This is a genomic window from Polaromonas sp. P4_F6 (assembly GCF_056401275.1).
The window spans coordinates 559,493-615,925 of sequence record NZ_JBFUJQ010000002.1; the positions used below are offsets into that span (position 1 = coordinate 559,493).

53 protein-coding genes and 1 pseudogene (2 of these 54 only partly in view) are annotated in these 56,433 nt (G+C 67.2%); 38 read left to right on the forward strand and 16 right to left on the reverse strand.

Translation table 11 applies throughout. The annotated features are described in order from the left end of the window. Together AC1DUN_RS08505 and AC1DUN_RS08510 are read right to left on the reverse strand one after the other, a co-directional pair. Positions 1-982 carry the 5' portion of a bifunctional protein-serine/threonine kinase/phosphatase gene (locus AC1DUN_RS08505; RefSeq protein WP_477713577.1) on the reverse strand. 767 nt of this gene lie to the left of the window's left edge, so the window shows 982 of its 1,749 coding nt (coding positions 1-982); it begins with the start codon at positions 980-982; its stop codon lies off the left edge, out of view. Between the two features lie 77 nt (positions 983-1,059). Next, the gene (locus AC1DUN_RS08510; protein WP_477713578.1) at positions 1,060-2,343 is read right to left on the reverse strand and encodes a type IV pili methyl-accepting chemotaxis transducer N-terminal domain-containing protein; all 1,284 of its coding nucleotides are present in this window, start codon (positions 2,341-2,343) and stop codon (positions 1,060-1,062) included. A gap of 382 nt (positions 2,344-2,725) precedes the next feature. Here AC1DUN_RS08510 and nirB point away from each other — a divergent pair, with 382 nt between their 5' ends. The 8 genes from nirB (at position 2,726) to AC1DUN_RS08550 (ending at position 13,795) form a co-directional block, all read left to right on the forward strand. Then, positions 2,726-5,161, forward strand: coding sequence for a nitrite reductase large subunit NirB (gene nirB, locus AC1DUN_RS08515; RefSeq protein ID WP_477713579.1), 2,436 nt, complete (start codon positions 2,726-2,728; stop codon positions 5,159-5,161). Positions 5,162-5,175: 14 nt separating this feature from the next. Beyond that, positions 5,176-5,562, forward strand: a complete 387-nt coding sequence (gene nirD / locus AC1DUN_RS08520; protein ID WP_477713580.1) for a nitrite reductase small subunit NirD — start codon at positions 5,176-5,178, stop codon at positions 5,560-5,562. A 29-nt stretch (positions 5,563-5,591) separates the two neighbouring features. Beyond that, the gene (locus AC1DUN_RS08525; protein ID WP_477713725.1) at positions 5,592-8,531 is read left to right on the forward strand and encodes a nitrate reductase; all 2,940 of its coding nucleotides are present in this window, start codon (positions 5,592-5,594) and stop codon (positions 8,529-8,531) included. Between the two features lie 43 nt (positions 8,532-8,574). Beyond that, positions 8,575-9,483, forward strand: coding sequence for a DNA-binding protein YbiB (ybiB, locus tag AC1DUN_RS08530; protein WP_477713581.1), 909 nt, complete (start codon positions 8,575-8,577; stop codon positions 9,481-9,483). Positions 9,484-9,488: 5 nt separating this feature from the next. Then, the gene (cobA, locus tag AC1DUN_RS08535) at positions 9,489-10,256 is read left to right on the forward strand and encodes a uroporphyrinogen-III C-methyltransferase (protein WP_477713582.1); all 768 of its coding nucleotides are present in this window, start codon (positions 9,489-9,491) and stop codon (positions 10,254-10,256) included. 68 nt (positions 10,257-10,324) lie between these two features. After that, positions 10,325-11,317, forward strand: coding sequence for a hypothetical protein (locus AC1DUN_RS08540; RefSeq protein ID WP_477713583.1), 993 nt, complete (start codon positions 10,325-10,327; stop codon positions 11,315-11,317). 94 nt (positions 11,318-11,411) lie between these two features. Then, on the forward strand, positions 11,412-12,536 hold the full coding sequence (locus AC1DUN_RS08545) for a sterol desaturase family protein (protein WP_477713584.1): 1,125 nt from the start codon (positions 11,412-11,414) through the stop codon (positions 12,534-12,536). A 26-nt stretch (positions 12,537-12,562) separates the two neighbouring features. Then, entirely contained in the window at positions 12,563-13,795 is a 1,233-nt protein-coding gene (locus AC1DUN_RS08550; RefSeq protein WP_477713585.1) for a BaiN/RdsA family NAD(P)/FAD-dependent oxidoreductase, read from the forward strand. Here the strand turns inward: AC1DUN_RS08550 and AC1DUN_RS08555 are convergent. Continuing rightward, positions 13,792-14,649 (reverse strand): cupin domain-containing protein, encoded by an 858-nt coding sequence (locus AC1DUN_RS08555; protein ID WP_477713586.1) that lies wholly within the window; start codon positions 14,647-14,649, stop codon positions 13,792-13,794. The genes AC1DUN_RS08550 and AC1DUN_RS08555 overlap by 4 nt on opposite strands. A 94-nt stretch (positions 14,650-14,743) precedes the next feature. Here AC1DUN_RS08555 and AC1DUN_RS08560 point away from each other — a divergent pair, with 94 nt between their 5' ends. The 3 genes from AC1DUN_RS08560 (at position 14,744) to AC1DUN_RS08570 (ending at position 16,944) form a co-directional block, all read left to right on the forward strand. Further along, a complete protein-coding gene (locus AC1DUN_RS08560) occupies positions 14,744-15,688 on the forward strand; it encodes an alpha/beta fold hydrolase (protein WP_477713587.1) in 945 nt (314 codons plus the stop codon). Positions 15,689-16,161: 473 nt separating this feature from the next. Beyond that, positions 16,162-16,374 (forward strand): 30S ribosomal protein S21, encoded by a 213-nt coding sequence (rpsU, locus tag AC1DUN_RS08565; RefSeq protein ID WP_007872347.1) that lies wholly within the window; start codon positions 16,162-16,164, stop codon positions 16,372-16,374. A 120-nt stretch (positions 16,375-16,494) separates the two neighbouring features. Then, positions 16,495-16,944, forward strand: coding sequence for a GatB/YqeY domain-containing protein (locus AC1DUN_RS08570; protein ID WP_477663828.1), 450 nt, complete (start codon positions 16,495-16,497; stop codon positions 16,942-16,944). 15 nt (positions 16,945-16,959) lie between these two features. Here the strand turns inward: AC1DUN_RS08570 and AC1DUN_RS08575 are convergent, their stop codons facing one another. Further along, a complete protein-coding gene (locus AC1DUN_RS08575) occupies positions 16,960-17,859 on the reverse strand; it encodes a DMT family transporter (protein ID WP_477713588.1) in 900 nt (299 codons plus the stop codon). Between the two features lie 8 nt (positions 17,860-17,867). Next, on the reverse strand, positions 17,868-19,283 hold the full coding sequence (pmbA, locus tag AC1DUN_RS08580; protein ID WP_477713589.1) for a metalloprotease PmbA: 1,416 nt from the start codon (positions 19,281-19,283) through the stop codon (positions 17,868-17,870). Positions 19,284-19,308: 25 nt separating this feature from the next. Between pmbA and yjgA the strand changes: the two genes are divergently transcribed. The 3 genes from yjgA (at position 19,309) to AC1DUN_RS08595 (ending at position 20,921) form a co-directional block, all read left to right on the forward strand. After that, complete coding sequence (yjgA, locus tag AC1DUN_RS08585; protein ID WP_477713590.1) at positions 19,309-19,917, forward strand: ribosome biogenesis factor YjgA; 609 nt, start codon at positions 19,309-19,311, stop codon at positions 19,915-19,917. Continuing rightward, complete coding sequence (gene mog, locus AC1DUN_RS08590; RefSeq protein ID WP_477713591.1) at positions 19,914-20,507, forward strand: molybdopterin adenylyltransferase; 594 nt, start codon at positions 19,914-19,916, stop codon at positions 20,505-20,507. Before yjgA ends, mog begins: the two co-directional genes overlap by 4 nt. 75 nt (positions 20,508-20,582) lie before the next feature. Next, entirely contained in the window at positions 20,583-20,921 is a 339-nt protein-coding gene (locus tag AC1DUN_RS08595) for a DUF4870 domain-containing protein (RefSeq protein WP_477663833.1), read from the forward strand. An 84-nt stretch (positions 20,922-21,005) separates the two neighbouring features. On the opposite strand, the gene cysE is transcribed toward AC1DUN_RS08595, so the two are convergent. The 3 genes from cysE to AC1DUN_RS08610 are packed head-to-tail and all read right to left on the reverse strand — an operon-like array spanning position 21,006 to position 23,464. Further along, positions 21,006-21,779, reverse strand: coding sequence for a serine O-acetyltransferase (gene cysE, locus AC1DUN_RS08600; protein WP_477713592.1), 774 nt, complete (start codon positions 21,777-21,779; stop codon positions 21,006-21,008). Between the two features lie 9 nt (positions 21,780-21,788). Then, positions 21,789-22,589 (reverse strand): RNA methyltransferase, encoded by an 801-nt coding sequence (locus AC1DUN_RS08605; protein ID WP_477713593.1) that lies wholly within the window; start codon positions 22,587-22,589, stop codon positions 21,789-21,791. A gap of 14 nt (positions 22,590-22,603) precedes the next feature. Further along, entirely contained in the window at positions 22,604-23,464 is an 861-nt protein-coding gene (locus AC1DUN_RS08610; RefSeq protein ID WP_477713594.1) for a LysR substrate-binding domain-containing protein, read from the reverse strand. Between the two features lie 105 nt (positions 23,465-23,569). Here AC1DUN_RS08610 and AC1DUN_RS08615 point away from each other — a divergent pair, with 105 nt between their 5' ends. From AC1DUN_RS08615 to fabG, 15 genes and pseudogenes are all read left to right on the forward strand, one after another. Then, entirely contained in the window at positions 23,570-23,857 is a 288-nt protein-coding gene (locus AC1DUN_RS08615) for a DUF1330 domain-containing protein (protein WP_413329420.1), read from the forward strand. A 129-nt stretch (positions 23,858-23,986) separates the two neighbouring features. Then, the gene (locus AC1DUN_RS08620) at positions 23,987-24,973 is read left to right on the forward strand and encodes an inositol monophosphatase family protein (RefSeq protein WP_477713595.1); all 987 of its coding nucleotides are present in this window, start codon (positions 23,987-23,989) and stop codon (positions 24,971-24,973) included. Positions 24,974-25,046: 73 nt separating this feature from the next. Further along, a complete protein-coding gene (locus AC1DUN_RS08625) occupies positions 25,047-27,332 on the forward strand; it encodes an FUSC family protein (protein WP_477713596.1) in 2,286 nt (761 codons plus the stop codon). A gap of 129 nt (positions 27,333-27,461) precedes the next feature. After that, positions 27,462-27,758: a phosphopantetheine-binding protein gene (locus AC1DUN_RS08630; RefSeq protein WP_074577154.1), complete on the forward strand. Its 297-nt coding sequence runs from the start codon at positions 27,462-27,464 to the stop codon at positions 27,756-27,758. Next, positions 27,755-28,423 carry a COG4648 family protein gene (locus tag AC1DUN_RS08635; RefSeq protein ID WP_477713597.1) on the forward strand — a complete coding sequence of 223 codons (669 nt, stop codon included), beginning with the start codon at positions 27,755-27,757 and terminating at the stop codon, positions 28,421-28,423. The genes AC1DUN_RS08630 and AC1DUN_RS08635 overlap by 4 nt, the downstream gene beginning before the upstream one ends. After that, positions 28,420-30,082 (forward strand): annotated as a pseudogene (locus AC1DUN_RS08640) (AMP-binding protein). Before AC1DUN_RS08635 ends, AC1DUN_RS08640 begins: the two are co-directional and overlap by 4 nt. Continuing rightward, positions 30,079-31,050, forward strand: a complete 972-nt coding sequence (locus AC1DUN_RS08645; protein WP_477713598.1) for an LpxL/LpxP family acyltransferase — start codon at positions 30,079-30,081, stop codon at positions 31,048-31,050. Before AC1DUN_RS08640 ends, AC1DUN_RS08645 begins: the two are co-directional and overlap by 4 nt. 7 nt (positions 31,051-31,057) lie before the next feature. Further along, complete coding sequence (locus AC1DUN_RS08650) at positions 31,058-31,678, forward strand: LolA-related protein (RefSeq protein ID WP_477713599.1); 621 nt, start codon at positions 31,058-31,060, stop codon at positions 31,676-31,678. 23 nt (positions 31,679-31,701) lie between these two features. Continuing rightward, positions 31,702-34,020 carry an MMPL family transporter gene (locus AC1DUN_RS08655; protein ID WP_477713726.1) on the forward strand — a complete coding sequence of 773 codons (2,319 nt, stop codon included), beginning with the start codon at positions 31,702-31,704 and terminating at the stop codon, positions 34,018-34,020. Then, entirely contained in the window at positions 34,013-34,822 is an 810-nt protein-coding gene (locus AC1DUN_RS08660) for a polysaccharide deacetylase family protein (protein ID WP_477713600.1), read from the forward strand. Before AC1DUN_RS08655 ends, AC1DUN_RS08660 begins: the two co-directional genes overlap by 8 nt. After that, positions 34,819-35,490: a phosphatase PAP2 family protein gene (locus tag AC1DUN_RS08665; protein WP_477713601.1), complete on the forward strand. Its 672-nt coding sequence runs from the start codon at positions 34,819-34,821 to the stop codon at positions 35,488-35,490. The genes AC1DUN_RS08660 and AC1DUN_RS08665 overlap by 4 nt, the downstream gene beginning before the upstream one ends. A gap of 78 nt (positions 35,491-35,568) precedes the next feature. Further along, positions 35,569-36,762, forward strand: a complete 1,194-nt coding sequence (locus tag AC1DUN_RS08670) for a beta-ketoacyl-[acyl-carrier-protein] synthase family protein (RefSeq protein WP_477713727.1) — start codon at positions 35,569-35,571, stop codon at positions 36,760-36,762. Between the two features lie 7 nt (positions 36,763-36,769). Continuing rightward, a complete protein-coding gene (locus AC1DUN_RS08675) occupies positions 36,770-37,600 on the forward strand; it encodes a beta-ketoacyl synthase chain length factor (RefSeq protein ID WP_477713602.1) in 831 nt (276 codons plus the stop codon). Between the two features lie 18 nt (positions 37,601-37,618). Next, the gene (locus AC1DUN_RS08680) at positions 37,619-38,116 is read left to right on the forward strand and encodes a hotdog family protein (RefSeq protein ID WP_477713603.1); all 498 of its coding nucleotides are present in this window, start codon (positions 37,619-37,621) and stop codon (positions 38,114-38,116) included. Further along, complete coding sequence (gene fabG, locus AC1DUN_RS08685) at positions 38,113-38,847, forward strand: 3-oxoacyl-ACP reductase FabG (protein ID WP_477713604.1); 735 nt, start codon at positions 38,113-38,115, stop codon at positions 38,845-38,847. The genes AC1DUN_RS08680 and fabG overlap by 4 nt, the downstream gene beginning before the upstream one ends. Here fabG and AC1DUN_RS08690 read toward each other — a convergent pair. Both AC1DUN_RS08690 and AC1DUN_RS08695 read right to left on the reverse strand, forming a co-directional pair. After that, a complete protein-coding gene (locus AC1DUN_RS08690; RefSeq protein WP_477713605.1) occupies positions 38,844-39,617 on the reverse strand; it encodes a glycosyltransferase family 2 protein in 774 nt (257 codons plus the stop codon). The two genes, fabG and AC1DUN_RS08690, sit on opposite strands and share 4 nt — an antisense overlap. Positions 39,618-39,676: 59 nt before the next feature. Next, a complete protein-coding gene (locus AC1DUN_RS08695) occupies positions 39,677-40,492 on the reverse strand; it encodes a lysophospholipid acyltransferase family protein (RefSeq protein ID WP_477713606.1) in 816 nt (271 codons plus the stop codon). Between the two features lie 404 nt (positions 40,493-40,896). On the opposite strand from AC1DUN_RS08695, the gene mutS reads away from it, so the two are divergent. From mutS to AC1DUN_RS08710, 3 genes are read left to right on the forward strand one after another with little or no spacing between them, the layout of a single operon-like run. Further along, positions 40,897-43,506 carry a DNA mismatch repair protein MutS gene (gene mutS / locus AC1DUN_RS08700; RefSeq protein WP_477713607.1) on the forward strand — a complete coding sequence of 870 codons (2,610 nt, stop codon included), beginning with the start codon at positions 40,897-40,899 and terminating at the stop codon, positions 43,504-43,506. 41 nt (positions 43,507-43,547) lie between these two features. Continuing rightward, on the forward strand, positions 43,548-44,375 hold the full coding sequence (locus tag AC1DUN_RS08705; RefSeq protein WP_007872287.1) for a proteasome-type protease: 828 nt from the start codon (positions 43,548-43,550) through the stop codon (positions 44,373-44,375). A 3-nt stretch (positions 44,376-44,378) separates the two neighbouring features. Continuing rightward, complete coding sequence (locus AC1DUN_RS08710) at positions 44,379-45,221, forward strand: alpha/beta fold hydrolase (RefSeq protein WP_477713608.1); 843 nt, start codon at positions 44,379-44,381, stop codon at positions 45,219-45,221. Positions 45,222-45,230: 9 nt separating this feature from the next. Here the strand turns inward: AC1DUN_RS08710 and AC1DUN_RS08715 are convergent, their stop codons facing one another. The 3 genes from AC1DUN_RS08715 to AC1DUN_RS08725 are packed head-to-tail and all read right to left on the reverse strand — an operon-like array spanning position 45,231 to position 47,314. After that, on the reverse strand, positions 45,231-46,040 hold the full coding sequence (locus AC1DUN_RS08715) for an IclR family transcriptional regulator (protein WP_477713609.1): 810 nt from the start codon (positions 46,038-46,040) through the stop codon (positions 45,231-45,233). Then, on the reverse strand, positions 46,040-46,759 hold the full coding sequence (locus tag AC1DUN_RS08720; RefSeq protein WP_477713610.1) for an SDR family NAD(P)-dependent oxidoreductase: 720 nt from the start codon (positions 46,757-46,759) through the stop codon (positions 46,040-46,042). Before AC1DUN_RS08720 ends, AC1DUN_RS08715 begins: the two co-directional genes overlap by 1 nt. Before the next feature lie 27 nt (positions 46,760-46,786). Next, the gene (locus AC1DUN_RS08725) at positions 46,787-47,314 is read right to left on the reverse strand and encodes a 2,4'-dihydroxyacetophenone dioxygenase family protein (RefSeq protein WP_007874999.1); all 528 of its coding nucleotides are present in this window, start codon (positions 47,312-47,314) and stop codon (positions 46,787-46,789) included. Between the two features lie 174 nt (positions 47,315-47,488). Between AC1DUN_RS08725 and AC1DUN_RS08730 the strand changes: the two genes are divergently transcribed. After that, positions 47,489-48,769 (forward strand): MASE1 domain-containing protein, encoded by a 1,281-nt coding sequence (locus tag AC1DUN_RS08730; RefSeq protein ID WP_477713611.1) that lies wholly within the window; start codon positions 47,489-47,491, stop codon positions 48,767-48,769. Between the two features lies 1 nt (position 48,770). Continuing rightward, positions 48,771-50,267 (forward strand): acyl-CoA-binding protein, encoded by a 1,497-nt coding sequence (locus tag AC1DUN_RS08735; protein WP_477713612.1) that lies wholly within the window; start codon positions 48,771-48,773, stop codon positions 50,265-50,267. Positions 50,268-50,284: 17 nt separating this feature from the next. On the opposite strand, the gene AC1DUN_RS08740 is transcribed toward AC1DUN_RS08735, so the two are convergent. The 3 genes from AC1DUN_RS08740 to AC1DUN_RS08750 form a co-directional block, all read right to left on the reverse strand. Continuing rightward, positions 50,285-50,680 carry a DUF3597 domain-containing protein gene (locus tag AC1DUN_RS08740; RefSeq protein WP_477713613.1) on the reverse strand — a complete coding sequence of 132 codons (396 nt, stop codon included), beginning with the start codon at positions 50,678-50,680 and terminating at the stop codon, positions 50,285-50,287. Between the two features lie 99 nt (positions 50,681-50,779). Next, a complete protein-coding gene (locus tag AC1DUN_RS08745) occupies positions 50,780-51,988 on the reverse strand; it encodes a dienelactone hydrolase family protein (protein WP_477713614.1) in 1,209 nt (402 codons plus the stop codon). A gap of 14 nt (positions 51,989-52,002) precedes the next feature. Next, positions 52,003-52,836 carry an undecaprenyl-diphosphate phosphatase gene (locus AC1DUN_RS08750; protein ID WP_413329445.1) on the reverse strand — a complete coding sequence of 278 codons (834 nt, stop codon included), beginning with the start codon at positions 52,834-52,836 and terminating at the stop codon, positions 52,003-52,005. Positions 52,837-52,980: 144 nt separating this feature from the next. Here AC1DUN_RS08750 and AC1DUN_RS08755 point away from each other — a divergent pair, with 144 nt between their 5' ends. The 4 genes from AC1DUN_RS08755 to AC1DUN_RS08770 all read left to right on the forward strand — a co-directional run. Then, on the forward strand, positions 52,981-54,009 hold the full coding sequence (locus tag AC1DUN_RS08755; protein WP_477713615.1) for an alpha/beta hydrolase family protein: 1,029 nt from the start codon (positions 52,981-52,983) through the stop codon (positions 54,007-54,009). 228 nt (positions 54,010-54,237) lie between these two features. Next, positions 54,238-55,401, forward strand: a complete 1,164-nt coding sequence (locus AC1DUN_RS08760; RefSeq protein WP_477713616.1) for a branched-chain amino acid ABC transporter substrate-binding protein — start codon at positions 54,238-54,240, stop codon at positions 55,399-55,401. Between the two features lie 18 nt (positions 55,402-55,419). After that, positions 55,420-56,064, forward strand: coding sequence for a DUF924 family protein (locus tag AC1DUN_RS08765; protein WP_477713617.1), 645 nt, complete (start codon positions 55,420-55,422; stop codon positions 56,062-56,064). A 258-nt stretch (positions 56,065-56,322) separates the two neighbouring features. Beyond that, positions 56,323-56,433: the 5' end (the start) of a DUF3455 domain-containing protein gene (locus tag AC1DUN_RS08770; protein ID WP_477713618.1), read on the forward strand. It continues 453 nt past the right edge of the window; 111 of the gene's 564 nt are visible here — the first part of the coding sequence; its start codon is at positions 56,323-56,325; its stop codon lies beyond the right edge, outside the window.

Here is a 56,433-nt window from a genome sequence, read left to right on the forward strand (position 1 = left end):
GCCCCGCCGCCGGGCCCGACTGCATGCGCAGGGCCAGCCAGGCCTCGTGCGCCAGCATGGCGCGCTCCTCGCCATCGTGGGACCTCGCGGGGTTCAAGGCCTTGAGGGCGTAAAGCACACGCGTGGCCGGGTCGCGCACCTGGTACAGCACATGGATCTCGTTGTCGGCCACTTTCGCGGTCACCACAAGGCCGTCGATCACGTCGCCGACCTTCAGCTTGGGTGGCACCGGCAAAGTCTGGGCAATACGGCTCACGTCCTGCAGGGTGGCGTCGAGCAGGCCGCGCACGCGCACCACGACGGCCGTCAGGTTGTCGTTGCTGCCGGCGGCCAGGGCGGCGTCGACCAGTCCCTGGCTGGCCAGCTGGGAGCCGCCCGCTTCCTGCAGGCCGGCAAAATCCCGCAGCCGCGCATCGCGCAGCACGCCGTGCACGCCGTCGGTGACGAGCACAAACACATCGCCCACCTGCAGGTCACCCTGCATGTAGTCGACCACCACATGGTCTTCGGCGCCCACCGAGCGCAGCAGCTGGTGCCTGAAGTCGGGATGGTTGACCGCATGGTCGTGCGTAAGCTGCTGCAGCGCACCGCCGCGCAGCAGATAAGCCCGTGAATCGCCCACATGCGCCAGGGTGTAGGACTGCCCGCGCAGCACCAGCGCCGTGAGGGTGGTCAGGCCCACGGCCGGCCGGCGCCGGCGGTTGATGCCGGCCAGCCAGGCGTTCTGCGCGCCGATGATGCGGTCCAGCGCCACCGTGGTGTCCCAGGTCTCGGGCGTGCCGTAGTAGTCGCGGACCAGGCTGGTGACCGTGGTTTGCGCGGCTTCCCGGCCCATGCCGCCGGTGCTCACGCCGTCGGCCACCGCCACGATGGAGCCCATGCCTTCCTGCCCCGGTTCGGGCAGCATGGCCGCGCAGAAGTCCTCGTTGCTGTTTTTACGGCCCGCCAGCGTGGCGAAGCCAATGTCCAGATCAAATGCCATGCACCAATGTAAGCAAGTTCAATGCCCAATATTGGTGCAATGCAGCAATGCACCGGGCTGGCGCCCGTTGGCGGGCCCTAGCCCACCAGCATTTGCATGCTGCGCTCGTACTGCACCGAGAGTTGCTCGAACACGTCCAGCAGGTCTTCGCTGGCGGTGGCCAGGCCCTCCAGCCGTTTCACATCCTTGCCCTTGGCGATGCCCGCGGCACCGGCGCGCATCTGCGCCCAGCCCGCGGCGGCCTTGTCCAGGGACTCGCGGATCTCCCTGCTGGTCAGCGGGATGTCGTTGAGGTACTGCAGCGCCTTCTCAAAAGCCGCCTGCGACTCGGCCATGCCCACCTCGCTGCGCTGTGAGGCCGTGCCGCCCAGGACCTGCAGCAAGGCGTATTTCGCGAAACGCTGGCTCAGCATGCGCTGGCGGCCGGCCAGGTTGAGCATCTGCAGCGGCGGCATGGCGCCGGCGCTTTCAAGGATGGCGGTCATGCGCTCGGCTTCCTGCAGCAGCAGCTCGGCGAGCTCGTCCAGGTGCGCCATCTCGCCGGCCGCGCGGCTTTCCTCCAGGGCGGGCTTCAGGCGCGCCCAGGTCAGGCTCACCTGCCCCAGCAGGTCGCCAAACGTGGGCTTGGACAGGCTTTTACTGAGAGAGGCGATATTGGCATCTATGCGCTGCACCGACTCCGCGAGCAGCTGCGCCACGCGCTCGGGCTGCACGCCCGCCAGCCGCAGCAGCACCAGCTTGACCAGGCGCTGCGACAGCATGCGCAACTGGCCCGAGCGGTTGACGTCTTCGGCGAAACGGGCTGAATGGATGATGTGCTGCGACACCTGGCCCAGACGCTGGTTGGTGTGCATGGAAGCGGTGCGCAGAATCTGGAAGGCGTCGTCGTCGGACATCTGGCGGGCGCGCATCAAAATGCCCTTGGCGCGGTCCACCACCTTGCGCTCCTCGAGGCGGCCGGCGATGTCCCGCATCTCGTCCTGCAGGGCCTGCTCGCGCCTGAAGCGAGCCTGGGCCAGGTGGATCAGCGGCCGCAGGCGCTGCGGGCTGTAGCCGTTGACCACGTAGGCATGGACCCCGACTTCCGTGGCACGCGTGATTTTTTCCGCATCGCTGTCGCTGGTGAACACCAGGACGGGGCAAGGCGCGGTCTCGCCGACCACCTGCAAGAGCTTGAACAAGGCCTCATCGGGCAGCGCATCGTGGCAAACCAGCACGTCGGGCGCCTGCCGCAGTGCCTCCTGCACCAGTTTGCTGCGCTCGTGGAGCACCCCCAGGACCTGGATGCCGGCCGCCTCAAGGTCGGAGACCAGCGGGTTGGCGCCGGCGGGGCCGTTCAGGTTTACCAATGCGGAAGTCATACAAATCAATAGCTTGGGAGGGAAATAAGGCTGGTCAGGATGCAAGTCGCGCGCCACGCGCCGGCTGCGGATTCCGGGCGCGGCTTGCAGGCCAATGATATGGCACAAGTTTTGCATTAGCTATCGCGGGCGTAACGACGCGCCCGACCTTAGCGAATGCACTGCGGGTCCTGCGCACAACGACGTGCGTAATGGTGTGCCTCATACCGGGTCAACGGCCCGGATCCCTGTTGACCGGGAGAGAGCATCATGAATTTCATCCTGTTTCAGGCAAGCCGGACCGGCTTGCACCCCCTGACAAGCTGCGTGGACGCGCGCCTGCGCGGCACGGCCGTGGCATGACGTTTGCACCTGGACACACTGAATCCCCTGGAGTAGCCCCATGAAAAAATCAAAACTGGTAATGGTCGGAAACGGCATGGCCGGCGTGCGCACCCTGGAAGAGCTGATCAAGGTCGCGCCCGACCTGTACGACATCACGGTCTTCGGCGCCGAGCCCCATCCCAACTACAACCGCATCCTGCTGTCGCCCGTGCTGGCCGGGGAGCAGACGCTGGATGAGATCGTGCTGAACTCCTGGGACTGGTACAAGGACAACCACATCACGCTGCATGCCGGCAAAAAAGTGGTGGAAGTCGACCGCGTCAAGCGCATCGTGCGCGCCGAGGACGGCACCGAAGAGGAATACGACCGCCTGCTGATGTGCACCGGCTCCAACCCCTTCATCCTGCCGGTGCCGGGCAAGGACCTGCAAGGCGTGATCGCCTACCGCGACATCGCCGATACCAACGCGATGATCGAGGCCTCCGAGAAATACAAGAAGGCGGTCGTCATCGGCGGCGGCCTGCTGGGCCTGGAAGCGGCCAACGGCCTGATGCTGCGCGGCATGGAAGTCACCGTGGTGCACGTCATGCCCTGGCTGATGGAGCGCCAGCTCGACGACGTGGCGGGCAAGCTGCTGCAGAAATCGCTGGAAGACCGCGGCCTGAAGTTCCTGATAGGCGCGCAGACCCAGGAGCTCACCGGCAACGAAGAAGGCCGCGTGAAGTCCATCAAGTTCAAGGACGGCAGCGAAGTGGCCACCGACCTCGTGGTCATGGCGGTGGGCATACGCCCCAACACCCAGCTGGCCGAATCCATGCGCCTGCACTGCAACAAGGGCATCGTCGTCAACGACACCATGCAGACCGTCACCGACGCGCGCATCTACTCGGTGGGCGAATGCGCGGCGCACCGCGGCATCGCTTACGGGCTGGTGGCGCCGCTGTTTGAGCAGGCCAAGGTCGCGGCCAACCACCTGGCGCAGTTCGGCATAGGCCGTTATTCGGGTTCGCTGACCTCCACCAAGCTCAAGGTCACGGGCATAGACCTGTTCAGCGCCGGCGAGTTCATGGGCAGCGACGGCGCCGAGGAAATCGTGATGAGCGACCCCTTCGGCGGYGTCTACAAGAAGCTGGTGATCAAGGACGACAAGCTGGTCGGCGCCTGCCTCTACGGCGACACGGTGGACGGCAGCTACTACTTCAAGCTGCTGCGCGACGGCCGCAGCGTCAGCGACATCCGCGACAAGCTGATCTTCGGCGAGTCCAATCTCGGCGACACAGGCCATGAAGGCCACAACAAGGCCGCCACCATGCCCGACGACGCCGAGGTCTGCGGCTGCAACGGCGTCAACAAGGGCACCATCTGCAAGGCCATCAAGGAAAAAGGCCTGTTCACGCTCGACGAGGTGAAGAAGCACACCAAGGCCAGCGCCTCCTGCGGCTCCTGCACCGGCCTGGTCGAGCAGATCCTCATGTTCACGGCCGGCGGCGACTACTCGGCCACGCCCAAGCTCAAGGCCATGTGCGGCTGCACCGACCATGGCCACCAGGCGGTGCGCGATGCGATACGCGCCAACAAGCTGCTGACGATCTCCGAGGTCTACAAGTTCATGGAATGGAAGACGCCCAACGGCTGCGCCAGCTGCCGCCCGGCCGTCAACTACTACGTGACCAGCACCTGGCCCAAGGAGGCCAAGGACGACCCGCAAAGCCGCTTCATCAACGAACGCAGCCACGCCAACATCCAGAAGGACGGCACCTACAGCGTCATCCCGCGCATGTGGGGCGGCGAAACCACGGCCAGCGAACTGCGCCGCATCGCCGACGCGGTGGACAAATACAAGATACCGACCGTCAAGGTCACCGGCGGCCAGCGCATCGATTTGCTGGGCGTGAAAAAAGAGGACCTGCAAAACGTCTGGAAGGACATCGGCATGCCCTCTGGCCACGCCTACGCCAAGGCCCTGCGCACGGTGAAGACCTGCGTAGGCAGCGAATGGTGCCGCATGGGCACCCAGGACAGCACGCAGATGGGCAAGGACCTGGAGCGCGCGATGTGGCGCATGTACGCGCCGCACAAGGTGAAATTCGCCGTCAGCGGCTGCCCGCGCAACTGCGCCGAGGCCGGCATCAAGGACGTCGGCATCATAGGCGTCGATTCGGGCTGGGAGATGTACATCGCCGGCAACGGCGGCATCAAGACGGAAGTGGCCCACTTCTTCACCAAGCTCAAGACCGCCGAGGAAGTGCTCGAATACACCGGCGCCTTCTGCGAGCTCTACCGCCAGGAAGGCTGGTACCTGGAGCGCACGGTGCACTACGTGAACCGTGTGGGCCTGGATTACGTCAAAAAGCGCATCCTGGAAGACCACGAAGGCCGCAAGGCGCTGTGGGAACGCCTGCAGTTCGCGCTCGACGGCGAGCCCGATCCCTGGTTCGACTTCAAGGAAGCCGCGGTCGACACCCGGCAGTTTGAAAAACTCACGCCCGCCTGAATTGAGAGATCACTATGTCTGAATGGAAAAAAATCTGCCTGGTCACCGACATCCCGGTGCTGGGTTCGCGCCGCGTGGCGCGTGAGCGCGGCATCGACGTCGCGGTGTTCCGCAACGATGAAGACGGCGTGTTCGCGCTGCTGGACCGCTGCCCGCACAAGGGCGGCCCGCTGAGCCAGGGCATTGTGTTCGGCACCAGCGTGGCCTGCCCGCTGCACAACTGGACCATAGACCTGGAAGGCGGCTGCGCCAAGGCGCCCGACGAAGGCTGCGCGCAGAAATTCAGCGTGCGCGTCGAGGACGGCGCCGTGCACCTCGATGCCACGGAGCTGGCGACGCTGGCACTGGACTTGCAACCCGTGGTAGCCGGCCCCGCGGCCAAAGAACTGACCAACGCCTGAACGCCCCAATGACCCTTGTTGATGCAGGATTGAAGGAAACCCGCTCGACCTGCCCTTACTGCGGCGTGGGATGCGGGGTGGTGATCGAATCGCAAGGCAACCAGATCACGGGAGTCAGGGGCGACCCCGACCACCCGGCCAATTTCGGCCGGCTCTGCACCAAGGGCTCGACGCTGGCGCTGACGGCTTCGGCCGCCGTCACGCGGCAAACGCGGCTGCTGCAGCCCATGCGGCGCGAGCACCGCCATGAAGCGGCCAAGCCGGTGTCCTGGGACAGCGCGCTGGGTTTTGCCAGCGAAAGTTTTGCGCAGATCATCCGCGACCACGGCCCCGACGCGGTGGGTTTTTATATTTCAGGCCAGCTGCTGACCGAGGACTATTACGTCTTCAACAAGCTGGCCAAGGGCCTGATAGGCACCAACAACGTAGACACCAATTCGCGCCTGTGCATGAGCAGCGCGGTGGCCGGCTACAAGCAGACGCTGGGCGCCGACGCGCCGCCGGCCTGCTACGACGACGTGAACCATGCGCAGTGCATCTTCATCGTCGGGAGCAACACGGCCTATGCGCATCCCATCCTGTTCCGGCGCATCGAGGACGCCAAGGCCGCCAACCCGGCGCTCAAGATCATTTTTTGCGACCCGCGCCGCACCGACACGGCCGAGATCGCCGACCTCTACCTGCCGATACAGCCGGGCACCGACGTGTCGCTCTTCAACGGCATGCTGCACATCATGCTGTGGGAGGGCTGGACCGACGCGGCCTACATCGCCGCGCACACCACGGGCTTTGACGCGCTCAAGGCCACGGTGCGCGACTACACGCCCGACCTGGTGGCCGAGACCTGCGGCATCAAAAAGGAAGACCTGCTCGCCGCAGCGAAACTCTTCGCCACCTCGGCCGCCACGCTGAGCCTGTATTGCCAGGGCCTGAACCAGTCCAGCAGCGGCACAGCCAAGAACGCCGCCCTGATCAACCTGCACCTGGCCACCGGCCAGATCGGCAAGCCCGGCGCCGGGCCGTTTTCGCTGACCGGCCAGCCCAATGCCATGGGCGGGCGCGAGGTGGGCGGCCTGGCCAATTTGCTGAGCGCGCACCGCGACCTGGCCAACCCCGCACACCGCGCGGAAATCGCGGCCCTGTGGGGCGTGCCCTCGGTGCCGGAAAAACCCGGCAAGACCGCCGTCGAGATGTTCCAGGCCGCCGCCGACGGCGAAATCAAGGCCTTGTGGATAGCCTGCACCAACCCGGCCCAGTCCATGCCCGACCAGGCCACGGTGCGCCGCGCGCTGGAGCGCGCCGAACTGGTCATCGTGCAGGAAGCCTTTGCCACCACCTCGAGCTGCGACTATGCCGACCTGCTGCTGCCCGCCACCACCTGGGGCGAAAAAACCGGCACGGTGACCAACAGCGAGCGCCGCATCAGCCGCGTGCGCCCGGCCGTGGCCGCGCCCGGGGAAACGCGCCATGACTGGGCCATCGTGGTGGACTTCGCGCAGCGGCTGGAAAAGCTGCTGAAGGCGGACAAGCCTGAGCCTCTCTCCGAGCAAGAGGCAGCCGTCGCCGAGGCCCCGCCCCCTCTTCCCCGTACCACCCTCTTCCCCTACCCGCTGCAAGACGCCGCCCTCGGCGTGGAAGTCATCTGGAACGAGCACCGCGAATCCACGCGCGGCCGCGACCTGGACATCACCGGCCTGAGCTATGAATTGCTCGAGGAAGCGCCGCGGCAGTGGCCCTTCAAGCCCGGCGACAGCGCGGGCAAGGCCCGGCTCTATGAAGACGGCGTGTTCCCCACTGCCGACGGCAAAGCGCGTTTTGCCAACACCGTCTACAAGCCGGTGGCCGAGCCGCGCGAGTCGCGCTTCCCGTTTTCGCTGACCACCGGCCGGCTGCGCGACCAGTGGCACGGCATGAGCCGCACCGGCACCCTGGGCCGGCTGTTCGGCCATGTGGCCGAGCCGTCTGTGCAGATGAATGCCCAGGACATGGCGCGCCGCCTGCTGAAAGACGGCGACCTGGTCTACGTGACCTCCAAGCGCGGCTCCATCGTCGTGCCGCTGCAGGCCTCGCCCGAGGTGGCAGTGAGCCAGGCCTTTATCGCCATGCACTGGGGCGAGGAGTACCTGAGCGGGCAGTCCACCAGCGGCGTCACGCTGGCCGGCGTCAATGCGATCACCACCTCGGCCTACTGCCCGAGCTCCAAGCAGCCCGAACTCAAACATGCCGCGGTCAAGATCCTCAAGGCCGACATGCCCTGGACGCTGCTGGCCATGGCCTGGCTGCCGGGCGGCGAGGTGCTGGCCGCGCGCGAGCAGCTCAAGCCGCTGATGGCGGCCTTTCCCTTCACCAGCTGCGTGCCTTTTTCCAACAACACCGCGCTGGCCGACCACGGCCGCGAGCGCTCCGGCCTGCTGTTCCGCGCGGCCGGCCACGAAGCCCCGCCCGATGAATTGCTGGCCAGGCTGGAGTCCATCCTCGGCCTGGACGGCGCCGACGTGCTGCGCTACGCCGACCGCAAAAAAGGCCAGCGGCGCACCGTGCGGCTGCTGCGCAAGGGAGAGGCGGCCGAGCTTGCCGGTTTTGTGCTGGCCGGCGACACCAGCGCCCAGGCCTGGATCAAAACCCTGCTGCAGGACGAGCTGCCGGCCCAGGCCTACGGCCGGCTGCTGCTGCTGCCCGGCGCCAAGCCGCCGGTGGCGGTGCAGTCGCGCGGCAAGCTGGTCTGCACCTGCCTCAATGTCAGCGACACGGCCATCGACGAACACCTGGCGCTGGTAGCCGGCGGCGGGGGCGGCGGCGGCCACCTGCACACCGACGAAGAGCGGCTGGCCTCGCTGCAGGCGGCACTCAAATGCGGCACCAATTGCGGCTCCTGCGTGCCCGAACTCAAGCGCCGCGTGCGCTCGGCGCGCAGCGAGGAACAAGCCGCCGCACCACGTACCGTGATCCCGATCCGGCAGCTCGCTTAAGCTCATAACAAGAAGTTATCTGCATTCGCAGACAATCACGCTTATGGGCATTAGCCAATACATCAAGGAAATCGGCCGCGGCAAGGACGGCGCCCGCGCCCTGACGCGCGAGCAGGCCGCCGACCTGCTGGGCCAGGTGCTGGACGGCACCGTGACCGACCTGGAAATCGGCGGCTTTTGCCTGGCCATGCGCATCAAGGGCGAAACGCCCGAAGAAATGGCGGGTTTCCTCGAGGCGCTGCAGCAGCGCCTGGCGCATTTCCCCGCCGGCGAGACCCCCACCGTGGTGCTGCCCAGCTACAACGGCGCGCGCAAGCTGCCGGTGCTCACTCCGCTGCTGGCCCTGCTGCTGGCGCGCGAGGGCGTGCCCGTCCTGGTGCACGGCACGCCCACCGAAACCAGCCGGGTGTTTGCTTCGGAAGTGCTGCAGGCGCTGGGCATCCATGCGCTGGCGGCGGTGCGCAAAATCGGGAGCGGCGAAGCCGTTTTCGCGCCCACCGAGCTGCTGCTGCCGTCTTTAAAGCGCCTGCTGGACGTGCGCCGCGCCGTGGGCCTGCGCAACCCGGCGCACAGCCTGGTCAAGATCATGAGCCCCTGCCTGGGCAAAAGCCTGGTGGTGAGCAGCTACACACACCCGGAATACGCCATCTCGATGGCGCAGACCTTCGAGCTGACGGGTGCCAATGCGATGCTGCTGCGCGGCACCGAAGGCGAAGGCGTGGCCGACGCGCGCCGCATGCCGCAGATGGAGGCTTTCATAGGCGGAAAACGTTCGCTGCTGCAGGAAACCCAGGCCGGCACGCTGGCCACCCTGCCCGAGCTGCCCAGGACGGTGGACGCCGCCGCCACCGCGGCCTATATTCAATCGGTACTGGCCGGCGACAAACCCGTGCCGCCATCGATTGCGCGGCAGGTGGAACATATCTTGCACTTGTTGCCCCAAATCAAATGACCACGATGAACCACGGAAAAGTCACCCTCGTAGGCGCCGGCCCCGGCGACCCGGAACTGCTGACCCTCAAGGCCCTGAAGGCGATACAGCGCGCGACCGTGCTGCTGGTGGACGACCTCGTGAGCGACGAGATCGTGGCCTTCGCGCGGCCCGAAGCGCGCATCGTCTACGTGGGCAAGCGCGGCGGCTGCAAGTCCACGCCCCAGGCTTTTATTGAAAAACTCATGCTGATGGCCGCCCGCGAGGGCGAGGACGTGGTGCGGCTCAAGGGCGGCGACCCCTTTATCTTCGGCCGCGGCGGCGAAGAGGTCGAGCACCTGCGCGAGGCCGGCATTGAGGTGGAAGTCGTCAACGGCATCACCGCGGGCCTGGCGGCCGTCACCTCGCTGGGCGTGCCGCTCACGCACCGCCAGCATGCGCACGGCGTGGTCTTCGTCACCGGCCATGCCAAGCCCGGCGACAGCGGCACCGACTGGAAGGCCCTGGCCGCCACCGCGCACAGCGCGCGCCTCACGCTGGTGATTTACATGGGCGTCAGCGGCGCCGAACGCATCCAGGATGAACTGCTGTCCGGCCTGCCGGCCGCCACGCCGGTCGCCGTGGTCCAGAGTGCCTCGCTGGCGGCGCAGCGCCACATCACCACCACGCTGGGCGAGCTGGCAAGCGCGATATGCGAGGCCGGCCTGGCCAGCCCCTCGGTCATCGTGGTGGGCGATGTGATCAGCGGCGTGGCCGTGGCGGCGGCGCACCCCGACGCCGTTCGCGCAGCCTGAACGCAATACCGCGTCACACAGCGGTCACACGGCCCACCTAAGCTCCCGGTCTTTCGACTGGAGCAAAGATGTCCCACCGTTTCCTGGCCGGCGCGCTGCTGGCGCTCGGCATGGCCTGCGCGCAGGCGCAGAGTTTTTCATTCGGCCTGTGGGGCGACATGCCCTACCAAAAAGCCGGCGACGACCCGAAAATCCCGGCGCTGCTCAAAAGCATCAACCAGTCGGACATCGCCTTCTCGATCTACGACGGCGACATCAAGGACGGCAGCTCCAAATGCACCGAGGACATTTATGCCTCGGCGCTGGCCATGTTCGGCGAGCTGAAAAAGCCCGTGGTCTATGTGCCCGGCGACAACGAATGGACGGACTGCCACCGCCTCAACAACGGCGGATACGACGCCCTGGAGCGCCTGGCCTACCTGCGCAAAACCATGTTCCCGACCACCCGCAGCCTGGGCAAGCGCAGCATGGCGCTGGTCCACCAGGCGCCGCTGGGTGAGAAATTCGTCGAGAACACGCGATTTGCCCACCAGGGCATCGTGTTCGCGACGCTGAACGTGCCGGGCAGCAACAACAACAAAATCCTGGACGATAAAGACTGCAGCCAGAAAAGCGCGCGCACCGCGGCCCAGTGCGAGGCCTCCAACGCCGAATACCTGGAGCGCGACGCGGCCAATGTGCGCTGGATGCAGGAGGCTTTCTCTCAGGCGAAAGCCGCCAAGGCGCGCGGCCTTGTTTTGGTGATCCAGGCCGACCCGGGCTTTGACTTGCCGGAAACCGAGGGCATTGACGAAAGCCAGGCGCCGGGGGTCAGCGGCTACCGCAATTTCATCAGCCATGTCATCGCCGAAACCGAGCAGTTCGCCGGGCAGGTGCTGCTGGTGCACGGCGACACGCATTTCTTCAAGGTCGACAAGCCGCTTTACAGCCCCACCAAGCTGCTGGCCAACCTCACGCGTTTGCAGACCTTCGGCAGCCCGCTGATCCACTGGGTGCGCGTCAGCGTGGAGCCCAAAAACCCCAATGTGTTCACCGTCCAGCCCGTCATCGTGAAACAGTGACAAGGCCGTGGGCCGGCCGGCGAGGGCCGGCCCCGAATCCGGCGTGCGCGGCTACACTCCCGATGTCAAAAACAACAGCAGGGGGAATGGCGCGATGCTAGACAAACTCAACGAACTGACGGAAAGCCACGGCGAACTGCGCCCCGGCAGCGGCATCATGAGCGGCGTGATCGCGCTGAGCCTGGGCGTGCTGTGCTTTCTGGGCGTGCTGGCTTTTCACTTCCCCGAATACCTGACCACGCCCGAGCTGCGCAAGAGCTACAACGTCGACGTGATCCGCATCGTGATGTTCACCTCGCTGGTGATTGCCGGCGGCATCTCGCTGGTCAACATCATCTTCAACCGCTCGCGCTGGCTGGCCGGCGCGGCCTTTTTGCTGGTCGCGGCCACAGCGCTGCTGGGCGGCCACAAGGTGCCGGTCAACGATTTCGCCGACAACACGCCCTACATCGGCCTGGACTGGTTCATCCTGGACCTGCTGGGCTCCTCGCTGATCTTCATCTTCATTGAAAAGCTGTTTGCGCTGCGCAAGGACCAGCCGGTGTTCCGCGCCGAGTGGCAGACCGACTTCCACCACTTCATCGTCAACCACATGATCGTGGGCTTTGTGCTGCTGGCCACCAACCTGCTGGTGCACAAGTTCTTCGGCTGGGCCGCCAACGACGGCATACGCGGCTGGGTGCAGGGCCTGCCTTTCTGGGCCGGCGTGCTGCTGATCGTGCTGGTGGCCGACCTGGTGCAGTACTGGACGCACCGGGCCTACCACGAGGTGCCCGTGCTGTGGCGCCTGCACGCGGTGCACCACAGCGCCAAAAGCATGGACTGGCTGGCCGGTTCGCGCCAGCACATCCTGGAACTGCTGCTGACCCGCACGCTGATCCTGGCGCCCATCTATGTGCTGGGTTTTTCCAAGGAAGTCATAGACGCCTACATCGTGATCGTCGGCTTCCAGGCGGTGTTCAACCATGCCAATGTGAGCGTGCGCCTGGGCCCGCTGCGCTACCTGATCGTGACGCCCAACTTCCACCACTGGCACCACAGCCAGGACCAGGAAGCGCTGGACCGCAACTACTCGGCGCACTATGCCTTCATCGACTACCTGTTCGGCACCGCCGTCAAAAGCACCAAACTCTGGCCCGAGCGCTACGGCGTGCTGGGCGACTACGTGCCCAACGGTTTCCTGAAACAGCTCAAGTTCCCGTTCATCTGGAAACCCTGAGCACGACGCATGGACCAGGGGCCGATTTGACGCACCAATTTGACGCCGTGGTGGTGGGCGCAGGCGCCGCCGGGCTGTTCTGCGCGGCCCAGGCGGGCCAGCGTGGCCTCAAGGTGCTGCTGCTGGACCACAGCGAAAAAGTCGCCGAAAAGATCCGCATCTCGGGTGGCGGCCGCTGCAATTTCACGAACCGCGACGCCACGCCCGCGCAGTTCCTGAGCGAGAACCCGCACTTTTGCCGCTCGGCGCTGTCGCGCTACACGCCGCAGGACTTCATCGCCCTGCTGCAGCGCCACAACATCCCGTTCCACGAAAAGCACAAGGGCCAGCTGTTTTGCGATCGCTCGGCCGAAGACGTGATCAACATGCTGCTCGCCGAATGCGAAGCCGGTGGGGTGACGCGCTGGCAGCCCTGCGGCGTGCAGAGCCTCAAAGGCCCGCAGGAGGCGGGCGGAAACTACGAACTTCACAGTGATCGCGGCCTGATCACGGCGCCGCAGGTGGTGATCGCCACCGGCGGCCTGTCGATTCCCAAGATAGGCGCCACCGATTTCGGCTACCGCATCGCCAAACAGTTCGGCCTGCGCCTGGTGGAGCCGCGTGCCGCACTGGTGCCGCTGACCTTCGACGGCCAAGGCTGGGCGCCCTATGCCCAGCTGGCCGGCCTGGCGCTGCCGGTGTTGATAGAAACCAGCGCGGCGGACGCCACGCCGAAACAGCGCAAAAAAGCCGTGGTGTTCTCGGAAGACCTGCTGTTCACCCACCGGGGCCTCAGCGGCCCGGCCGTGCTGCAGATCTCCAGCTTCTGGCGCGAAGGCCAACCCATACGCATCAACCTCGCACCCGGCGTGAACCTGCCGGCCCTGCTGCTGCGCGCCAAGGCCAGCTCCAAAAAACTGATCGCCAACGAACTCGCCAGCCTGGTGCCCAGCCGCCTGGCCGACGCCTGGGTCAGCACCGACCCGGCGCTGCAAAAACCCATCAGCGAAGCCACCGACAAGGCCCTGCAGGCCCTGGCCCAGCGCCTGGCGGACTGGGAGCTCATCCCCAACGGCTCCGAAGGCTACAAAAAAGCCGAAGTAACCGTGGGCGGCGTAGACACCCGCGACCTGTCCTCCCAGACCCTGGAATCCAGGCAACCGGGCCTGTATTTCATAGGCGAAGTCGTCGATGTCACCGGCTGGCTGGGTGGTTACAACTTCCAGTGGGCCTGGGCTTCGGCACATGCCTGTGCCGAGGCGCTCAGTGCAGCGCACTAGCCCGGCAGGGCCAGCTTCCACTCGCGCGGTGTCTGGCCGCATTGCACCTTGAAGGCGCGCGAAAGCGCCGCTTCGCTGCCGTAGCCGACGTCTGCGGCGATGAGCTTGAGCGGCTGTCCCCGCCGCAATGCCTGCTGTGCCAGGCCCACCCGCCAGCGTTGCAGGTACACCCCCGGCGTACAGCCGACCGCGTCGCGAAACTGGTTGGCAAATACGCTGCGAGACATGCCCGCGCGATCAGCCAAGGCCTCCAGGCTCCATTCCTGCGCGGGGTGCTGGTGCATCGCGACAATGGCGTTGCGAAGGCGCGGATGCGAAAGCCCCGCCAGCATGCCGGAGCGCGTTTCGCCGTTTTCCATGAGGTGGCGCAACACCTGGATCAGCACCACGTCAAACAGCCGGTCCAGCAGCGCCTGCCGCCCGCAGCGCTGCTCGAATGCCTCTTCGAACAGCAGTTGCAGCACGCCGGCGGCGCCTTCGACCTGCGCCAGCGGCAGATGCACAAAGGCCGGCAAAGCGGCCGCGATCGGATTGGCCGCCCCGCCCTCAAAGCGCAAGTGTGCGCAGACGAAATCAGCGCCATGGGCCGCATCGGTGATAAACCGGTGCGCCAACGGCCTGGGGTAAAGCAGCAGGCAGGGACCGCTGACGCGCACGACTTCGGCGCCGCCATGGCTGACGCCAACTTCTCCGCTGCGCACCAGGTGCAGTTGCCCAGCGCCCTCCTCCTCGCCGAGTTCGTTCACGCCGCAGAGCGCGCCCGAATGAAAAACGTTCGCGCTCACCGAGAAATGCCTCAACAAAGTCTCAAGTCGATCAACCAATGAAATTCTCCATTTGATACTTTGGATCAATTTTTTAAGATTATTAAATACTTATCGTATTTTTCAAAGCGTAAAGTTCGTACTGTCGATTCCGACTTGACTTCAACCACCGCAAAGGACAGACATGAACGCTCTTACCCGCATCGCCGCCGCAGCAGCATTGGCCACTGCCGCCCTCACCGCCAGCCCGGCCATGGCCGCTGGCGAACCGCAGCAGCCCGCTTCCGCGGCGCGCAGCGCCAGCTACATCACCACCTCCGACGGCGTGCAGATTTATTACAAGGACTGGGGCCCGAAGAATGGCCCCGTGGTGAGCTTCAGCCACGGCTGGCCGCTCAACTCGGACAGCTGGGAATCTCAGATGATTTTCCTGGCCTCCAAGGGCTTTCGCGTGATCGCCCATGACCGGCGCGGCCACGGCCGTTCCAGCCAGCCCTGGGACGGCAACGACATGGACCACTATGCGGCCGACCTGGCGGCGGTGATCGACTCGCTGGGCGTCAAGGACGTGACCCTGGTTGGCTTCTCCACCGGCGGCGGTGAAGTCGCCCGCTACATCGGCCGCTACGGCACGGCAAAGGTCAAAAAAGCGGTGCTGGTCAGCGCCGTGCCGCCCCTGATGCTGAAGACGACGGCCAACCCGGGCGGCCTGCCGATCGAGGTGTTCGACGGCATTCGCCAGGGCGAACTGGCCAATCGCTCGCAGCTTTACCTGGACATCGCCTCGGGCCCGTTTTTCGGCTTCAACCGCCCCGGCGCCAAGGTCTCGCAGGGTTTGATCCAGTCGTTCTGGGTGCAGGGCATGCAGGCGGGCCACAAGAATACCTATGACTCGATCGCGGCTTTCTCCGCCACCGACTTCACCGAGGACCTCAAGCGCTTTAACGTGCCGACCCTGGTGATCCACGGCGACGACGACCAGATCGTGCCAATCGACGCCTCCGGCCGCGCCGCCGCGAAACTCGTGAAAAACGCCAGGTTGATCGTCTACCCCGGCGCGCCGCACGGCCTGACCGATACCCACAAGGAGCGGCTCAACCAGGATTTGCTGAATTTCATCAGTGAATAGGCCCACCCCCGTCCAGGCTCACTGCGTGTAGCCTGTTCCCCCCTCAAGGGGGCGGCGCCTGCGGTCTGGCAAAGCCAGTCCCGCGGCCCCCACTGGCGGCCCCCTCTTCAAGCCAGCATGAGCCGCGGAACCGGCTTCGCCGGGCAGTCCACGCCCCCCCCGTCCAGGCTCACTGCGTGTAGCCTGTTCCCCCCTCGAGGGGGCGGCGCCTGCGGTCTGGCAAAGCCAGTCCCGCGGCCCCCACTGGTGAAATACCCCGCATACGCCCTGAATTCTTAAGGCCAGCAGGGGCCGCGGAACCGGCTTTGCCGGGCCGCAGGCGCAGCGCCCCCTCGGGGGGCAGCGCATTACACGTAGCCGAAGGCGAAGTGAAAAGCGTGGGGGTGCTATAATCCTAGGCTTTGCTAGCAAACCCGCGCCTGGCCTGATCCTGATCAGATCATTTAGGGCGCACCTTTTGGATCAATTGAACAATGACCACCATCCGTGTAAAAGACAATGAGCCCTTCGACGTGGCTCTGCGCCGTTTCAAGCGCACCATTGAAAAACTCGGCCTGCTGACCGACCTGCGCGCCCGCGAGTTTTACGAAAAGCCAACGGCAGAGCGCAAGCGCAAGAAGGCAGCCGCCGTCAAACGCAACTACAAGCGCATCCGCTCGATGCAGTTGCCCAAGAAGCTGTACTAATCCTTTAGTACCGCCTCACGGCAACAAAAAGCCCGCACGAGGACGCTCTGCGGGCTTTTGTGCTTTTGGCGCCCGCCGCGCCGTCCCCTCCCCTCTATTCCCGCCCCCCAGGAGCCCCGAATGTCAGCCCTCAAAGACAAAATCACCGAAGACATGAAGACCGCCATGCGCGCCAAGGACAGTGAGCGCCTGGGCACCATACGCCTGCTGCTGGCGGCCCTCAAGCAAAAAGAGGTCGATGAGCGCGTGGTGCTGGACGACGCGGCCGTGATCGCCATCGTCGACAAGCTGATCAAGCAGCGCAAGGATTCGCTGGAAGCCTTCCAGAAGGCCGAACGCAAGGACCTGGCCGACAAGGAAGCCGCCGAACTGACCGTGCTGCAGGCCTACCTGCCGGCGCGCCTGAGCGCCGACGAAGTCGCCGCCGCCGTGAAAGCCATCGTGGCCGAGCTGGGCGCCAGCGGCCCCGGCGACATGGGCAAGGTCATGGGCGCGGTGAAGGCCAAACTGGCCGGCAAGGCCGACATGGGCCAGGTCTCGGCCGCCGTCAAGGCCGCGCTGGCCGGTTAAGCCCTGTTTGCGCCTTCAGTGGCGCAGCAAAATCAGCGCGCAGCCTGCGGCCGTCAGCAAGGCGCCGCACCAGCCGCCCAGGGCGGGCCGGCGGCGGTACACCCACCACAACAAGGGCAACAGCAGCACCGGCGTCACGGACGACAGCATGCCCACCATGCCGGCGCTGCCGTTTTGCAGGGCCTTGAGGATCAGCGTCATACCCAAAGTCATGCCCAGCGCGGCGCTGGCAAAGGTGTAACCCAGGTCCACCCAGCGCGGCGACTGCGTGGCCTGTACCACGCGCCAGCCGCTGAACAGCAGCGCGGCATGGGCCGCCAGGCCGCTGCTCATGCGCACGGCCGAGGCCGCCACCGGGTCCATGCCGCTTTGCATCAGGGGCTTGAGCATCAGCGTGGCCACCGATTGGCCCAGCGCAGCCACCAAACCCAGGGCAATGCCCACGGCCAGCCGCCCTTTGGTGGACTCCCAGTGGTGCAGCTCGGTCTCGCGCCGGCCGAAGGCAATCGCCGTCATCACGCCGGCCACCAGCAAGGCGCTGCCCAGCAGGCCCCATCCCGACAAAGTCTCACCGAGGAAAAGCCAGGCCAGCACCGCGGAAAACAGCGCATGCGTGGCGAACAAAATGCCGGAGCGCCGCGGCCCCAGGCGGCCCATGCAGGCGAACAGCGCCGTGTCGCCGACAAAAATGCCGATCACGCCCGAGAGCGCCAGCACGCCCGCGCCGTCCAGCCGCAAGCCGCGCCAGCTGCCGGTGGCGAAGGCCAGGGCCCAGAGCATCGCGCAGGCAAACGCCAGGCGCCAGCGGCTGAAGGCAAAAGCCCCCATGCGGGCCACGGCGGAGGCCGACAACAGGCTGGAGCAGGCCCAGGTGGCCGCCGCGGCCAGCGCCAGGGTCTCGGCGGGCAGGATCATCGGGGAGGCTAGCTGCCCGCCACCTTCATGCGGTTGACCAGGATGGAGCCCACGGTTTTGGCGCCGTAGTTGTAGGCGTCCGATCCCACGGCCTCAATGCCCATGAGCATGTCCTTGAGGTTGCCGGCAATCGTGATTTCCTCGACCGGGAAGGCGATGCGGCCGTTTTCGACCCAGAAACCCGAGGCGCCGCGCGAGTAGTCGCCGGTCACGTAGTTCACGCCCTGGCCCATCAGCTCGGTCACAAAAAGGCCGCGGCCCAGCTTGCGCAGCATGGCGTCCAGGTCGTCGCCCGGGCGCGTGTGCCGGCTGGTCAGGATCAGGTTGTGCGAGCCGCCGGCATTGCCGGTGGTGCGCATGCCCAGCTTGCGGGCCGAATAGGTGCTCAGGAAATAGCCTTCGACACGGCCGCCGGCCACCACCTTGCGCGCCTGGGTCTTCACGCCTTCCTCGTCAAAAGGCGCGCTGCCCTTGCCTTTGCGCAGGTGCGGGTCTTCGGCGACGTCGATGTGTTTGGGAAAAGCCGGCTTGCCCAGACTGTCGGCCAGGAAGGTGCTTTTGCGGTACAGCGCGCCGCCGCTCACGGCCTGCACAAAGCCGCCCAAGAGGCCCGCGGCCAGCGGCGACTCAAACAGCACCGGGCACTGCGTGGTCGGGATCTTGCGGCTTTTCAGGCGCGCCAGCGCGCGCTCGGCGGCGTAGCGGCCCACGGCCTCGGGGCGCGCCAGTTCAGCCGCATCGCGCATGGAGCTGTACCAGGCATCACGCTGCATCTGGTCGCCCTTGCCGGCAATCGGCGCCACCGAAATGCTGTGGCGCGAACTGGCATAACCGCCGCGAAAGCCCTTGGTGTGGGCACTGAAAAAATGGCTTTGCTGGGCCGACACGCCCGCGCCTTCGCTGTTGGTGATCAGGCGGCTGGTGCCCAGGGCCGCGGCTTCGCACTGAAGGGCCAACTGTGCGGCCTGTTCGGAGTCTATGGCCCAGGGGTGGAACAAATCGAGTTCGGGGTGCACGCGCGCGATGTCGCGCTCGTCGGGCAGGCCCGAGGTTTCGTCTTCGGCCGTGAAGCGCGCGATATCGTAGGCCGCTTTCACGGTCTGCTCTATGGCCGCCTTGGAGAAATCGCTGGTCGCGGCATTGCCGCGCTTTTTGCCGATGTAGACGGTGATGCCCAGGGACTTGTCGCGGTTGCGCTCGACGTTTTCCAGCTCGCCCTTGCGCACGCTGACCGACAGGCCGCAGCCTTCGGAGGCCTCGGCCGCGGCATCCGTGGCGCCCAGTTTTTTGGCGTGCCCCAGGGCGGTGTCGACAAGGTCCTCGAAAAAATCGCGGTGGTAGCTGAAGCCGCTTTCAGGCTGTTGGGAGGGCCGGGATGCGCCGCGTTTGGCGCCGCCGGCGCGAGAGGAAGCTTTTTGGGTCATATGGGTAGCTATGATACTGACTGCCATGAACAACAAGACTCCCAAGGCCATCAAGGGCTACTGGTCCAACGGCCGCTTCGTCAAACCCGAGGAAATCGCGCTCGAGGAAGCCGGCCCGCCCAGCAAAACCCAGCTCAAGGCCGAGGCCGACGAAAAACAGGCGCTCGGTGAAGCGCTGCTGACCCTGCGCGCCGACCTGATGGCGCGCCTGGACCTGCCCGACAAACTGCGCGACGCAATCGCCGACGCCAAAAAGATCACCAATTTCGAGGGCAAACGCCGCCAGATGCAGTTCATCGGCAAGCTGATGCGGCCGCTGGACCCTGAACCCATTCGCGAGGCGATCAACGAACAGCTCAACGGCTCGGCCGACCTGACGCTGGCCCTGCACCTGGCCGAGCAGTGGCGCGACAAGCTGATCGCCGACGACGCCGCGCTGGGCGACTGGCTGCGCGAATACCCCGGCACCGATTCGCAACAACTGCGCGCGCTGGTGCGCCAGGCCCGCAAGGACGCCAAGCCCGAAAAACCCGGTGAAGCGCCGCGCCACGGCAAGTCCTACCGCGAAATCTTCCAGCTGGTACGCCAGGCCATGGCCCAGGGGCCGGGAGAGCCCGAGGAGCCCCAGGCATGAGCCAGGCTTTTGACGCCGTCAGGATCGGCATCGTCTCGGTCAGCGACCGGGCCTCGGCCGGCGTCTACGTCGACAAAGGCCTGCCGGCGCTCAAGGACTGGCTCACGCGCGCGCTGCGCAACCCCATCACCTTTGAAGAACGCCTGATTCCCGACGAGCAGGCCAGCATCAGCGCCGCGCTGATCGCGCTGGTCGACGCCGGCTGCTCGCTGGTGCTGACCACGGGCGGCACCGGCCCCGCGCCGCGCGACGTGACGCCCGAGGCCACGCTGGCCGTGGCCCACAAGGAAATGCCCGGTTTCGGCGAACAGATGCGGCAGATCAGCCTGAAATTTGTGCCCACGGCCATCCTGTCGCGCCAGTGCGCAGTCATTCGCGATCAGAGCCTGATCCTGAACCTTCCCGGCCAGCCCAAATCGATCGCCGAAACGCTGGAGGGGCTGAAAAACCCCGACGGTTCGCAGGCCGTGGCGGGCATTTTTGCCGCCGTGCCCTATTGCATAGACCTGATAGGCGGCCCTTACCTGGAAACCGACGAAGCCGTGTGCCAGGCCTTCAGGCCCAAAAGCGCCCAGCGCCCACCGCGCTGAGCCTTGCCGCCGCGGGTTTTCGGCCCGCCGGTTTTTCTCACGTAGTATTCGGGCTTTACAACTCGAGGAGCTGAGATGGACGAGCTGATTGAAACGCCGGGCAAGGACTCGAAAAACACCGCCGTGCTGATCTGGATAGGAACCCTGTTCCTGGGCTTTATCCCGGGCCTGATTGTTTACCTGGTGAAAAAGGACGACGCCTATATCCTGGACCAGTCCAAGGAGGCGCTGAACTGGTCCATCACGGCGGCCATAGGCTATGTCGCGGCGATGATCCTCACCTTTGTGCTGATCGGCTTCCTGGTGTTTGTGGCGCTGGGCATTTGCCACCTGGTGTTCTGCGTCATGGGCGCGATAGGCGCTTCCAACGGCAAAACCTTTCGCGTGCCCTTCGCGCTGCGCCTGATCAACTGATGCGCTGACCGCCCCGGGCGGAAAAGCAAAAAGGAAGGCTCGCCCTTCCTTTTTTTTTGGCCGCCCTGCTTCCTTGCTTCCTGCCTACTTGCCGACCAGCTGGTTGAGCTTGTCGGCCTCGAAGGTTTCGGTGCGCGCCGCATCCTTGGGCACGCAGTCCTTGCTCATGGCGGTTTGCGGGCCGGAGAGCTTTTCAATCGCCTGCCACAGCAGGGCGATCTGGTGCTCCTGGCCGGCCGCGGTGTCGATCAGGCCGTGCATGGCCTGGGACAGCGGGTCGTCTTCCAGCGTGATGCCGTAGGCCGAAAACGGGGTGGGCGTGACGTCGGCGCTTTCGCCGGTCTTGGACGGAATGATGCGCGCCGGGATGCCCACGGCCGTGGCCCCCGCCGGCACGGGCTTGATCACCACCGCATTGCTGCCTATCTTGGCGCCGTCGCCGACCACAAAGCCGCCCAGCACCTTGGCGCCGGCGCTCACCACCACATCCTTGCCCAGGGTTGGATGCCGCTTGGTGCCCTTGTAGAGCGAGGTGCCGCCCAGCGTCACGCCCTGGTAAATCGTGCAGCCGTCGCCGATCTCGGCGGTTTCGCCGACGACAACGCCCATGGCGTGGTCAAAAAACACCCGCTCGCCGATTTTGGCGCCGGGGTGGATTTCAATGCCCGTCATCCAGCGCGACACATGCGAGATAAAGCGGCCCAGCCACTTGAAGCCGTGGTTCCAGCACCAGTGCGCCCGGCGGTGCAGCACCAGGGCATGCAGCCCCGGGTAGCAGGTCAATGCCTCCCAGGCCGTGCGGGCGGCGGGGTCGCGGGCTAGGATGCACTGGATGTCGGAGCGGAGTCGGGAAAACATGGTGGGAGTTTAGTGGCCGTCCGCAGACCGTGCTGGCGTGCTGTCTTTAGGCGGCATTTGGGCGGCCATGGCAGCGTTTTGCAGCATGGCCTTGGCCACGCCGCGCAGGATGTGGATTTCCTCGGGGCTCAGCTGGGCGCGGTTGAACAGCTGGTTGAGCCGCGGCATCAGTTTTTTGGGCGAGGCCGGGTCCAGAAAGCCTATGCCGGCCAACGCCTCCTCCCAATGTTTGAGCATGCCGGCCACCGCCGCCGCGTCGGCCTGCGTGGGTTCGGTCGTCGCCGGCTGCACGCTGAAGCCGCCCAGCGCCTGGCGCCAGTCGTAGGCGATCAGCTGCACCGCCGCGCCCAGGTTCAGCGAGCCGAATTTCGGGTCGGTCGGGATGCTCAGTGCCACATGGCAGCGGTAGACATCCTCGTTTTGCATGCCGAAGCGCTCGGAACCGAACAAAAAAGCCACCGATTCGGGCTTCGCGGTGGCCGCACCCGAGGGCTGGCCAGCGCCCAGCAGGGCCGCGAAGTGCTCGCGCGGCGCGCGCGTGGGCGGGCCGAAGTCGCGCGGCGTCATGGCGGTGGCGCACAGGTGGGCCATGCCGTCCAGCGCCTCGTCCAGCGTGGCGACGATGCGGGCGTTCTTGAGCACGTCAAGCGCGCCGCTGGCGCGCTGTATGGTTTCCTCGCGGTTCAGCACATTGGCCCAGCGCGGCGCGACCAGCACCAGGTCGTCAAAACCCATGGTTTTCATGGCGCGGGCGGTGGCGCCGACATTGCCGGCATGGCTGGTGTTGATCAAGATGAATCGCGTATGCATGGGACAGGATTGTCCTATGCGGATGGCTTCAGGACCTCGATCAGGGCCCTGATCTTGGGCGACATCGCGCCTTTGCGCCAGATCAGCTCGGTTTGCGCCCGGTCGCTTCCAGGCGGCAGCGCATGCACGCTCAAGCGCGCGCGCTCGGGAAACGTCGCCAGCACGCTGAGCGGCACCAGCGAAATACCCATGCCCACCACCACGCAGCCCAGCATCGCGTGATAAGACGTGATTTCTATGGTCTGCACCGGCATGCTGTTTTTGCCGGCGTACCACTGCTCGAGCCGGGCCCGGTGCGGGCAGCCCTGTTCAAAGGCGACGATGCTGCGCGGGGGCTCGGCGCCCGCGGAGGTGATGGCGGCATGCCCTGCGCTTGCCACGATCACCAGTTCCTCGCTGAACACCGGCTCGCGCTCGAAGGGCCCCTCGACGATGGGGCCGGTCACCAGAGCGGCGTCCAATGCGCCGGCCAGCACTGCCGCCGCCAGCTGCTGTGGGTTGCCGGTTTTGAGCGCCAGCTTCACTTCCGGGTAAAGGCGCACAAAGTCACTGAGTGGGCCGGGCAGGCGCACGGCCGAAGTGCTTTCCATGGCGCCGAGCGCCAGGGCACCGCGCGGGCTGCCGTCGCGCACCGCATCGCGCGCCTCGTCGGCCAGGTCCAGCAGGCGCTGGGCGTAGTCCAGCAACACCTGCCCGGCCGGCGACAAATGCAGGCGCTTGCCCTCGCGAATAAACAGCGGCGTTCCGAGTTTTTCCTCCAGCTGGCGTATGCGCGTCGTGATGTTGGACTGCACCCGGTGCAACCGCTCGGCCGCGCGTGTCACGCCGCCGGCCTCCACCACCGCCCGAAAAATCGCCAGGTCGCTGAGCTCCATGCATCTCCATAAAAGATATAAATAATCCTTATTATTCATTTCCCAGAATGAATTGTCACGCGTATCGTCCAGCACTTGACCACTTCACAACAACCAAGGAACAACATGCCAAAGGCTTACTGGATCGTGCGCGTCTCGGTGCGCAACATCGACGAATATCCCCGCTACCTCACGGCGGCGCGGCCCGCCTTCGAGAAGTTCGGGGCCAACTTCCTGGTGCGCGGCGGCGCCTATGAGAGCATGGAGGGTAGCTCGCGCGAGCGCAACGTCGTCGTGGAGTTCGCCGACATGGCGACCGCCCAGGCCTGTTACGCCAGCCCCGAATACCAGGCGGCGCGGGCCATACGCCAGCAGTACGCGGACGCGGATTTCCTGATCGCGCAAGGCGCTTAGGCCTGTTCAGGCGCGATATAGCTCTAAGGAGGCCCTCGGAGGGGGCCGCGCCGCGTTTATGGGAAAATACCGCCATTGCCCGCCGCCCGCATCGCCGGCGCCGGTTTATCCCGTTCTTCCCTACAAGTTATGTCCAGCAATCTCCATCCCATGCTCAACGTGGCCATCAAGGCTGCGCGCGCTGCCGGCGCCATCATCAACCGCGCGGCGCTTGACGTCGAGGCGGTCCGCGTCTCGGTCAAGCAGACCAACGACTTCGTCACCGAGGTCGACCAGGCCGCCGAGGCCGCCATCATCGAAACCCTGCTGAGCGCCTACCCCGGCCACGGCATCCTGGCCGAGGAATCGGGCAGCGAGCATGGCGCCAAGGACTCCGACTACGTCTGGATCATCGATCCGCTGGACGGCACCACCAACTTCATTCACGGCTTCCCGGTCTATTGCGTCAGCATCGCGCTGGCCGTCAAGGGCAAGGTCGAGCAGGCCGTGGTCTACGACCCCACCCGCAACGACATCTTCTGCGCCACCAAGGGCCGCGGCGCCTACATGAACGACCGCCGCATCCGCGTGGCCAAGCGCACGCGCCTGCAGGAATGCCTGATTTCCACCGGTTTCCCCTACCGCCCCGGCGACAAGCTCAAGGCCTACCTCAACATGCTGGGCGAAGTCATGAGCCAGTGCGCCGGCGTGCGCCGCCCCGGCGCCGCGGCGCTGGACCTGGCCTATGTGGCCGCCGGTTTCAGCGACGGCTTTTTTGAAGCCAACCTCAAACCCTGGGACGTGGCGGCCGGCTCGCTGCTGGTGACCGAGGCCGGCGGCCTGATCGGCAACTTCACCGGCGAAGCCGACTTCATGGACCACGGCGAATGTGTGGCCGGCAACCCGCGCGTCTACGGCCAGCTGGTGGCCACCCTGGGCAAATACAGCAAATTCGCCGGCGCCGGCGACAAGGCCGTGGTGCGCCAAGCCCTGCAGGACACGCCCGCGGCGCAGGAAGCTGAAGAAGGCGCCGAGGAAAGCGCGGCGCCCGCCGCCCCGGCCGAAAAGCCCACGCTCAAAGCCAAGCGCATCAAGGCCGGCGACACCGCCCCCAAGGCGCCGGACGCGCCCTTCTAAACAAAGCCCGCCTCGCGGGCTTTTTTCATGGCCGCGCGTTTCGGGGAAAGGTAAAGTGTGAGCCAGGCACACCATGAACCGGCCCGACCCCGACCCCCCCGCCGCGCTGGCGACCCGATTGCAGCGCCGGGTGCGGGGCTGGCTGCACAAAAGCCTGCACGTGCTGTTGAGCCAGTACGTCACCAACGGCCTGACGGTATCGCTGGGCCTGGTGCTCATCATGCTGGCCATCTTCGAGGCCGCCGGGCTGGCCGCCGCCTCCACCGCCGCCGTCGGCGTGATGATCACCAGCCTGCCCGACGTGCCGGCGCCGCGCCGGCGCAAGATCATGCAGATGCTGCCCGCGCCGCTGCTGGGCGCGCCGCTCTTCACGCTGGTGCAGCTGGTGCGCCACGACGAGCTGCTGCTGGGCATCGTGGTCGCGGCCGCCACATTCCTGGCCGTGATGATGATGGCCTGGGGCAAACGCGGCGGGCCCATCTGTTTTTCGCTGCTGTTTTCCACGCTGTTTTCCATGGCCGCGCCGCCGGTCGCCTCGCTGCAGCAGATCGCGCTGCACGGCGCCTGGTTTGTCGCCGGCGCCGGGCTTTACCTGCTGTGGGCCGTGTTCACCACCCATTTGCTCAACCGGCGCTTTCGTGCGCAGCTGCTGGCCGAATGCCTGCACAGCTTCGCGCAGATCTTGCGCACCCAGTCCCAGCGCTTCGGCCCGCGGCCCGACCACAACGCGCTGCTGGCGCGCATGCTGCAGCAGCAAGCCGCGCTGGCCGACCACCTGCAAAACACGCGCGACCTGGTGCTGGAGTCACCCACCACGCCGGAGCGCCAGCGCCTGGCGGCCATGCTGCTGAGCCTGCTGGAGGCGCGCGACCACCAGCTCGCCTGCGACCTGGACCTGGATTTTTTGCTGGAGCACAGCGCCGCCGTGGCCTTGCTGCCCGCCCTGCAGCTGGCGCTGGACAGCACCGCCGCGCGGCTCGAAACCCTGGGCATGGACTTGCTGCTGGGCCGGCGCGGCGCGGCCATCGCCGCCATCACCGACCTGCGGCCCGAACTCGCCGGCGCGCTGCCGCCGCGCACCAAACGCGCCGACCCGCTGGCACCCGACCCGCTGCTGGTAGACACCACCGACCCGCTGGCGCTGCTGCACAACATGGCCGACCGCATAGGCCACATCAACGACGAGGCCGTGAAGATGGCGGCGCTGGCGCGCGGCGACATCCCGCCGGGGCTCTCGGCCGTGCGCACCCAGTGGCAGCTCTTCGTCAGCACCGTGCACTGGTCCTGGAAGCCCTTGCTGGGCCAGCTGGGCTGGAGCGCCCCCATCCTGCGCTACGCCCTGCGCTGCACGCTGGCCGTGGCGGCCGGCTATGCGGTGGCGCTGCGCCTGCCCTGGGTGGCGCATGAATACTGGATCCTGCTGACCATCGTGGTGGTGATGCGCGGCAACCTGGCGCAGACCGTGCAGCGCCGCAATGCGCGCGTGGCCGGCACGCTGCTGGGCTGCGCGCTGGTCATGGCCGTGCTGGCGCCGCACCCGGGCGCCCGTACCCTGTTCGGCGTGATCGCGCTGAGCATGGGCCTGGCCCATGCCTTCGCGCTGCGGCGCTACCTTTTCACCTCCATCGCGGCCACCGTGGCCGGCCTGCTGCAGGCGCATTTGCTGCTGTCCGGCGTGGAGCCCGGTTTCGCCATGGCCGAGCGCCTGGCCGACACCCTGCTGGGCGCGCTGATCGCCTGGCTGTTCAGCTACGTGCTGCCGGCCTGGGAGCGCAAACAGCTTCCGGCGCTGGTGCTGCGCAGCACCGGCGCCCAGGCCAGGCACGCGCAGCTGGCGCTCGCGCTGCTCGACGAGGCGCGGGCTTCCGACCTGCCCTGGCGGCTGGCCCGGCGCGAGGCCTACAACAGCCTGTCCGACCTCACGCTGGCCGCCCAGCGCAGCCTGGCCGAGCCCCACAAGGTGCGCCCGGCGCTGGAGCCGCTCGAGGCCCTGCAGGCGCGCAGCTACCAGCTGCTGGCCCAGCTCACGGCCGTCAAATCGCTGCTGCTGCTGCACCGCGCCCAGCTCAACCTCGCGGTGGTCAGGCCCGCGCTGGCGCGGGCCGCCGGCTGCATAGAGGCCGAGCTCTCGGGCGCCGGGGCCGCCGCGCCCGAAACCGGCCCGGCCGTCGCCGGCCAGCCTTTCCAGCCCCGGCCCGATCCGCTGATGATCCTGGACCTCACGCCCTGGCTGCTGCGCCGGCTGGACCTGGCCTGCGCCATGGCGCGGGAACTGCGCCTGACCCAGGCCCGCGTGCTGGCCTGGGGTTCGGGCCCCGCGGCCGCGGCGCAAGCGCCCATCCAGCGCCAGGTGCTGTAGGCAAAGGCCGCGACAAGCCGCGAAGAGGGTTTCGCCCCTGTCGCCTCGGCTAAAATTTCTGGTTCCAGCAGGGCGGCGCGTGCGCGGCGCCCCTGTCCTCCGAACCCTTCCCGTACCCTAGCGAGCACCATGCCTGAATCCATTGTCAAAGCCTCTGTCGCGTCGGCCGACGCAGCCCTGCTGCGCGAAGTCGCGGAACTGGTGGTGAGCGCCTTGAACCTGGAAGTCAGCGCCGATGAGATCCAGCCCGACGAGCCCCTGTATGGCGACGGCCTGGGACTGGACTCCATCGACATCCTGGAGATCGCGCTGGTGGTTTCCAAGCACTACGGCCTTCAGCTCAGGGCCGACCACGAAGACAACCACGCCATCTTCCACTCGCTGCGCAGCCTGGGCGACCATATCGCCGCCTGGCGAACCCAGTGAACAGCAGCGGGGCGGCGCGGTTTGGCCAGGCCTGGCGCTGGGGCGGCGCGCTGGCCCTGGGCATAGGCTACGCTCTGGCCTCCCACCTGGCCGCCACCTCGGCCGCGCCGGGCCTGCTGCAGGCATCGGTCGCCGTGCTGCCCCTTCTGGCGCTGGCCCTGCTCCTGGCCTGGCGTTCACCGCAGCGCCCGGTCATGCTGGCCCTGTGCGCGCTGGCCTGCCTTGGGTTTTACGCCGCCAGGGACTGGCTGCTCTCGCACTACGGCTGGGTGTTTTTTCTGGAGCACGCAGGCAGCTACACGCTGCTGGGCGCCACCTTCGGCCGCACACTGGCGCGCGGCCGAACCCCCATGATTTCGCAGTTCGCCCGCATCGTGCACGGAGAGCTCACGCCGGCGATCAGCGCCTACACCCGCTGCGCCACCTGGGCCTGGACCCTGTATTTCGCCGGCATTGCGGGGATGTCCCTGCTGCTGTTCTGGTTCGCGCCCATGGCGGTCTGGTCCACCTTTGCCTACCTGCTGGGCATTCCGCTGCTGGGGCTGATGTTTGCCGCGGAATACGCCGCGCGCTGCTACGTCCTGCCCCCGGGGGAGCGCGCCGGCCCGCTGGAGGCGATCCGGGCCTACCGGCAGGCTTCACAGCGCCACGCGCCCCGGCCATGACCAGCCTGCCGCTGCTGGCCCACACCCGCGAGCAGGACCTGCTGGCCCTGCGCCACGGCCAGCCCGTCAGCGCCGGGCAATTCCTCGCCGACGCCAGGCGGCTGGCCGCGGCCTTGCCGGCGGGCCGGCATGTGCTGAACGCCTGCGCGGACCGCTACCGTTTTGCCGTCGGCATGGCGGCCGCGCTGCTGGCCGACAAGCTCAGCCTGCTGCCGCCCACGCTGACGCCGGAAATGGTCAGGCAGATCCAGGCCTTTGCGCCCGACGTGTTCTGCCTGTCGGACCAGTCCCAGTCCCTGGCGCTGCCGCAACTGGCCTGGGCCGACGCGATGGCGGGCGCCTCGCCGCAGGCGCCGGCCCAGGGCGGCGCCTGGGAGATCCCGCAGATCCCCACCTCGCGCGTCGCGGCCATCATGTTCACCTCCGGCTCCACCGGCGTGCCGGTGGAGCACCGCAAAAGCTGGGGCAGCCTGGTGCGCGGCGCCCGGGCCGAAGCCGCCCGCCTCGGGCTGCTCGGCGAGCAGCGGCACAGCATCGTGGCCACCGTGCCGCCCCAGCACATGTACGGTTTCGAATCCACCGTGCTGCTGCCCCTGCTGGGCGGCGGCGTGCTGGGCGCGGGCCACCCGTTTTACCCGGCCGACATCTGCGCCGCGCTGGCCGAGGCGGCGCGCCCGCGCATGCTGGTGACCACGCCGGTGCACCTGAAGGCCTTGCTCGCTTCGGGCCTGGACATCCCGCCCATAGACCTGCTGCTGTCCGCCACCGCCGCCCTGCCGCCGCAGCTGGCGCTGGCCGCCGAAACCCGGCTGCAGGCCCCGCTGCTTGAAATCTACGGATCGACCGAAACCGGGCAGATCGCCACCCGGCGCCTGAGCCAGGGCCAGGCCTGGACGCTGTTCCCGGACGTAGCGCTCAGCGCCAGCCTGGGCCAAACCTGGGCGGCGGGCGGCCATGTCGAGCAGGCCACACCCCTGGCCGACGAGCTCGAAGTGCTGCCCGAAGGCCGCTTCCTGCTGCACGGCCGGACCGCCGACCTGGTCAACATCGCCGGCAAACGAAGCTCGCTGGGCTACCTGAACCACCAGCTGGCCGCCATACCGGGCGTGCTCGACGGCGCCTTCTTCATGCCGGACGAGCAGGACGGCGACAGCGTGGTGCGGCTGATGGCTTTTGTGGTGGCGCCCGGCCTGGCGGCACCCGCCCTGCTGGCGGCGCTGAGGGAGCGCATAGACGCCATCTTCATTCCCCGGCCGCTGGTGCTGCTGGAGGCCTTGCCGCGCAACAGCACCGGCAAACTGCCGCGCGAGGCCCTGCTGGCCCTGGCGCGCGAGCATCTTCGCAAAAGGCCCGGCCATGCAGCTTGAAACCCAGTTTGTCGTGGCGCCGGATCACCCGGCCTTTGCCGGGCATTTCCCCGGTAACCCCATCGTGCCGGGCGTGCTGCTGCTCGACGCCGCCGTGCATGCGCTGCAGCAGGCGGGCGCGGCCGCGCAGGCCTGCCAGATCAGCGCGGCGAAATTCCTCAGCCCCGTGGGCCCCGGCGAAACCCTCACGATGTGCTGCACGGCCGGCGCCCGCGGCGGCACGCATTTCGAGATCCGCAGCGGCGCGCGAAAAGTCGCCACCGGCACCCTGCTGCCGCTGCCCCCACCATGAACGCGCCGCCGCGGGAAACCTCCCAGGCATCGGCGGCCGAATGGCGGCGCCAGCCTGAGCGCAGCAGCGTCTTCATGCTGCGCGTGATGACGCTGATCTCCCTGCGCCTGGGCCGCCGCGCCAGCCGCGCCGTCCTGTACGGCATCGCGGCCTACTTCCTGGCCTTCGCGCCCACGGCACGCCGCATGTCGCGCAACTACCTGCGCCGCGTGCTCGAACTGCCCTCGCCCGACGCCGTCGGCTGGCGCCACCTGTTCCGGCATTTCCTGAGTTTCGCCTCGGCCGTCCACGACCGGGTCTTCCTGCTCAACGACCGCTTCGACCTGTTCGACATCCGGGTGCACAACCAGGCGCTGATCGACGAGGCGGTGGCCAGCGGGAAGGGCGTCTTCCTCATAGGCGCCCACCTGGGGAGTTTTGAAGTGCTGCGCGCCATCGGGCGACGCCAGCCCGGGCTGCGCGTCGCCATGGCGATGTACGAGGACAACGCGCGCAAGATCAACGCCGCGATGGGCGCCATCAATCCCCAGGCGCAAATGGACGTGATAGCGCTGGGGCACATCGATTCCATGATCCGCGTGCACGCCCTGCTGGACCAGGGCGCCGTGGTCGGCATGCTGGGCGACCGCACGCTGGGCACTGACGATACCTATCCCGTCGACTTCCTGGGTGCCCCGGCCGAATTGCCGCTGGGGCCTTTTCGCATGGCCGCAGTGCTCAAGCGCCCGGTGCTGTTCATGGCGGGGCTCTACCGCGGCGGCAACCGCTACGACGTCCACTTCGAGGCGCTCGCGGACTTCTCCGCGCTGCCGCCGCGCGGCCGCACGCAGGCGGTGCACGAGGCCGTGACGCGCTATGCTGCACTGCTGGCGCGGCATTGCCGCAGCGCACCCTACAACTGGTTCAATTTTTTCGATTTCTGGCACGCCGCGCCGCCGCAGGCCGGCCGTCCCGGACAACAGCCCTGAGCAGCGCATGACCCATCCTCTTTCGCCCACTACACCGGCCCCGGCATCGTCCCTGGCAGCGCGGCTGGCAGCCGTCCTGGCGGGCCTGGCCCTGGCTGTGTGGAGTCCCGGCGCGCTGGCCGCCTGGGACTTGCAACAGTTGATGGACACCCTGGCGCAAACCAAGTCGGGCCGCGCCACCTTCATCGAAAAAAAGCACATCGCGCTGCTCAACCAGCCGGTGGAGTCGTCCGGGGAACTGCTCTACACCGCGCCCGACCGCCTCGAAAAACGCACGCTCAAGCCCAAACCCGAATCCATGGTCGTCAATGGCGGCGAACTGGTGATAGAACGCGGCCGGCAGAAATACCAGCTGCAGCTGCAGGCCTACCCCGAGCTGGCCGCCTTCATCGACAGCATACGCGGCACGCTGGCCGGCGACCGCGGCGCGCTCGAGCGCAGCTACCGGCTCAGCCTGGAAGGCAGCGCCGAGCGCTGGACCCTGCAACTGCAGCCGCTGGACCCCAAGATGCAGGCGGTGATCCAGCGCATCCGCATCAGCGGCGTGCGCAACCAGGTGCGCGGCATAGACATCGCCCAGGCCGACGGCGACAGCTCCAGCATGGCCATCGAACAGGCGGCGCCGTGACGGCAGCCGCGCCGCGCGGCCGCATGGCCGCCATCGCGCTGTGGCTGGTGTTCCTGGCCGGCTGCGCGCTGGTCATCAGCCGCACCCATTTCACCACCGACCTGTCGGCTTTTTTGCCGCGCACGCCCACGCCCGAGCAGCAGTTGCTCAAGGACCAGATCACCGAAGGCCTGGCCTCGCGCCTGGTGCTGGTGGGCATAGAGGGCGCCGATGCCCCGGCCCGGGCCCGGCTGTCGCACCAGCTCGCACAGCAACTGCGCGACGACCCCGCCTTCACCAGCGTGTCCAACGGCGAGCCCGTCAACAGCGCGCGCGACCGCGACTTCCTGCTGGCCAACCGCTATGTGCTGAGCCCCGCCGTCACGCCCGAGCGCTTCAGCGAAGCCGGCCTGCACGCGGCCCTGGGCGACAGCATAGACCTGCTCGCCTCGCCCGCGGGCCTGATGGCCAAGGCCCTGCTGCCGCGCGACCCGACCGGTGAAATGCTGCAGCTGCTGGGGCAGTTCAACGCCGGCAGCCAGCCGAGGCAGCTCGACGGCGCCTGGGCCTCGCGCGACGGCCGGCGCGCGCTGATGCTGCTGCAAACCCGCGCGGCGGGCTCGGACACCGACGCCCAGCAGCAGGCCATGGCCGCGGTCCGCAAGGCCTTCGACGCGGCCGCCGGCCAGAGCGGCGCCTCGCTGGTCATGACCGGCCCCGGCGTGTTCTCCGTCACCTCGCGCGAGGCCATCCAGAGCCAGGTCAGCCTGCTTTCCATGATCAGCGTGGCGCTGATAGCGGGCCTGCTGCTGCTGGTCTACCGCTCCGTCGGCGCGCTGGTCCTGAGTTTCCTGCCCGTCATCAGCGGCGCACTGGCCGGCATTGCTGCGGTGAGCCTGGGCTTCGGCTCGGTGCACGGCATCACGCTGGGTTTCGGCACGGCCCTGATCGGCGAGGCGGTGGACTATTCCATCTACCTGTTCGTGCAGTCCGAGGATGCCGGCGCGGACCCGCAGCATTGGGTCAGGCGCTTCTGGCCCACGGTGCGGCTGGGCGTGCTGACCTCCATCGCCGGTTTTGCCTCGCTGCTGCTGTCCGGCTTTCCGGGCCTGGCGCAGCTGGGCCTGTATTCGATCGCCGGCCTGGTCACGGCCGCCGCGGTTACCCGCTATGTGCTGCCGCATTTGCTGCCGGCGGGCTTTCGCATCCATGACGTCTCGGCCATCGGGCGTATGCTGCAGGCGCTGGCCGGGCGCGCGCCCGCCCTGCGCTGGCCGGCCGCGGCCCTGCTGCTGGCCGCCTGCGCCGTCCTGGCCGGCAACCATGCCAGCCTGTTCAACGACAAGATCTCTTCGCTGAGCCCGGTGTCACAAGCCGATGTGGCGCTCGACGAAAGCCTGCGCGCCGACATGGGCGCGCCGGATGTGCGTTATGTGGTGGTGGTCTCCGCCGGCAGCCGGGAAGCGGTGCTGCAAACCGCCGAGCGGGTGTCCGGCGTGCTGCAGGCGCAGGTCGAGCGCGGCCAGATCGCCGGCTTTGACAGCCCCAGCCGCTACCTTCCCAGCCTGGCCGCGCAAAGCGCCCGCCAGGCCAGCCTGCCGCCGCCCGAACAGCTGCAGGCGCGGCTGGCCCGGGCGGTGCAAGGCCTGCCGGTGCGTGCCGAAGTCTTCGCGCCTTTTCTGGCCGACGTCGCCGCGGCCCGCGGCCGGCCCCCGCTGCAGCCGGCCGACCTGGAAAAAACCTCCATGGCCATGGGCCTGGACGCCCTGCTGCTCGGCAAAGCCGAACGCTGGAACGCCCTGCTGCCGCTGACCGCGCCCAAGGGCGGAAACATCCAGGCCGCCGACATCCGCGCCGCCCTGGCGGCGGCCGCCCTGCCCGGCGTGCTGTTTGTCGACCTGAAAGCAGAATCAGACCGCCTGTACGCGGGCTACCTGCACGAAGCCATCGTGCTGTCGCTGGGCGGGCTGGCCATCATCGTGGTGCTGCTGCTGGCGGTGTTCCGCTCGCCGGCTCGCGTGCTGCGCACCCTGGCGCCGCTGGCCGCCGCGGTCGTCACGGTCACCGCCGGCCTGGCGCTGCTGGGCCAGCAACTGATCATCCTGCACCTGGTCGGCCTGCTGCTGGTGGTGGCCGTCGGCTCCAACTACGCGCTGTTCTTTGACCGGCCCGACCCGGCCACGCCGATCGCGCCGCGCACCCTGGCCTCCATGCTGCTGGCCAACCTGACCACGGTGGCGGGCTTTGGGCTGCTGGCGTTTTCCAAGGTCTCCATCCTGCAGGCCATGGGTGCCACGGTCGCGCCCGGCGTCATCCTGGCGCTGCTGTATGCGGCGATTTTTGCGCGGAGGGCCCATGCCTGAACTCGGCACAGCCTGGAAACCCGGCGCCCTGCTGCGCGCCAGCGCCGGCGTGCACCTGCTGGCGCTGGCGGCCATTGTTTTGAAAGTGGGCCTCTGGCCCTGGGCCCTTGCGGCCCTGGTGCTCAACCACGCGCTGATCGCCTTTGCGGGCCTCTGGCCGCGCAGCCATTGGCTGGGCCCGAACTGGACGCGCCTGCCCGCCGCGGCCGAAGCGCGGCGCGAAATCGCGCTGACCATAGACGACGGGCCCGACCCCGCCGTGACCCCCATGGTGCTGGACCTGCTGGACCGCTACGCGGTCCGCGCCACGTTTTTCTGTGTCGGCGAAAAAGCCGCGCGCCATCCCGAGCTGTGCCGCGAGATGGTGCGGCGCGGCCATGCCGTCGAAAACCACAGCCAGCACCACCGCCACCATTTCTCCGTGACCGGCCCGCGCAGCATGCTGCGCGAGCTGCAGGCCGCGCAGGACACGCTGGCCCGCGCCAGCGGCCAGCGCCCGCTGTTCTTTCGCGCGCCGGCCGGCCTGCGCAACCCTTTCCTCGACCCGGTGCTGGCCCGGCTGGGCCTGAAGCTCGCCAGTTGGTCGGTGCGCGGTTTCGACACGCGCACCGGCGACGCCGCGCGCGTGCTGCACAGGCTCCAGGCCGGGCTGCGTCCCGGCGCCATCGTGCTGCTGCATGACGGCAACGCGGCGCGCACGCCGCAAGGCGTTCCGGTCGTGCTCGAGGTGCTGCCGCCCCTGCTCGAATCGATCAAGGCGGCCGGGCTGCGCACCGTGACCCTGCGCCAGGCCCTCGCATGAAACCGCCGCAAGCCCGCCCCGCCGCCTGGTCCCGCATGGCCGAAGCCATTTCGCGGCACTTCTTCCTCAAGGGCGTGGGAACGATGCTGTTCATCGGCCTGTTTTTCGGCGCCTATTTCTACCTGCTCAAGTACCCGGCCTTTCCCCTCACCGTGATGCCGCGCATCTGGGCCGACCATCTGGTCGGCTTTGCGCCGCTGGCCCTGCCGGTCTACCTGTCGCTGTGGGTCTATGTGTCGCTGCCGCCGCTGTTCTTCAGCGACAGGCGCGAACTGCTGCACTACGGCCTGGCGATCGCACTGACCTGCCTTTTCGGCCTGGCGGTGTTTTTTGTCTGGCCCACGGCCGCCCCGCCGGCCGACGTCGACTGGCTGAAATATCCCGATATGCAATTCCTGAAAAACATCGATGCGGCGGGCAACGCCTGCCCTTCGCTGCATGTCGCCACGGCTGTTTTTTCGGGCCTGTGGCTGCACCGCCTGCTGCGCGGCTTTTCCGCACCGTCCTGGCTGCTGTGGCTGAACGCCCTGTGGTGCGCCGGCATCGCCTACTCGACACTGGCCACGCGCCAGCACGTCGCGGTGGACGTCGCCGCCGGCATCGCCTTGGGCGGGCTCGCGGCCTGGCTGTCCCTGCGCCTGCACCGGCAACGCGGGGGACGCGCGTGAGCGCCGGCCCGCGGCGCGGCATGCCGCCCATCGTGACGGTTTGCTAAAGTGTCTTTTTCTTCAGAGAGGTCCTCCCCCCTGTACCCCCTTTGGCTTTCCCATTTCACCGCGACCAGCAGCATGGGCCGCGGCCTGGCACAGACCCTGGACGCGCTGCGCGCGCGGCGCGGCGGGCTGGCACCCTGCGGCTTCGACACGGTCGACCTGCCCACCTTTGTCGGCGAGGTGCAAGGCGTGGACGAGGTCGTGCTTCCCGAGCCCTTGGCCGCTTTCGACTGCCGCAACAACCGGCTCGCCCTGCTCGGGCTGCGGCAGGACGGCTTTGAGGCCGCCGTGGCTACCGCCACCCAGCACCATGGCGCGCAGCGCGTGGGCGTCTTTGTCGGCACCAGCACGTCGGGCATCCTGCAAACCGAGCTCGCCTACCGCCGGCGCGACCCCCTCAGCGGCGCGCTGCCCGCGGACTTCCACTACAACACCACCCACAACACCTTCTCGGTGGCCGACTTCACGCGCCAGTACCTGGGCCTGGCCGGCCCGGCCGTCGTGGTTTCGTCGGCCTGCTCGTCCAGCGCCAAGGTCTTCGCCTCGGCGCAAAGAATGATGCGCGCCGGCCTGATCGACGCGGCGGTGGTGGGCGGTGTGGATTCGTTGTGCCTGACCACTTTGTACGGCTTCAATTCGCTGGGCCTGATTTCCGGGCAGGCCTGCCGCCCCTTCGACGCCGAGCGCGACGGCATCTCCATCGGCGAGGCCGCCGCCTTTGCGCTGCTCGAACGCGCGCCGGCGCGGCCCCAGCCCGGCGACGTGCTGCTGCTGGGCGTGGGCGAATCCAGCGACGCGCACCACATGTCTTCGCCCCACCCCGAGGGCCTGGGCGCGCGCCTGGCCATGGAGCAGGCCCTGGCCATGGCCGGCCTGGGCGCGGCCGACATCGACTACATCAACCTGCACGGCACCGCCACACAGAGCAACGACGCCGCCGAAGCCAAGGCGGTGGCGTCGCTGTTCGGCACGAGCGTCCCCTGCAGCTCCACCAAGGGCGCGACCGGCCACACCCTGGGCGCCGCCGGCGGCCTGGAGGCCGTGGTCTGCGCGCTGGCGCTGCAGCACGGCCTGCTGCCCGGCGGCCTCAACACCCGTACGCTCGACCCGGCGCTGCCGGTCCACTACCTGGTGGACAACCAGCAAGCGGCGCCGCGCCATGTGCTCAGCAATTCCTTCGGCTTCGGCGGCACCAACTGCAGCCTGCTGCTGGGCCGCGCCGGCTAAACCCAACATGACGCAGACATCCCCTCTCCCCGCCGCCGCCCTCACCGCGTATGTGCAAGGCATAGGCCTGCTGGGCCCCGGCCTGGCGAACTGGGCGCTGGGCCGCGAATGCCTGCTGGGCGCCGTGCCCTACCAGGCCGCGCGCTGCGTGCTGCCGCCGCCCATGGCCTTGCCGCAGGCCGAGCGCCGCCGCGCCGGCGCGGTGGTCAAGGTGTCGCTGGCGGTCGGGGAGGAAGCCGTGGCGGCTTCGGGCCTGCGGGTGGCCACGCTGGCCTCGGTTTTTTCCTCATCCAGCGGCGACGCCGTCAACTGCCATGAGATCTGCAGCACGCTGGCCTCCAGCGACAGGCTGATCTCTCCCACGCGCTTTCACAACTCGGTGCATAACGCCGCGGCCGGCTACTGGAGCATCTCCAGCGGCGCCATGGCGACCTCTTCGGTGCTGTGCGCACGCGATGCCAGTTTTGCCGCCGGCCTGCTCGAGGCCATGACCCAGGTGGTGGTGGAGCAAGTGCCGGTGCTGCTGGTTGCCTATGACACCAACTACCCGGAGCCGCTGTACAGCGCACGCGCCATTCCCGACAGCTTCGGCGTGGCCCTGGTGCTGGCGCCCGGCCGCAGCGAACGCAGCCTGGCGCAATGGACACTGGAGCCGGCCGGGTGTCTGAGCCGCCTGCCCGCTGACCAGTTGGACGACGGCGCGCTCGAAAAACTACGCCGGGACATTCCGGCGGCGCGCTGCCTGCCCCTGCTGCGCGGCGTCGCGGGCCGGCAGTCGGGCCGCGTCGTGCTCGACTACCTGGAGGGCTTGCAGCTGGCCCTGCAGGTCGCGCCCTGAGCTTTGCGAGCCTTCGCCATGCCCCTTGCCTTTACCCCGCCCGCAAGCCTGGACCACGAGGAGATCGCGCGCCGCATTCCGCACCAGGGCAGCATGTGCCTGCTCGATCGCGTGAGCGCCTGGGACAGCCAGCGGATCCGCTGCGAAGCCAGCAGCCACCTGGACCCCGGCAACCCGCTGCGCGCCCACGGGCGGCTGGGCGCGGCCTGCGGCATTGAATACGCGGCGCAGGCTATGGCCGTGCACGGGGCGCTGGTCGCCGAAATGCAGGCAGCCGCACCGGATGAAGCGCCCAAGGCCGGCTACCTGGTCAGCGTGCGCGGCGTGAGCCTGCATGTGGCGAGACTGGACGATGTGGGCGCAGCGCTGGCCGTGCGCGCCGAACGCGGCAGCGGCAACGCCGGCAGCGTGCTCTACGACTTCAGCGTGCATGCGGGGGACACGCTGCTGCTGTCGGGCCGCGCCGTGGTGATGCTGGACGCTACCGCCGCCATAAGCCCCAAGGAGACCCCATGACCGCCCCTTCACCCAAACGCGCGCTGGTCACAGGCGGCAGCGGCGCCATCGGCTCGGCCATTTGCCGCCAGCTGGCCGCCGACGGCTTTTATGTCCTGGTGCACGGCAACCGCAGCCTGGACGCCGCCTCAGCCGTGGTGGCGGCCATACAGGCCGCGGGCGGACAGGCCGAGGCCGTGGCCTTCGACGTGACCGACGCCGCGGCGACCGGTGCGGCGCTGGAGGCGCTGCTGGTGCAGGGGCCGGTGCAGGTGGTGGTGAACAACGCGGGCATCCACGACGACGCGGTCTTCCCGGGCATGCAGCTGCGGCAATGGCAGCAGGTCATCGACGTCTCGCTCAACGGCTTCTTCCACGTGACCCAGCCCCTGATGATGCCCATGATCCGCACGCGCTGGGGCCGCATCATCAACATCACCTCGGTGGCCGCCGTGGCCGGCAACCGCGGCCAGGTGAACTACGCGGCGGCCAAGGGCGCGCTGCACTCGGCCACCAAATCGCTGGCACTGGAAGTGGCCAGCCGCGGCATCACCGTCAATGCGGTCGCGCCCGGCATCATCGCCACGCCCATGAGCCAGGACAGTTTTGATGCGACCGAGATTGCCCGGCTCGTGCCCATGAAGCGGGCCGGCCAGCCCCAGGAGGTCGCCGACCTCGTGAGTTTCCTGGCCTCCGAACGTGCGGCCTACATCAGCGGGCAGGTGATTTCGATCAACGGTGGAATGATCTAAGTCCCACGGATCCTGCGCGCCAGCAGCAAGGGCAGGCGCAGCAAAAAACCCAGCAGCAGGCGGCCGTGCATCCAGCTGAGCAGCAGGTTGTCGCGCAGGTAGTTGAAGTGCGACACGCCGCCCTCGTCGGGGCGGAAATACCGGACGGTGGCCGGCAGGTTGATGGGCTTGACGCCGAGCCAGCACATGCGCACCACCGCCTCGGGGTCGAAATCAAAGCGGCGCATCCAGCGTTGCCCGGCCATGACTTCGCGCAGCGGCGCGATCGGGTAGACACGAAAGCCGAACAGCGAATCGCCTATGCCGGCCCACAAGGTTTCCAGGTCGGCCCAGCCGTTGGACAGCTTGCGCCCGTTCACACGCAGGCGCGGCGCGTCCGCGGCGAACACGGGCGCGCCCAGCACCATGACGTCGGGCTGGGCCTGCGAAACAGCCATGAACTCCGGGATCAGGTGGGCCGGGTGCTGGCCGTCGGAGTCCATGGTCAGCACGTGCGTGAAGCCCTGCGCCGCGGCCAGCTCGATGCCGTGCAGCACGGCGGCGCCCTTGCCAACATTGCGCGGCAACACCAGCACGCGCAGCTGGTCGTCGCCCTCGGCCATCGCCTGCAGGCGCGCGGCGCTGCCGTCGGTGCTGCCGTCGACCACCACCCAGACCGGCGCCCACTGCGCCAGCGCGCCGCGCACGGTTTCGTCGAGCTTGACGCCGGGGTTGTAGCTCGGGATCAGGACCAGGTGCGTGGCGGAGACGGCGCGGGCGGGATTGTTCATCGGCGGGGAGAAGGAGGGATCAAGGGGGCGGAAAACCGGTCGCCAGGCGTGCGCCGGCCCTAGGCCGGCGGCGCCGCGGCGATGGACGAAAGCGGCTGGGACCGTTGCAATTCGGCCTCGAAGTAGCGCTCCAGCTCCGCCGTGAATTGCGCGGTGTCGCCGGCGGGTTCAAAGCGCCTGCCCAGGCGCACACGGTAAGTGACGGGCATTTTCGGCGTCCACAGCAGGGACCAGCCCTTGCCCAGGAAAGCCGAATCGGTTTCGATGAAGACGGCCTGCACCGGAACGCCCGCATGCTTGGAAATCAGGCCGGTCGTGCCCTGCATGCGCCCGACGGGAAAACGCCGGGTGCGGGTTCCTTCGGGAAACAGCAGCAGGCTGCTGCCCTGGCGCAGGTCGGCCACCGACAGCTGCACCATGGTGCGCAGCGGCATGTTGCGGATGTAGCCGACCAGGCGCGCACCGGCGCCGAAGAAGACGCTGTTGACGATGTCGGCCTTCATGATGCAGGTGGCGTCCGGCAGGCGGGACAGGATCATGATCGCATCCAGCAGCGACGGGTGGTTGGGCGCGATGATCAGCGGCGGGCCGTCCCGCAGCGCGTCCAGCGCCGCCAGGTCGAAGCGGCAAGCGCCCATGAGTTCCAGCAGGCGCAGGTAGCCACGAAAGCTCCCCGCCGCGAGCTTGCGCCCCCAACGCCGGCTCAGCGCCCTCGGCAGCAGCGCGCGCATGGCGATGGCCATCACCGAGACGCCCAGGCAGAGGAGCACCAGCAGTGCATAACCCAGGCCCAGCCGCGCGGTTTCATGCAGGGCCCTGCGGCCCGTGTTCAGCACGGGCGCTTCGGCAAGCAAGGCGTCGGATTTGTTGTCCATGGAGCGGTTTCGCAGGGTGGCTTTTGGTTATTGGCTTGCGGTGGTTTTGCGGCTCTCGGCGACCCGGTTGTTGGCCTTGCGAAGGGTTGTGGAGCCCGGCGCGGGCGGGTGCCTGCTGGCTGGACGCTGCTGGAATGGGTGAATTCCAGCGAGTCTACCTCTGCGCGACAGCCGTTTTTCGGCCGATTGCCGGTTTGCGGCGTCAGGTTTCACGCCGTCTGGTGGCTGCCCGCCGGCTTTTCGGGCGCAAGCCGGCTGAAAGCCGCAAGTGCCCGGGATTGCCCGGGAGTACCCGGGAGTAAAGGACAATCGGGGCCTGCGGGGACGGCCAGGCCTCCCCCTAAGATAGCGGTTTGAATGAAAAAAATGCCAAATAAAGGGGGCGCCGGCGCGCCGGTTCATTGATGCAAAAGGAAACAATTCGGGGCAAAAATTCCGCAACGGGGGCTGAGGACACCCCCATGATGACGCAGTACAAGCGCATCAAGGCGGACTATCCCGACACATTGGTTTTTTACCGCATGGGCGACTTCTATGAAGTGTTCTTCGCCGACGCGGAGAAAGCCTCGCGCCTGCTCGACATCACGCTGACGCGGCGCGGCCAGTCGGCCGGCGAGCCGGTGGTCATGGCCGGCGTGCCCTTCCACTCGCTCGAAGGCTACCTGGCCAAACTCATCAAGCTCGGCGAATCGGTGGCGATCTGCGAGCAGGTCGGCGACGTCGCCACCAGCAAGGGGCCGGTCGAGCGCAAGGTAGTTCGGGTGGTCACGCCCGGCACACTGACCGACACCGAGCTGCTCAGCGACAAGACCGAATCCATCCTGCTGGCCGTGCACCAGGGCGCGCGCAACACCTGCGGCCTGGCCTGGCTCAGTGTGACCCAGGGCGAAATCCACCTGGCGCATTGCGCCGGCGACGAACTTGAAGCCTGGCTGGCGCGCGTGGCGCCCAGCGAGCTGCTTTACAACATCGACGTGACGCCGGCCTTCGAGCAGCGGCTCAAGGCCCAGCGCTGCGCCTCCACCGCCCGCCCGGCCTGGCAGTTCGACGCCGCCCTGGGCGCGCGCCGGCTGCTGGACCAGCTCAAGGTCGCCTCACTGGCTTCCTGGAACGCGGAAGCATTGAACGAAGCCCATGCCGCGGCCTCCGCGCTGCTCGGTTATGCCGAACACACGCAGGGCCGCGCGCTGTCGCATGTGCAGGGCCTGCAGGTGGTGCGATCCGGCGAGCTCATCGAGCTGCCGCAAAGCACGCGGCGCAACCTCGAACTCACGCAAACCCTGCGCGGCGAGGATTCGCCCACGCTGTTTTCGCTGCTGGATACCTGCACCACCGGCATGGGCAGCCGCGCGCTCAAGAGCTGGCTGCTCACGCCGCGCCGCGACCGCGCCCAGGCCGCCGCGCGGCTGGATGCCATCACGCACTTGCGCGGCGGCTCGCAGCAAACGCTGCGCGCCAAACTCAAGGGCTGCAGCGACGTGGAACGCATCACCGCCCGCATCGCGCTGCGCCAGGCGCGGCCGCGCGAGCTGGTCGCCCTCAAGGACACGCTGCAAAAAGCCGAGCTGGCCGCGCCCGCGGGCAGTGATTTCCCCGAACTGCTCACCCGCATCTTCGAAGACCTGCAGCCGCCGGCCGGCTGCGCCGCGCTGCTGGGCCGCTATGTGCTGGACGAGCCGGCCGCGCTGATACGCGACGGCGGTGTCATCAACCACGGCTGCGATGCCGACCTCGACGAGCTGCGCGCCATCCAGACCAATTGCGACAGCTTTTTGCTGGACCTGGAAGTGCGCGAAAAAGCCCGCACCGGCATCGCCAACCTGCGCGTGCAGTTCAACAAGGTGCACGGCTTTTACATCGAGGTCACGCAGGGCCAGGTCGACAAGGTGCCCGACGACTACCGCCGCCGCCAGACGCTCAAGAATGCGGAGCGCTACATCACGCCCGAACTCAAGGCCTTTGAAGACAAGGCCCTGTCGGCGCAGGAGCGCGCCCTCGCGCGCGAAAAATGGCTGTACGAACAGCTGCTGGACCAGCTGCAGGACTTCATCCCCGCGCTGAGCCGGCTGGCGCGCGCCCTGGCCTCGCTGGACGCGCTGTGCGCGCTGGCAGAGCGCTCGCTCACGCTGAACTGGGCCGCGCCGGTGTTTGTGCGCGAGCCCTGCATAGACATCATCCAGGGCCGGCACCCGGTGGTGGAGGCCCGCCTGGCCGAAACCGGCGGGGGTTCCTTCATCGCCAACGACAGTGTGATGAGCGGCAAACACCGCATGCAGGTCATCACCGGCCCCAACATGGGCGGTAAATCGACCTATATGCGCCAGGTGGCCCTGATCGTGCTGCTGGCCAGCGTGGGCTCCTACGTGCCGGCGGCCAGCTGCCGGCTCGGGCCCATAGACGCCATCCACACCCGAATAGGCGCAGCCGACGACGTGGCCAATGCGCAATCGACCTTCATGCTGGAGATGACCGAGGCCGCGCAGATCCTGCACGCCGCCACGCCGCACTCGCTGGTGCTGATGGACGAGATAGGCCGCGGCACCTCCACCTTCGACGGCCTGGCGCTGGCCGGCGGCATCGCTGCCTATTTGCACAACAAGACGCAGGCCTTCACGCTGTTCGCCACGCACTACTTCGAGCTGACCGAATTCCCGGCCCAGCACCACGGCGCCATCAATGTGCACGTGAGCGCGGTCGAGTCCGGCGCCGACATCGTGTTCCTGCACCACATCGAGCCCGGCCCCGCCAGCAAGAGCTACGGGATTGCCGTGGCCAAGCTGGCCGGTGTGCCCGCCGCCGTGGTCAACCACGCCCGCCATGCGCTCAATGCGCTGGAGGCCCACCAGAACGAAGCGCGCGCCCAGGTCGACCTGTTCGCCGCACCGCCCGAGGCCGCCGTGCCCGAACAAAGCGCGGTGGACAAGGCATTGGGTACCATAGACCCTGATGCACTGACGCCGCGCGAGGCGCTGGACGCCCTGTACCGCCTCAAAAAGATGTCCGCCTCGCCGTGAACCAGCGCAAACCGAACTCCCCCACACCCCAAAGCCATCTCATGACCTACTGCGTCGCCGCCAAACTCAACGCCGGGCTGGTGTTTTTGTCAGACTCCCGCACCAATGCGGGCCTGGACCACATCAGCACCTTCCGCAAGATGATCGTCTATGAAAAAGCGGGCGACCGCTTCATGGTGCTGCTGTCGGCCGGCAACCTGTCGATCTCGCAGTCGATACGCGAGATCCTGCAGGTCGAGCAGCTCAAGGACCATGAAGGCGGCGAGCCCATCACCATCTGGAACGCCAAAAGCATGTTCGACGCCGCGCGCGTGCTGGGCTCGGCTATACGCCGCGTCTACGACCGCGACGCCGAGGCGCTCAAAAACGCCGACGTGGACTTCAACGTCTCGCTGGTTTTCGGCGGCCAGATCCGCGGCGAGAACATGCGCCTGTTCCAGATGTATTCGGCCGGCAACTTCATTGAAGCCACCGACGAGACGCCCTACTTCCAGGTCGGCGAATCCAAATACGGCAAACCCGTGCTGGACCGCGTGCTGACCCCCGCCACGCCCTTGGCCGAGGCCGCCAAATGTGTGCTGGTGTCCATGGACTCGACCATGAAGTCCAACCTCTCGGTGGGCCTGCCGCTGGACCTGGTGGTCTACGAGGCCGACACCTACAAAAGCGACAAGATCGTCTGCATCGACAACGACAACCCCTACTACCGCATGATGCACAGCAGCTGGGGCCAGAAGCTGCGCGAGGTCTTCGACAGCATCGAGGACCCGGTCTGGGACGACGCGCACACCGACATCCCGCTGAAGATGCCGGCCACTCGCCACGAGCCGCTGAAAAAGATCAGCACGCCCGACGAGAAACTGATTTAAGCCGTGCCCACCGCCGCCAAACCGCTGGTCATTTTTTCCCACGGCAACAGCTTCCCGGCCGGCACTTACAGCGCGGTTTTTAATAGCCTGAAAGCCCGCGGCTTTCAGGTCAAGGCGGTTGACAAATTCGGCCACGACCCGCGCTACCCGGTCACCAGCAACTGGCCCCACCTGGTGCAGCAACTGGCCGACTTCACGGCCCGCGAGGTTGAAAAAGCCGGCCAGCCGGCCTTTTTGGTCGGCCATTCGCTGGGCGGTTTTTTAAGCCTGATGTGCGCCGCGCGCAACCCGCAGCTGGGCGGCCAGCCCGTCAAGGGCGTGGTACTGGTCGACTCGCCCATCCTGGGCGGCTGGCGCGCCCGCGCCCTCAGCGTGGCCAAACGCGCGCAGCTGGTCGGCGCCATCTCGCCCGGCGCCATCAGCCGCAAACGCAAAAACCAGTGGCTGGGCAAGGACGAGGTGTTCGAGCACTTCCGAAGCAAAAAAGCCTTTGCCGCCTGGGACGAGCAGGTGCTGCGCGACTACATCGCGCACGGCACCTATGAAGGCACGGGCGAGGACGAGGGCAAGCAGCTGCTGAGCTTTGACCGCGACGTGGAAACCGCGATCTACAACACCCTGCCCGACAACCTCGAAGGCCTGCTCAAGCGCCATCCCCTGAAATGCCCCGTCGCCTTTATAGGCGGGCGCCAGTCGGCCGAGATGAAGCAGGTCGGCATGGGGATGACAGAGAAAGTCACCAAGGGAAGGATCATGATGCTGGACGGCAGCCACCTGTTCCCCATGGAAAAGCCTTTGATGACGGCGGCGGCCATCGAGGCGGCCTTGCGGAATTTCCTGGACTGACCCAGGCGCCTACAAGACCTCGGCCGAAGACAAGGCCGGCGTCTCGGCAATCCGCGCCGAGATGGCCCGGCAAGCCTCCAGCAGCGGCGCCACATAGGCCTGCTCGGGGTTGTCCTTCTGCCGGAACATCAGCGTGCTGACGCTGATGGCCGCTACAGGCGTGCCACCGCCGCCGCGTATCACGGCGCCGTAGCAAAAAATGCCGGCCTCATGCTCTTCCCCATCCACAGACCAGCCGCGCTCCCGCGTGAGCTGCAGCTGCTTGCGCAAGTCGGGCAGCTTCACCAAAGTGTTGCCGGTATAGCGCGGCAAGGGCAGCCCCTGCAGCAGCGGCTCCAGCACAGCAGGCTCCAGCGCCGCCATATAAGCCTTGCCGACCGCTGTCGCATGCAGCGCCACGCTGCTGCCTATGCGGGACGCCATGCGCACGGCGCTCGGGCTTTCGAGTTTTTCGATATAGACCATGGCGCTGCCGTTGGGCACGGCCAGGTGCACGGTTTCGCCGGTGATATCGCGCAGGCGCTTGAGTTCGTCGACCGCGGCCAGGCGCAGGTCCGAGCGGCCCCAGCTGCGGCTGGCCAGCTGGATCAGGCGCGGACCCAGGGCCAGCAGTGCGCCGCGCTCGTTCTCGACCAAGAGGCGCTCGGCCACCAGGGCCGCGACGATGCGGTGCACCGTGGGCCTGGGGTAGCCGCTGGCCTTGACCAGCGCGCCTACGTTGAGCGGCTGCTCCGAGTCGGCCACCAGCTGCAGCACGTGCATGAATTTGGAGAACGCGGCCGTGCCGGCCACCTGCGACGCAGCGACGGTCGGCGCCATCACGACACCATGTAGCCGCCGTCCACCGGCAGGATCACACCGGTCATAAAGGCGGCGGCCGGTGTGCAGAGAAACATCGCGGCCTCAGCCACGTCCTTTGGCGTGCCCCAGCGGCCCATGGGCGTGCGCGCCAGGATGGGGCCGGCGCGCGCCGGGTCGTCCTGCAGGGCTTTGGTGAGCGGCGTGGCGATCCAGCCGGGCGCGATGGCGTTCACGCGTATGCCGTCGGGCGCATAGGCGATTGCCAGCGACTTGGTGAGCTGGGCGACGCCGCCCTTGCTGGCCGCATAACCGGGCACCAGGCCGCCGCCGAAAAAGCTCAGCATGGAGGCCGTGTTGACGATGCAGCCGCGGCTGGCCTTGAGGCGCCCGCGCGTGGCCGTGCACACGCGCATGGTGCCGGTCAGGTTGACGGCCAGCACTTTTTCAAACACCTCGATGTCGTGCTCGGCGCCGCGCTGGATGATGCCGGCGCAGTTGAACACGATGTCCAGTTTGTCGATGCCGGCCAGCGCCGCATCCAGGCTGGTAGCCGAGGTCACGTCGGCCTGGCGCACCTCGACAGCGGCGTCGAGCGTGCCGTCGCCGCCGCCCAGCCCCAGGGCCGTGACCTCGGCGCCCAGCGCCGCGAGGTGGTTGGCGATGACGGCGCCTATGCCCTGGGTCGCGCCGGCGACCAGTGCGCGCTTGCCTTTAAAAAGTCCGGCCTGGTAGGTCATAGGTAGTTCCTGAAAAAACGGCCGCAGTCAGCGGATAAATTGTTGTGTGTAATCGGCGCCTAGGCCGACAGCTTCGAAGTGCTTGTTGCACATCTCGATCTTGGTGAACACGTCCTCATAGCCCATGCCTTTGCCATAGGGGTCGGTGTAGTACATGACACCGTTGACCTGGAAGTAGGTGATCATTTCCTCGACGTCTTCCGGTACATACAGCGTGTGGGTTTCGCCGGGCGGCTCGAACACATAGCTGCCCTCGGTGGCCTCCCAGTCATGCTCCAGGTAGCGCCAGCGGCCCTTGAGCACAAAGCCGTGCACCGCCTGCGGATGGCGATGCCGGCTCAGCACGCCGGACTTGCGCACGCGCAGCAGATTCATCCAGTAGCCCTGGCTGGCGTTCAGGCACAGCGGGCGGAACCAGACGTTCTCGGCCTGCGGCACCCAGAGCCGTTCATCAGTGGGGATGGCGTGCTGCACCACGATTTCCGGCCTGGCGTCGGGCGGGTTGGGGTACTGGTAGGGCATCAGCGGCGTCTGGTCGGGGGTGTCTACGGGCATGGGATTTGTCCATATTGTGGATACGTGTCCATATTGTAGAAAACAACGACTTCGAAAGTGCGGGGATTTACCCCTAAGCGCGCAGGCCGGCATTTGCAACAGACTGGATAAACTACGCCAACCATCCGGCGCCTGCGCCGAGCAATAACACGCGACTCTCCGAGGAGAACTCCCATGGCCCTGCCCTTTATCGTCACCCTCGCCGTGACCTTTCTTGCCTGGGCCGTCGCGGCCGTCGTGTCCCAGAGCATGGGCGACGCGATGACGCTGAGCGCTTCCGTCTGGCTGGCCACCGGGGTGACTTTTGGCGCGCTGCTGGTGGTCAAGCCGGCCAAACGTTTTGCCGTGCTGGCCGGCGCCGCGCTGGCGGCCGTCGTGCTGTCGCTGCTGGACGGCCTGGCGCTGTTGCCGGCGCTCGCCTTTGGCGCCAACGAGGCGCTGGCGGCCGGCCTGGGCGCCTGGGTGGCGCGCCTGCTGCGCGCGCCCCGTCCCGACGGCCGCATCGAGCCGGGCAAGGCCTACGCCGGCCTGCTGGTCGGTGCGCTGCTGACTTCCGCACTGGGCGCCAGCATCGCCATCGTGCTCTGGAGCTGGGCCCTGCCCCAGCCCATTCCCCTGCTGACCGAGTGGCGTGTCTGGGCCTGCACGACCTTTGTCGGCATCCTGCTGGTCGCGCCGCTCATCACTTCCTTCGCGGGCTTCAAGGTCAAGCGTTCGGGCGGCATGGCCAGCAGCCAGTTTCTTGCGGGCGCCGGCACCTTTGTGCTGTTCTTTGTGGTGGCGGCGCTGATTTTTTCGAGCGACGTGTCCGACCGCTTCGGCGCCTCGCTGGGCCCCACGCTGGCCTACCTGCCGCTGCCCTTTATGGTGGTCACCGCCATCCTCTGGAAGGAGCGCGGCGCCACGCTGGCCACGCTGCTGGGCGCGCTGGCGCTGATCGCCTGGACCAACAGCGGCGGCGGGCCTTTCGCCGAGGTCGAGGGCTTTCCGGGCGAGGCGGTGATCGAGGTCCAGGGTTATGTGGCCGTGATGGCTTTGCTGGTGGGCGTGGTCAACGCGCTGGGCGCCACCGCCGCGCAGGCGCTGGCGCTGGCGCAGGACTGGCGCACCCGCTACCGCCAGGTGCTGGAATCGAACCGCACGGTGGTCGCCAATTTCGACGCCAGGACCGGCGCGGCCGAATGGGGCGAAGGCGCCAGCGACCTGCTGCGCACCGATGCCGCAGGCCTGCTGACGGTGCAGGACTTCATCACCCACGCCGACCCGCAGGAGCAGCCCGCGCTGCAGGCCGACTGGCGCGACCTCACGCAGGGCCAGCGCGAGCACGTGCTGTGGAAAAACACCCTGCGCTGGAGCGACGGCCGCGTGGCCGCCGTGAACGCGCGCCTGTCGGGCGTGCGCGGTGCCGACGGCCAGGTCGAACAGGTGGCCGTGCTGCTGGAAGTCGAGGCCTGACGTGGCAGCGGATGCGCCCATCACCCCCACGGCCAAAGCGGCCGTGGACAAAAGCACGCCCGCCGTCTTCCTGATCCACGGCCTGGGCGGCACGCAGTACGACCTGGGCTCCATGCACAAGCGGCTGAAAAACGCCGGCTTCGTCACCCATTCGCTGACCCTGCCCGGCCACGGCACCACACCCGAGGACCTGGTCCAGGTCACGGCCGAGCAATGGATGGAAGCCGTCACCGCCAAATACCACGAGGTCGCCGCACAGCACGACAGCTTCCACATCATGGGCATGTGCATGGGCGCGCTGCTGGCCACCGAGCTGGCCAAGCGCCAGAAACACACGCGCGGCAAGCTGATCGCGCTGGCGCCGCCGATTTACATCGACGGCTGGGCCACCGCCTGGTACACACCGGCGCGCCACCTGATGTACTGCGTGCCCGGCGTTCCGGCGCGCATGCGGGTGGAAGAGGAAGACCCCTTCGGCATCAAGAACGAACAGCTGCGCGCCATCGTCAAGGCCAAGTTCGCGCGCGGCGAGAACTTCCACTACCGCTGGGTGCCGCTGGCCTGCATACGGCAGGTGGACCGGCTGCGCCGCTGGGTCATGACGGACCTCAAGAGCATGGCCAGCGAAACCCTGGTGATCCACGCGCGCGAAGACGAGCTCACCAGCCTGGCCTCGGCCAACTACCTGGTCGAACAGATAGGCGGCGCCAAGGCGCGCATGGTGGTGCTGGAGAACAGCTACCACATGATCTGCGTCGACAACGACCGCGAGCAGGTGGCGCGCAACGTGCTGGAGTTTTTCGGCGCCAGCAGCGCCGCCTCGCTGGGCATGGCGGTGGACGACCCCAAGATGAGCGCCGACGCCCTGCAGGCTTTCGCGCAATCGCTGCGCGCGGCGCTGGAGGCCGGCGACTTCAGCGGTGTCTTTGCCCGGGGCGCTTCCGACATGGGCTGGTTCCAGCCCGGCAGCAACCGCGCCAGCGGCATCTACCGCGGCAACAAGGGCCTGCAGGCCATGCTGCCCTGGGCCGGCGGCATCAGGTTCACCGCCTTCGGCCAGCCGGTGTTCAATGCCGGCATCGCGGTGCTGCCCGCCACGCTCACGGCGGCAGACCTGATGTCGCAGGGCGTGCTGGCTTTTGCCGTGCGTTCGGGCCGGCTGCTGGATGCGCGCTGGTTCCCCGACGACGTGGCACTCGAAGACGCCCACTTCGGCGCGCCGCCGGCGCCCGCCGGCCCCAGCGAGGCCGAACGCGCTTTCGAGGCCGCCGGCATTGCCGTCAAGACGCTGGCCAAGCCGCCCGGCAACGAAGAGCTGCTGGCGCTCTACGCGCTCTACAAGCAGGCCACGGTGGGCGACGCGACGGGCGAGCGCCCCGGCATCATGGACGTGACCGGCCGCGCCAAATTCGACGCCTGGGCCCAGCGCAAGGGCATGGCGCGCGAGGAAGCGATGGCCGGCTACGCGGCCCTGGTGGAAAAGCTCAGGTCCACCTGAGCGTTGCCACCGCAGGCCTAGTCCATCAGGTCCGCGGGTACCTTGCCGCCGTTGGCGGCCAGCTTGTTCATGACCTGCTTGTGCAGCCAGATGTTCATGGCCGCGCTGTCATTCATGTCGCCCGTGTAGCCCAGCTCCTTCGCGAGCTCCTTGCGTTCGCCGAGGCTGCTGTCCAGGTGCAACAGCTTCATCAGGTCGACGATGGAGGTCTTCCAGTTGAGTTTTTCCGGATTTTTGCTGGCCATGCCGTTGAGCAGGGCTTCGACGTCAACCTGCTGCATGGGCGGCGTTGCGGGCGCCGGGGCCGGTGCTGCAGGCGCCGTGTCAGCGGGAGCGGCAGCGACCGGCGGTGCGGCCTCAGGCGTTTGCAGCGAGGGGAATATCTTGCCGAAGATTTTGCCGAGAATGCTCATGGGTGCGCCTCAGGATGGAGTTTAAAAAACCAGCCTAACACCGGAATGTGACGGCTGTTGTCAGACGCCACGCCAATCGCCGGCACTGCGGCGCGACGCTTACTGGACCGGCGCCCCCACGCGCTTGAGCCCCGCTTCTCCAGCCCTGGCCGCCACGTCGGGCTGCCACACGACCTGGTCGTCCACGGCATAGAGCCAGCACCTGGATTTCGCCCTCGCGCACTGCTGGAAGGTGGTGGCCATGGCCTCGGGCTCGCCCGCGTTGAAATACCAGCCGCCTTTTTCCGTGACGGCAAAGGCCTTGGGCGAGGGCAAGCCGCGAAAGTGGGCATAACGCGCCTTGCCGGCATCGCTGAGCGGCACGGCGTTCATATCATCGGCCGCCGCAAAGCCCGAAGCCGGCGGAAGCACATAGTGGTGGCCCTTAAAACGCTGCACATGCGACAGCAGCAAAGGCTGGCCCAGCTGCGCCGAAAGAAACTCGAACATGCGTATATGCGAGGCCTCGCGCGCCGCGGGGTTGCCGCCCACCATGGCCTTGCCGGTCTTGGTATTGCCCAGGCCTTCCATCTGCTTGACGGGGCCGGTGCCGTCAAAGCCGTGGTAACTGCCCGGGTAGACCACCAGGTCCACGGGCGCGTTGGCCTTGTTCTTTCGCAGGCGCTCCTGCAGCGTCACGCATTCGCCGGCCAGCGTCCAGTCGTCGAGCTCGCCGATCATGATCAGCAGCGGCGTGTGGACTTCATAGTTCCACATCTTGTTGTTCACCAGGCAGCCGGGGTAAAAAGCCACGGCGGCGCGCGGCCGCACTTTCTGCGCCTGCACGTATTTGTCGGTGGCGTCCACCGTGCTGAGCACGGTCTGCGCGCCGTGCGACCAGCCCATGACCACAATGCGCGAGGCATCCACCGAGGGCTGCTTGACCAGCCAGGCGATAGCGGCGAACACGTCCTCCCGGCGCTCGGCTTCATGGATGGTGCGAAGCTTGTTCGGTGTTTCGCAGATCGATTTGTGGCCGCGCGGCGTGAAGCTGTCCAGCGGCAGGAAATGGATGCGCTCGGCGTTGAAATAACCCGCGTAGCGGAAAAAGCGCTCGGCAAAATTGCCCTTGCTGTCCAGCCCGCCGCCGCAGCCGTGCAGGCCGATGATGACGGGCCTGGGCTCGCCGTCGCCGACGTCAAACCAATAGGCCGGGATCTCCAGCTTGCCGTCCAGCGAGGGGATGCTCACCGGGCCGGCGGCATGCGAGAGCTGGGCCGCCAGCAGCAGGCCCGCCAGCAGCGAAAAACCCCGGGAGGCCCAGCCCATGCGCGCGGCCCGCCTTATTCCGCCCAGACCACCAGGCCGCTCCAGGCCGTGGCCAGCACCACGATGCCGAAGGCGATGCGGTACCAGGCGAAAGGCACAAAGCTGTTGCTCGAGATGTAGCGCAGCAGCCAGCGCACGCACAGCCAGGCGCTCAGGAAGGAGAACACCAGGCCCACCCCGAACAGCGGCAGGTCCGCCATGGACAGCAGCGCGCGCTCCTTGTAGAGGCTGTAGACACCCGCGCCTATCAGCGTGGGCATGGCCAGGAAGAAAGAAAAATCGGTGGCCGCCTTGCGCGACAGCCCCAGCAGCATGCCGCCAATAATGGTCGCGCCGCTGCGGCTGGTGCCCGGGATCATGGCCAGGCACTGCACCAGGCCGACCTTCACCGCGTCCATCACCGTCATGGCCTCCACCTCCTGGATGCGCGCGGCGGCCGGGTTGTTCTGCTGGCGCTTTTCGGCCCAGAGGATGATGAAGCCGCCGATGATGAAGGTGCTGGCCACCACCACCGGCGTGAACAGATGGGCCTTGATGGCCTTGCCGAACAGCAGGCCCAGTACCACGGCCGGCACAAAAGCCACCAGGACGTTGAGCACAAACTGTTGCGCCTGTTTCTCGGTCGGCAGCGCCACCACGGTCGCGCGAATCTTCTGCCAGTAGACCAGGATCACCGCGAAGATGGCGCCGGTCTGGATCGCGATGTCAAAGACCTTGGCCTTGTCGTCGTCAAAACCGAGCAGCGAGCCCGCAAGAATAAGGTGGCCTGTCGAGGAGATGGGAAGGAATTCGGTCAGGCCCTCGACGATGCCCATGATGGCGGCTTTGATCAACAGTGCGATATCCAATGCTGGCTCCAGAAATTTAGCGGTGATTATCACCGGGCAAGGTGAAGGACCGCCGCGCGAATCCGGTGAAAATGCCCTGATAACTTACATGCACCGCCCCGGCACGCAGCCTGACCGCCAAAAGAAAAAAGGAGGAATACACCCATGCATCGCTATTTTCTGAGCAGCCTGCTGCTGCTCGCCGCCGCGGCCGCGCAGGCCGGCATGGGTTTTACCGAGCTGCCCGGCCTGCAGGACGACGCTCCCATCAGCGTGTTCTACCCTTCCGCCGGCGAAGACCGCACCATGCAGGTCGGCTCCTATTCCCTCAAAGTCGACAAAGACGGCCAGCCCGTGCGCGGCAACACCCGCCTGGTCGTCATCTCGCACGGCTCAGGCGGCTCGCCCTGGACCTATACCGACCTGGCGCGCCGCCTGGTCGAGGACGGCTTTGTCGTCGCCTTTCCCCTGCACCGCGGCGACAACGCCAGGGATCCTTCTTCCCCCGGCCCCGACAGCTGGAAGCAGCGGCCCGCCGAGGTGTCGCGCGCCATCGACGCGGTCGCGCGCGAGCCGCGCTTCGCATCACTGCTGTCGCTGGACAAGGTCGGCCTATACGGCATGTCGGCCGGCGGCCATACCGCGCTGACCCTGGCCGGCGGGCGCTGGTCGCCGGCCCTGCTCACCCGGCATTGCGAAGCCCACATCGCCGAGGACTTCCAGACCTGCGCCGGCCTGAGCACCCGGCTCACGGGCGGCCTGCTGGACGGCCTGAAAAAAACCGTGGTGCTGGCCGTCATCCGCCAGCGGTTCAGCGACGCCAGCTGGCAAAGCCACCGCGATGCGCGCATCCAGGCCGTGGTCGCCGGCGTGCCGCTGGCCGCCGATTTCGACATGGCCTCGCTAGCCTCGCCGCCGGTGCCGCTGGCCCTGGTCACGGCCCGGCAAGACCGCTGGCTGGTGCCGCGTTTTCACAGCGATGCGGTGCTCGCGGCCTGCAACAAGCGCTGCGAGCTTCTGGCCGACTTGCCCGACGGCGGCCATGGCGCGCTGCTCTCGCCGCCGCCGCCCGCCGATGCGATGTCCAGCCTGGCCAAAGACCTGCTGCTGGACCCGCCCGGCTTCGACCGCGGCCAGCTTGCAGCCCTGGACGGCAAGATCAGCGCCTTCCTGCGCAAACAATTGCTGCCCTGAAACCCGCCGGCAAGCCAAACAGGCGGCCGCCGGCACGCCCTGCGCGAGCGCGCGCCAATCCGGCCGAAAACAAGCCGTATCGGTGCGTTTCTGAGGCAAAACGAAGCAACTCGAACAATTAGTAAAACTTATCTACTCAGACATTCATTCAAAAGTAGGTCAAACCCACTATCGCTCGGCAACGGTGAAACATACATTCAGTTACACCATTCAACCCGAGGTTTTACGATGACCCACACCGCCACCCGCCGCCTTACCCTGGCCGCCCTGACCGTTGCTGTTGCCGCAGGCTCCACCCTGCTGTCCGGCTGCGACAACCCGCCCGACACCATCAAGATCGGCGTCGCCCAGCCCCTGTCGGGCAACCTCGCCGCCCTGGGCCAGGACCTGCACAACGGCGTGAAGATGGCCGTGGACGAGCTCAACAAGGAAGGCTTCCAGATCAAGGGCAAGACCGTCAAGATCGAAATCGTCGCCATGGACGACCGCTCCGACCCCAAGGCCGGCGTTGACGTCGCCAAGCAGCTGGTCGATGCCGGCGTGGTCGCCGTGATCGGCAACCTCAACTCCGGCGTCAGCATTCCGGCCGCGCCGGTCTATGCCGAAAAGCACATCGCCCAGCTGGCCATTTCGACCAACCCCAAGTTCACCGAGCTCGGCCTGGACACCACCTTCCGCCTGGTCGCCAACGACAACCTGCAGGCCCGCGCCATCGGCTCCTTCGCCGCCAACCAGCTCAGTGCCAGCAAGTTCGCCGTGGTCGACGACGGCACCACCTACGGCAAGGGCCTGGCCGCCGGCGCGTCTGCCGAGCTCAAGAAGGCCAACAAGCAAGTCGTCGTCAGTTATTCGTCGGACGACAAGACCACCAAATTTGACGAGCTGGCCGGCAAGATCAAGGATGGCGGTGTCGAGGTGGTCGTGTCGACACAAGGCGACTTCCAGATCCTGGCGCTGATCGAAGCCCTCAAAAAGATCGACTACAACCAGCAGATCAGCATCCTGGGCGGCGACACCATCAAGACCACCGACATGCTCAAGGGCAGCGACACGGTCAAGGGCCTGTACGCCACCTCGCCCATCCTGGACGCCAAGGAGTTCGTCAATGGCAAGGCCTTCCTCGCCAAGTACCAGGAAACCTTCAAGCGGGAGCCGGCCTATGGCGGCCACTACACCTACGACGCCATGTACATCCTGGCCGGTGCCATGAAGCGCGCCAACTCCGTCAAGCCCGAAAAAATCACCCAGACCCTGCGCAGCTTCGACGGCTACGCGCCCATCACCGGCTCCATGAAATGGGATGCCGTGGGCGAGCAGCGCTACGGCGTGGTCGGTGTCTATGCCGTGCGCAAGGGTGTTTGGGACCTGCAGCTGCGCTCCGACCGCTGGTAGGCTAAGCTCGCGGTCGCCATGACCAAAGCCGCCCCCACCTCCACCACCATCACGCCCTCCGTCGCCACACCCGGCCAGGTGCTTGATTTCTGGCTGGGCGACGGCATTGAAAAAGACTGGCCCACGCAGGACCTCGGCAAACGCTGGTTCAGCGGTGGTGCCGAACTCGATACAGAGATACGCACGCGCTTTGGTGCAGCCGTCGATGAGGCCCTGGCCGGCGGCCTGCGGGACTGGGAGCAGCTTCCCCTGCACCGCCTGGCGCTGGTCATCTTGCTCGACCAGTTCACGCGCAACATCTTTCGCGGCAGCGCCCGCGCCTTTGCCGGCGACGCCCGCGCCCAGCAGCTGGTGCGGCAGGCCGTCGCCGCCGGTGAAGACCAGCAACTGCCCTGGGCGGCGCGGCTCTTTCTCTACATGCCGCTGATGCACGCCGAAAGCCCCGCGCTGCAGGATGAATGTGTGGCGCGTTTCACCCGGCTGGTCGCCGACGCGCCCGAAGCGCTCAAGCAGCGCCTGCAGGGCAACCTGGACTACGCCCACCAGCACCGCGACATCATTGCCCTCTTCGGCCGCTTCCCTTATCGCAATGCGGTCCTGGGGCGGCCCGATACCCCAGAAGAAAAAGACTTCCTCCGCAAGGGCCCACGCTTTGGGCAGTAGAAAGCCCACCCCTGTCCAGGCTCACTGCGTGTAGCTTGTTCCCCCCTCAAGGGGGCGGCGCCTGGGGCCGGCAAAGCCGGACCCGCGGCCCCCGCTGGTGAAATACCCTGCGGTGCTTACGCCGCTTTTTTGAATCCATCTTGGTTCCGGCCGCGTATCCCCAACAGGACGCGCCGCCATACCGCCCACAACAGAGGCCGGTCGTCTCACCAACGCCGGCCCGCCCGGGCCGGTCCACAACCTTCGAGGAGTTCAACAATGATGCTGCGTCCCTCTTCCCGTTTCGCCACCCCCGCCGCCCTGGTGGCCGTCTCCCTGCTCGCCGCCTGCGGCGGCATGTCGCCCATGAAGCCCATGTATTCGCAGGCC

Coding starts and splice junctions, on each gene's coding strand:
- AC1DUN_RS08510 (WP_477713578.1), bottom strand. CDS start 2,343: ATGACTTCCGCATTGGTAAACCTGAACGGCCCCGCCGGCGCCAACCCG.
- nirD (WP_477713580.1), top strand. CDS start 5,176: ATGTCTGAATGGAAAAAAATCTGCCTGGTCACCGACATCCCGGTGCTG.
- ybiB (WP_477713581.1), top strand. CDS start 8,575: ATGGGCATTAGCCAATACATCAAGGAAATCGGCCGCGGCAAGGACGGC.
- cobA (WP_477713582.1), top strand. CDS start 9,489: ATGAACCACGGAAAAGTCACCCTCGTAGGCGCCGGCCCCGGCGACCCG.
- AC1DUN_RS08540 (WP_477713583.1), top strand. CDS start 10,325: ATGTCCCACCGTTTCCTGGCCGGCGCGCTGCTGGCGCTCGGCATGGCC.
- AC1DUN_RS08545 (WP_477713584.1), top strand. CDS start 11,412: ATGCTAGACAAACTCAACGAACTGACGGAAAGCCACGGCGAACTGCGC.
- AC1DUN_RS08560 (WP_477713587.1), top strand. CDS start 14,744: ATGAACGCTCTTACCCGCATCGCCGCCGCAGCAGCATTGGCCACTGCC.
- rpsU (WP_007872347.1), top strand. CDS start 16,162: ATGACCACCATCCGTGTAAAAGACAATGAGCCCTTCGACGTGGCTCTG.
- AC1DUN_RS08570 (WP_477663828.1), top strand. CDS start 16,495: ATGTCAGCCCTCAAAGACAAAATCACCGAAGACATGAAGACCGCCATG.
- AC1DUN_RS08575 (WP_477713588.1), bottom strand. CDS start 17,859: ATGATCCTGCCCGCCGAGACCCTGGCGCTGGCCGCGGCGGCCACCTGG.
- pmbA (WP_477713589.1), bottom strand. CDS start 19,283: ATGACCCAAAAAGCTTCCTCTCGCGCCGGCGGCGCCAAACGCGGCGCA.
- yjgA (WP_477713590.1), top strand. CDS start 19,309: ATGAACAACAAGACTCCCAAGGCCATCAAGGGCTACTGGTCCAACGGC.
- mog (WP_477713591.1), top strand. CDS start 19,914: ATGAGCCAGGCTTTTGACGCCGTCAGGATCGGCATCGTCTCGGTCAGC.
- AC1DUN_RS08595 (WP_477663833.1), top strand. CDS start 20,583: ATGGACGAGCTGATTGAAACGCCGGGCAAGGACTCGAAAAACACCGCC.
- cysE (WP_477713592.1), bottom strand. CDS start 21,779: ATGTTTTCCCGACTCCGCTCCGACATCCAGTGCATCCTAGCCCGCGAC.
- AC1DUN_RS08605 (WP_477713593.1), bottom strand. CDS start 22,589: ATGCATACGCGATTCATCTTGATCAACACCAGCCATGCCGGCAATGTC.
- AC1DUN_RS08610 (WP_477713594.1), bottom strand. CDS start 23,464: ATGGAGCTCAGCGACCTGGCGATTTTTCGGGCGGTGGTGGAGGCCGGC.
- AC1DUN_RS08615 (WP_413329420.1), top strand. CDS start 23,570: ATGCCAAAGGCTTACTGGATCGTGCGCGTCTCGGTGCGCAACATCGAC.
- AC1DUN_RS08620 (WP_477713595.1), top strand. CDS start 23,987: ATGTCCAGCAATCTCCATCCCATGCTCAACGTGGCCATCAAGGCTGCG.
- AC1DUN_RS08625 (WP_477713596.1), top strand. CDS start 25,047: ATGAACCGGCCCGACCCCGACCCCCCCGCCGCGCTGGCGACCCGATTG.
- AC1DUN_RS08630 (WP_074577154.1), top strand. CDS start 27,462: ATGCCTGAATCCATTGTCAAAGCCTCTGTCGCGTCGGCCGACGCAGCC.
- AC1DUN_RS08645 (WP_477713598.1), top strand. CDS start 30,079: ATGAACGCGCCGCCGCGGGAAACCTCCCAGGCATCGGCGGCCGAATGG.
- AC1DUN_RS08650 (WP_477713599.1), top strand. CDS start 31,058: ATGACCCATCCTCTTTCGCCCACTACACCGGCCCCGGCATCGTCCCTG.
- AC1DUN_RS08655 (WP_477713726.1), top strand. CDS start 31,702: ATGGCCGCCATCGCGCTGTGGCTGGTGTTCCTGGCCGGCTGCGCGCTG.
- AC1DUN_RS08660 (WP_477713600.1), top strand. CDS start 34,013: ATGCCTGAACTCGGCACAGCCTGGAAACCCGGCGCCCTGCTGCGCGCC.
- AC1DUN_RS08665 (WP_477713601.1), top strand. CDS start 34,819: ATGAAACCGCCGCAAGCCCGCCCCGCCGCCTGGTCCCGCATGGCCGAA.
- AC1DUN_RS08675 (WP_477713602.1), top strand. CDS start 36,770: ATGACGCAGACATCCCCTCTCCCCGCCGCCGCCCTCACCGCGTATGTG.
- AC1DUN_RS08680 (WP_477713603.1), top strand. CDS start 37,619: ATGCCCCTTGCCTTTACCCCGCCCGCAAGCCTGGACCACGAGGAGATC.
- fabG (WP_477713604.1), top strand. CDS start 38,113: ATGACCGCCCCTTCACCCAAACGCGCGCTGGTCACAGGCGGCAGCGGC.
- AC1DUN_RS08690 (WP_477713605.1), bottom strand. CDS start 39,617: ATGAACAATCCCGCCCGCGCCGTCTCCGCCACGCACCTGGTCCTGATC.
- AC1DUN_RS08695 (WP_477713606.1), bottom strand. CDS start 40,492: ATGGACAACAAATCCGACGCCTTGCTTGCCGAAGCGCCCGTGCTGAAC.
- mutS (WP_477713607.1), top strand. CDS start 40,897: ATGCAAAAGGAAACAATTCGGGGCAAAAATTCCGCAACGGGGGCTGAG.
- AC1DUN_RS08705 (WP_007872287.1), top strand. CDS start 43,548: ATGACCTACTGCGTCGCCGCCAAACTCAACGCCGGGCTGGTGTTTTTG.
- AC1DUN_RS08715 (WP_477713609.1), bottom strand. CDS start 46,040: ATGGCGCCGACCGTCGCTGCGTCGCAGGTGGCCGGCACGGCCGCGTTC.
- AC1DUN_RS08720 (WP_477713610.1), bottom strand. CDS start 46,759: ATGACCTACCAGGCCGGACTTTTTAAAGGCAAGCGCGCACTGGTCGCC.
- AC1DUN_RS08725 (WP_007874999.1), bottom strand. CDS start 47,314: ATGCCCGTAGACACCCCCGACCAGACGCCGCTGATGCCCTACCAGTAC.
- AC1DUN_RS08730 (WP_477713611.1), top strand. CDS start 47,489: ATGGCCCTGCCCTTTATCGTCACCCTCGCCGTGACCTTTCTTGCCTGG.
- AC1DUN_RS08740 (WP_477713613.1), bottom strand. CDS start 50,680: ATGAGCATTCTCGGCAAAATCTTCGGCAAGATATTCCCCTCGCTGCAA.
- AC1DUN_RS08745 (WP_477713614.1), bottom strand. CDS start 51,988: ATGGGCTGGGCCTCCCGGGGTTTTTCGCTGCTGGCGGGCCTGCTGCTG.
- AC1DUN_RS08755 (WP_477713615.1), top strand. CDS start 52,981: ATGCATCGCTATTTTCTGAGCAGCCTGCTGCTGCTCGCCGCCGCGGCC.
- AC1DUN_RS08760 (WP_477713616.1), top strand. CDS start 54,238: ATGACCCACACCGCCACCCGCCGCCTTACCCTGGCCGCCCTGACCGTT.
- AC1DUN_RS08765 (WP_477713617.1), top strand. CDS start 55,420: ATGACCAAAGCCGCCCCCACCTCCACCACCATCACGCCCTCCGTCGCC.